The organism is Streptomyces sp. ISL-99, from assembly GCF_018614005.1.
GTDB classification, from domain to species: Bacteria; Actinomycetota; Actinomycetes; order Streptomycetales; family Streptomycetaceae; genus Streptomyces; species Streptomyces flavidovirens.
Window position 1 is genome coordinate 1 of the sequence record NZ_JAGGPC010000011.1, and the last position, 57223, is coordinate 57223.

General features: G+C 70.9%; 44 protein-coding genes, 1 tRNA gene, 7 pseudogenes and 1 riboswitch (1 of these 53 cut by a window edge). Of the genes and pseudogenes, 27 read left to right on the forward strand and 25 right to left on the reverse strand.

Going from position 1 to position 57223, the window contains the following annotated elements; genetic code table 11:
- Positions 1 to 19: 19 nt before the first annotated feature.
- Entirely contained in the window at positions 20 to 1234 is a 1215-nt protein-coding gene (locus tag J7E91_RS06250) for a serine hydrolase (protein ID WP_214899818.1), read from the reverse strand.
- A gap of 106 nt (positions 1235 to 1340) precedes the next feature.
- On the opposite strand from J7E91_RS06250, the gene J7E91_RS06255 reads away from it, so the two are divergent.
- A tRNA-Arg gene (locus J7E91_RS06255) sits at positions 1341 to 1411 on the forward strand.
- 117 nt (positions 1412 to 1528) lie between these two features.
- On the opposite strand, the gene J7E91_RS06260 is transcribed toward J7E91_RS06255, so the two are convergent.
- Together J7E91_RS06260 and J7E91_RS37220 are read right to left on the reverse strand one after the other, a co-directional pair.
- Positions 1529 to 3934 carry an excinuclease ABC subunit UvrA gene (locus J7E91_RS06260; protein ID WP_214899819.1) on the reverse strand — a complete coding sequence of 802 codons (2406 nt, stop codon included), beginning with the start codon at positions 3932 to 3934 and terminating at the stop codon, positions 1529 to 1531.
- A gap of 142 nt (positions 3935 to 4076) precedes the next feature.
- The gene (locus J7E91_RS37220; RefSeq protein ID WP_374224633.1) at positions 4077 to 4271 is read right to left on the reverse strand and encodes a hypothetical protein; all 195 of its coding nucleotides are present in this window, start codon (positions 4269 to 4271) and stop codon (positions 4077 to 4079) included.
- A gap of 285 nt (positions 4272 to 4556) precedes the next feature.
- Between J7E91_RS37220 and J7E91_RS37225 the strand changes: the two genes are divergently transcribed.
- Both J7E91_RS37225 and J7E91_RS06270 read left to right on the forward strand, forming a co-directional pair.
- Positions 4557 to 5036, forward strand: coding sequence for a GH25 family lysozyme (locus J7E91_RS37225; protein WP_374224634.1), 480 nt, complete (start codon positions 4557 to 4559; stop codon positions 5034 to 5036).
- Positions 5037 to 5134: 98 nt separating this feature from the next.
- Positions 5135 to 7213, forward strand: a complete 2079-nt coding sequence (locus tag J7E91_RS06270) for a transglycosylase domain-containing protein (RefSeq protein WP_374224635.1) — start codon at positions 5135 to 5137, stop codon at positions 7211 to 7213.
- Between the two features lie 47 nt (positions 7214 to 7260).
- Here the strand turns inward: J7E91_RS06270 and J7E91_RS06275 are convergent, their stop codons facing one another.
- The 4 genes and pseudogenes from J7E91_RS06275 to J7E91_RS06290 form a co-directional block, all read right to left on the reverse strand.
- The gene (locus tag J7E91_RS06275) at positions 7261 to 8508 is read right to left on the reverse strand and encodes a hypothetical protein (RefSeq protein ID WP_251015274.1); all 1248 of its coding nucleotides are present in this window, start codon (positions 8506 to 8508) and stop codon (positions 7261 to 7263) included.
- A gap of 268 nt (positions 8509 to 8776) precedes the next feature.
- Positions 8777 to 10219, reverse strand: a pseudogene (locus J7E91_RS06280) (family 43 glycosylhydrolase).
- A pseudogene (locus J7E91_RS06285) lies at positions 10201 to 11000 on the reverse strand (arabinan endo-1,5-alpha-L-arabinosidase). Before J7E91_RS06285 ends, J7E91_RS06280 begins: the two co-directional pseudogenes overlap by 19 nt.
- A 284-nt stretch (positions 11001 to 11284) precedes the next feature.
- The gene (locus J7E91_RS06290; RefSeq protein ID WP_214899823.1) at positions 11285 to 12799 is read right to left on the reverse strand and encodes an alpha-N-arabinofuranosidase; all 1515 of its coding nucleotides are present in this window, start codon (positions 12797 to 12799) and stop codon (positions 11285 to 11287) included.
- Between the two features lie 340 nt (positions 12800 to 13139).
- Here J7E91_RS06290 and J7E91_RS06295 point away from each other — a divergent pair.
- The 4 genes and pseudogenes from J7E91_RS06295 to J7E91_RS06310 all read left to right on the forward strand — a co-directional run bounded on the left by J7E91_RS06295 (position 13140) and on the right by J7E91_RS06310 (position 16345).
- A pseudogene (locus tag J7E91_RS06295) lies at positions 13140 to 14491 on the forward strand (extracellular solute-binding protein).
- Between the two features lie 260 nt (positions 14492 to 14751).
- Positions 14752 to 15114 (forward strand): annotated as a pseudogene (locus J7E91_RS37230) (carbohydrate ABC transporter permease); the annotation flags it as partial.
- A gap of 48 nt (positions 15115 to 15162) precedes the next feature.
- Positions 15163 to 15361: pseudogene (locus J7E91_RS06305) on the forward strand (carbohydrate ABC transporter permease); the annotation flags it as partial.
- A 15-nt stretch (positions 15362 to 15376) separates the two neighbouring features.
- Complete coding sequence (locus J7E91_RS06310; RefSeq protein WP_214899825.1) at positions 15377 to 16345, forward strand: arabinan endo-1,5-alpha-L-arabinosidase; 969 nt, start codon at positions 15377 to 15379, stop codon at positions 16343 to 16345.
- A 242-nt stretch (positions 16346 to 16587) separates the two neighbouring features.
- On the opposite strand, the pseudogene J7E91_RS06315 reads toward J7E91_RS06310, so the two are convergent.
- The 5 genes and pseudogenes from J7E91_RS06315 to J7E91_RS06335 form a co-directional block, all read right to left on the reverse strand.
- Positions 16588 to 16893 (reverse strand): annotated as a pseudogene (locus J7E91_RS06315) (pectate lyase); the annotation flags it as partial.
- A gap of 308 nt (positions 16894 to 17201) precedes the next feature.
- Positions 17202 to 17786: pseudogene (locus J7E91_RS06320) on the reverse strand (SigE family RNA polymerase sigma factor); the annotation flags it as partial.
- On the reverse strand, positions 17783 to 19570 hold the full coding sequence (locus tag J7E91_RS06325; RefSeq protein ID WP_374224636.1) for a sigma-70 family RNA polymerase sigma factor: 1788 nt from the start codon (positions 19568 to 19570) through the stop codon (positions 17783 to 17785). The pseudogene J7E91_RS06320 and the gene J7E91_RS06325, both read right to left, overlap by 4 nt.
- Positions 19571 to 19769: 199 nt before the next feature.
- On the reverse strand, positions 19770 to 20048 hold the full coding sequence (locus J7E91_RS06330; protein ID WP_214899826.1) for a hypothetical protein: 279 nt from the start codon (positions 20046 to 20048) through the stop codon (positions 19770 to 19772).
- A 10-nt stretch (positions 20049 to 20058) separates the two neighbouring features.
- Complete coding sequence (locus tag J7E91_RS06335; RefSeq protein ID WP_214899827.1) at positions 20059 to 21813, reverse strand: S8 family peptidase; 1755 nt, start codon at positions 21811 to 21813, stop codon at positions 20059 to 20061.
- A 267-nt stretch (positions 21814 to 22080) separates the two neighbouring features.
- On the opposite strand from J7E91_RS06335, the gene J7E91_RS06340 reads away from it, so the two are divergent.
- Positions 22081 to 23205 (forward strand): PP2C family protein-serine/threonine phosphatase, encoded by a 1125-nt coding sequence (locus J7E91_RS06340; RefSeq protein ID WP_214899828.1) that lies wholly within the window; start codon positions 22081 to 22083, stop codon positions 23203 to 23205.
- A 98-nt stretch (positions 23206 to 23303) separates the two neighbouring features.
- On the opposite strand, the gene J7E91_RS06345 is transcribed toward J7E91_RS06340, so the two are convergent.
- Both J7E91_RS06345 and J7E91_RS06350 read right to left on the reverse strand, forming a co-directional pair.
- Entirely contained in the window at positions 23304 to 23984 is a 681-nt protein-coding gene (locus J7E91_RS06345; protein ID WP_214899829.1) for a sigma-70 family RNA polymerase sigma factor, read from the reverse strand.
- A gap of 136 nt (positions 23985 to 24120) precedes the next feature.
- Entirely contained in the window at positions 24121 to 24786 is a 666-nt protein-coding gene (locus tag J7E91_RS06350; RefSeq protein WP_214899830.1) for a hypothetical protein, read from the reverse strand.
- A 257-nt stretch (positions 24787 to 25043) separates the two neighbouring features.
- On the opposite strand from J7E91_RS06350, the gene J7E91_RS06355 reads away from it, so the two are divergent.
- Positions 25044 to 26162, forward strand: a complete 1119-nt coding sequence (locus tag J7E91_RS06355) for an MFS transporter (protein ID WP_214900003.1) — start codon at positions 25044 to 25046, stop codon at positions 26160 to 26162.
- Positions 26159 to 27121: a sugar ABC transporter permease gene (locus J7E91_RS06360; RefSeq protein ID WP_308376110.1), complete on the forward strand. Its 963-nt coding sequence runs from the start codon at positions 26159 to 26161 to the stop codon at positions 27119 to 27121. The genes J7E91_RS06355 and J7E91_RS06360 overlap by 4 nt, the downstream gene beginning before the upstream one ends.
- 1 nt (position 27122) lies before the next feature.
- Here J7E91_RS06360 and J7E91_RS06365 read toward each other — a convergent pair whose 3' ends face one another.
- Positions 27123 to 28295 (reverse strand): acyl-CoA dehydrogenase family protein, encoded by a 1173-nt coding sequence (locus J7E91_RS06365; protein ID WP_214899832.1) that lies wholly within the window; start codon positions 28293 to 28295, stop codon positions 27123 to 27125.
- A 123-nt stretch (positions 28296 to 28418) separates the two neighbouring features.
- Here J7E91_RS06365 and J7E91_RS06370 point away from each other — a divergent pair, with 123 nt between their 5' ends.
- Both J7E91_RS06370 and J7E91_RS06375 read left to right on the forward strand, forming a co-directional pair.
- Positions 28419 to 30170: a CoA transferase gene (locus J7E91_RS06370; RefSeq protein WP_214899834.1), complete on the forward strand. Its 1752-nt coding sequence runs from the start codon at positions 28419 to 28421 to the stop codon at positions 30168 to 30170.
- Complete coding sequence (locus J7E91_RS06375) at positions 30167 to 31828, forward strand: class I adenylate-forming enzyme family protein (RefSeq protein ID WP_214899836.1); 1662 nt, start codon at positions 30167 to 30169, stop codon at positions 31826 to 31828. The genes J7E91_RS06370 and J7E91_RS06375 overlap by 4 nt, the downstream gene beginning before the upstream one ends.
- Positions 31829 to 31888: 60 nt before the next feature.
- Here the strand turns inward: J7E91_RS06375 and J7E91_RS06380 are convergent, their stop codons facing one another.
- The 3 genes from J7E91_RS06380 to J7E91_RS06390 are packed head-to-tail and all read right to left on the reverse strand — an operon-like array spanning position 31889 to position 34163.
- Positions 31889 to 32710, reverse strand: a complete 822-nt coding sequence (locus J7E91_RS06380; protein ID WP_214899838.1) for a metal ABC transporter substrate-binding protein — start codon at positions 32708 to 32710, stop codon at positions 31889 to 31891.
- On the reverse strand, positions 32656 to 33531 hold the full coding sequence (locus J7E91_RS06385; protein ID WP_214899839.1) for a metal ABC transporter permease: 876 nt from the start codon (positions 33529 to 33531) through the stop codon (positions 32656 to 32658). Before J7E91_RS06385 ends, J7E91_RS06380 begins: the two co-directional genes overlap by 55 nt.
- Positions 33528 to 34163 (reverse strand): ABC transporter ATP-binding protein, encoded by a 636-nt coding sequence (locus J7E91_RS06390; protein WP_214899840.1) that lies wholly within the window; start codon positions 34161 to 34163, stop codon positions 33528 to 33530. The genes J7E91_RS06385 and J7E91_RS06390 overlap by 4 nt, the downstream gene beginning before the upstream one ends.
- A 225-nt stretch (positions 34164 to 34388) precedes the next feature.
- Between J7E91_RS06390 and J7E91_RS06395 the strand changes: the two genes are divergently transcribed.
- The 10 genes from J7E91_RS06395 (at position 34389) to J7E91_RS06440 (ending at position 44649) form a co-directional block, all read left to right on the forward strand.
- Positions 34389 to 35948 (forward strand): ABC transporter substrate-binding protein, encoded by a 1560-nt coding sequence (locus J7E91_RS06395; RefSeq protein ID WP_214899841.1) that lies wholly within the window; start codon positions 34389 to 34391, stop codon positions 35946 to 35948.
- A 2-nt stretch (positions 35949 to 35950) separates the two neighbouring features.
- Positions 35951 to 36898, forward strand: coding sequence for an ABC transporter permease (locus tag J7E91_RS06400; RefSeq protein ID WP_214899842.1), 948 nt, complete (start codon positions 35951 to 35953; stop codon positions 36896 to 36898).
- The gene (locus J7E91_RS06405) at positions 36895 to 37713 is read left to right on the forward strand and encodes an ABC transporter permease (RefSeq protein ID WP_214899843.1); all 819 of its coding nucleotides are present in this window, start codon (positions 36895 to 36897) and stop codon (positions 37711 to 37713) included. Before J7E91_RS06400 ends, J7E91_RS06405 begins: the two co-directional genes overlap by 4 nt.
- Positions 37710 to 39320, forward strand: coding sequence for an ABC transporter ATP-binding protein (locus tag J7E91_RS06410; RefSeq protein WP_214899845.1), 1611 nt, complete (start codon positions 37710 to 37712; stop codon positions 39318 to 39320). Before J7E91_RS06405 ends, J7E91_RS06410 begins: the two co-directional genes overlap by 4 nt.
- Before the next feature lie 51 nt (positions 39321 to 39371).
- Positions 39372 to 40139, forward strand: coding sequence for a methyltransferase (locus tag J7E91_RS06415; RefSeq protein ID WP_214899847.1), 768 nt, complete (start codon positions 39372 to 39374; stop codon positions 40137 to 40139).
- A gap of 19 nt (positions 40140 to 40158) precedes the next feature.
- The gene (locus tag J7E91_RS06420) at positions 40159 to 41193 is read left to right on the forward strand and encodes a pyridoxal-phosphate dependent enzyme (RefSeq protein WP_214899848.1); all 1035 of its coding nucleotides are present in this window, start codon (positions 40159 to 40161) and stop codon (positions 41191 to 41193) included.
- Between the two features lie 58 nt (positions 41194 to 41251).
- Complete coding sequence (locus J7E91_RS06425; RefSeq protein ID WP_214899849.1) at positions 41252 to 42031, forward strand: phytanoyl-CoA dioxygenase family protein; 780 nt, start codon at positions 41252 to 41254, stop codon at positions 42029 to 42031.
- 83 nt (positions 42032 to 42114) lie between these two features.
- Positions 42115 to 42936, forward strand: coding sequence for a Rossmann-like domain-containing protein (locus J7E91_RS06430; RefSeq protein WP_214899850.1), 822 nt, complete (start codon positions 42115 to 42117; stop codon positions 42934 to 42936).
- Positions 42933 to 44225: an MFS transporter gene (locus J7E91_RS06435; protein ID WP_214899851.1), complete on the forward strand. Its 1293-nt coding sequence runs from the start codon at positions 42933 to 42935 to the stop codon at positions 44223 to 44225. Before J7E91_RS06430 ends, J7E91_RS06435 begins: the two co-directional genes overlap by 4 nt.
- 40 nt (positions 44226 to 44265) lie before the next feature.
- On the forward strand, positions 44266 to 44649 hold the full coding sequence (locus J7E91_RS06440) for a Fur family transcriptional regulator (RefSeq protein ID WP_214899853.1): 384 nt from the start codon (positions 44266 to 44268) through the stop codon (positions 44647 to 44649).
- A 53-nt stretch (positions 44650 to 44702) separates the two neighbouring features.
- Here the strand turns inward: J7E91_RS06440 and J7E91_RS06445 are convergent, their stop codons facing one another.
- The 4 genes from J7E91_RS06445 to J7E91_RS06460 all read right to left on the reverse strand — a co-directional run bounded on the left by J7E91_RS06445 (position 44703) and on the right by J7E91_RS06460 (position 48930).
- Complete coding sequence (locus J7E91_RS06445; RefSeq protein ID WP_214899855.1) at positions 44703 to 45722, reverse strand: ABC transporter substrate-binding protein; 1020 nt, start codon at positions 45720 to 45722, stop codon at positions 44703 to 44705.
- A gap of 10 nt (positions 45723 to 45732) precedes the next feature.
- Positions 45733 to 46518: an ABC transporter ATP-binding protein gene (locus J7E91_RS06450; RefSeq protein ID WP_214899857.1), complete on the reverse strand. Its 786-nt coding sequence runs from the start codon at positions 46516 to 46518 to the stop codon at positions 45733 to 45735.
- Complete coding sequence (locus J7E91_RS06455) at positions 46518 to 47627, reverse strand: iron ABC transporter permease (RefSeq protein WP_214899858.1); 1110 nt, start codon at positions 47625 to 47627, stop codon at positions 46518 to 46520. The genes J7E91_RS06450 and J7E91_RS06455 overlap by 1 nt, the downstream gene beginning before the upstream one ends.
- A gap of 117 nt (positions 47628 to 47744) precedes the next feature.
- A riboswitch (cobalamin riboswitch) is annotated at positions 47745 to 47836 on the reverse strand.
- Positions 47837 to 47964: 128 nt separating this feature from the next.
- Positions 47965 to 48930, reverse strand: coding sequence for a pirin family protein (locus J7E91_RS06460; RefSeq protein WP_214899859.1), 966 nt, complete (start codon positions 48928 to 48930; stop codon positions 47965 to 47967).
- Between the two features lie 71 nt (positions 48931 to 49001).
- On the opposite strand from J7E91_RS06460, the gene J7E91_RS06465 reads away from it, so the two are divergent.
- Positions 49002 to 49346: a M48 family metallopeptidase gene (locus tag J7E91_RS06465; RefSeq protein WP_214899860.1), complete on the forward strand. Its 345-nt coding sequence runs from the start codon at positions 49002 to 49004 to the stop codon at positions 49344 to 49346.
- Here J7E91_RS06465 and J7E91_RS06470 read toward each other — a convergent pair.
- The gene (locus tag J7E91_RS06470; protein ID WP_214899861.1) at positions 49343 to 49900 is read right to left on the reverse strand and encodes an ATP-binding protein; all 558 of its coding nucleotides are present in this window, start codon (positions 49898 to 49900) and stop codon (positions 49343 to 49345) included. The two genes, J7E91_RS06465 and J7E91_RS06470, sit on opposite strands and share 4 nt — an antisense overlap.
- Before the next feature lie 291 nt (positions 49901 to 50191).
- Between J7E91_RS06470 and J7E91_RS06475 the strand changes: the two genes are divergently transcribed.
- Positions 50192 to 51502 (forward strand): phosphoribosyltransferase family protein, encoded by a 1311-nt coding sequence (locus J7E91_RS06475; protein ID WP_214899862.1) that lies wholly within the window; start codon positions 50192 to 50194, stop codon positions 51500 to 51502.
- A 52-nt stretch (positions 51503 to 51554) separates the two neighbouring features.
- On the opposite strand, the gene J7E91_RS06480 is transcribed toward J7E91_RS06475, so the two are convergent.
- A complete protein-coding gene (locus J7E91_RS06480; protein ID WP_214899864.1) occupies positions 51555 to 52529 on the reverse strand; it encodes a zinc-binding dehydrogenase in 975 nt (324 codons plus the stop codon).
- Positions 52530 to 52635: 106 nt separating this feature from the next.
- Between J7E91_RS06480 and J7E91_RS06485 the strand changes: the two genes are divergently transcribed.
- Complete coding sequence (locus J7E91_RS06485) at positions 52636 to 53484, forward strand: GNAT family N-acetyltransferase (RefSeq protein ID WP_214899865.1); 849 nt, start codon at positions 52636 to 52638, stop codon at positions 53482 to 53484.
- 93 nt (positions 53485 to 53577) lie between these two features.
- Here the strand turns inward: J7E91_RS06485 and J7E91_RS06490 are convergent, their stop codons facing one another.
- Positions 53578 to 54708: a TetR/AcrR family transcriptional regulator gene (locus J7E91_RS06490; RefSeq protein ID WP_214899866.1), complete on the reverse strand. Its 1131-nt coding sequence runs from the start codon at positions 54706 to 54708 to the stop codon at positions 53578 to 53580.
- A 115-nt stretch (positions 54709 to 54823) separates the two neighbouring features.
- Between J7E91_RS06490 and clpX the strand changes: the two genes are divergently transcribed.
- Positions 54824 to 56200, forward strand: a complete 1377-nt coding sequence (clpX, locus tag J7E91_RS06495) for an ATP-dependent Clp protease ATP-binding subunit ClpX (protein ID WP_214899867.1) — start codon at positions 54824 to 54826, stop codon at positions 56198 to 56200.
- A gap of 120 nt (positions 56201 to 56320) precedes the next feature.
- Positions 56321 to 57223, forward strand: the 5' portion of a protein-coding gene (locus J7E91_RS06500; protein WP_214899868.1) for a hypothetical protein. It continues 30 nt past the right edge of the window; 903 of the gene's 933 nt are visible here — the first part of the coding sequence; the start codon lies at positions 56321 to 56323; its stop codon lies off the right edge, out of view.

Genomic DNA, 57223 nt, shown 5'->3' on the forward strand with positions numbered 1-57223 from the left:
AACAACTGCGGCTGCAGTACTAACGGCTCGCGCTCAATGGGACGTACACCCCCAAGGACGCCTTGCCTGTCCGGGTCGGGATCTTGCCGCAGAACTCCGCCTCGATCACGTTGACGTAGAGCGACCCATCCCGCAGCCAGTCACCGTTGATGCTGAACGTCAGCTGGTGCTTCCCGTCCTCCGTGCCGACCATCGCGGACAGGGAGCCGTTCGTACGGCCGCTCTTGCCCACTACCTTCACGCCGCAGGACAACTTCGCGAACTCGACCCCGAGCCCGTAGCCGAACCCGTCGCCCGCCGGCACCTCGTCGAGCATCTCCTTCATCTGCGCGGAGGCCAGCAACTCGCCGCGCATCAGGGCACGGTGGAAGCGGTTGAGGTCGCCGCTGGTGGAGATGATGTCGCCGGCCGCGCCCAGCCAGGTCATGTTCTGCTCGGTTGCGTCATGGATCCTGGCGTCGGGGGCATCCTGGTGGAGACGGGAGTAACCGATGGGGTGCGGGTTCGGCATCTGTGGCGCCGTGCCGGGGAACGACGTCCCGCGCAGCTTCAACGGCTGGATGATGCGGCGGGTGGCCTCCTGCTCGTACGAATGGCCCGTCGCCCTCTCGATGACCATCCCGGCGATCACAAAGTTGGTGTTCGAGTACAACGGCGCCTTCTCCGGATCCGGCTTCGGCGGGTACTTGAGCGCGATCGCCACGAGTTCCTCGGGCGTATGGGTGTCGTACCGGTGCTCCGGAAAGCCGGGGCCGGCGGCGTTGTGCAGGAATGCGGGATCGTCGGTGTAGTTGGCTATGCCGCTGGTGTGGTTGAGGAGTTGACGCACAGTTATCTCGCTGCCGTCGTACCCGTTGCCCTGCACCAAGCCGGGCAGCCATGCCTCGACTGTGTCGTCCAGGCTCAGTCTCCCTTCCGCCTCCAGTTGGAGCAGGACGGTCGCGATGAACGTCTTGGTGATGCTGGCCCCGCGGAAGTGGTCGCCCGCCGAACGCTTGCGGCCCGTGGCCGTGTCCGCGTAACCCGCCGCGCCGAACCACCTCCCCTTCCCGTCCTGGGCCTTGGCCGCCACCCCGGGCAGTCCGCCCTTCTCAACCAGATCACGCAGTGCGGTCCGGGTCACCTCGTGTCCGCGCTCTGACGGCGCCGCGTGCGCGGACGGGGTGAGCGTGGCTGCTCCCAGGGCTACGGCCAGTGCCAGAGCGAGTGAGGCGGTACGTGCCGTCTGCTTCATGGGTGGAGCCTCCAGGTCACGGAGGGGCCGGTCGATGGCCCCTGTGGTGTGACTGACGCCGAACGGAGGCTCCAGGGTTGATCGTTGGCGAAGGGAGCGGGCTGGGAAGTCGCTGGCTCAGGTGGTTGGAGCAGCTGACTTCTAATCAGCGGGTCCGGGGTTCGAGTGCCTGGCGACGCACTTCGTCAAGCCACGCAGACCGCTTCGGCGACCATGGGAAGTCCGTGCCGGATCGCGCTGCCGACGGCGCGGTTACTTGCCGATGCGCACCGCCGGTGTCCGCCAGGGCCTCGGTCAAGTGCCGACGTAGGCCGCGAGGTGTTCGCCGGTGAGGGTGGAGCGGGCGGCGATGAGGTCGGCGGGTGTGCCCTCGAAGACGATCCGGCCGCCGTCGTGGCCGGCGCCGGGGCCGAGGTCGATGATCCAGTCGGCGTGCGCCATGACCGCCTGGTGGTGCTCGATCACGATGACCGACTTGCCGGAGTCGACGAGCCGGTCGAGCAGGCCGAGCAGCTGCTCGACGTCGGCGAGGTGGAGGCCGGTGGTCGGCTCGTCGAGGACGTAGACGCCGCCCTTCTCGGCCATGTGGGTGGCCAGCTTGAGCCGCTGCCGCTCGCCGCCGGACAGCGTGGTGAGCGGCTGGCCGAGGGTGAGGTAGCCGAGCCCGACGTCGGCGAGCCGGCCGAGGATGCGGTGCGCGGCCGGTGTGCGCGCCTCGCCGTCGCCGAAGAACTCCGCGGCCTCGGTCACCGACATCGCGAGCACCTCGCTGATGTCGCGGCCACCGAGGTGGTGGTCAAGGACGGATGCCTCGAACCGCTTCCCCTCGCACTCCTCGCAGGTGGTGGCGACGCCCGCCATCATCGCCAGGTCGGTGTAGATGACGCCGGCGCCGTTGCAGTTGGGGCAGGCGCCCTCGGAGTTGGCGCTGAACAGCGCCGGCTTCACGCCGTTGGCCTTCGCGAACGCCTTGCGGATCGGGTCGAGCAGTGCGGTGTACGTCGCCGGGTTGCTCCGTCGCGAGCCGCGGATCGGGGTCTGGTCGACCGACACGACACCCTCGCCGGCGGCCCCCGGCTGGTGTGGCAGCGACCCGTGCACGAGCGAGCTCTTGCCGGAGCCGGCGACGCCGGTGACGACGACGAGCACCCCGAGCGGGATGTCGACGTCGACGTCGCGCAGGTTGTTCGCCGTCGCGCCGCGGATCTCCAGCGTGCCGGTGGGCTCGCGGACCGTGTCCTTGAGGGTGGCCCGGTCGTCGAGATGGCGGCCGGTGATGGTGTCGCAGGCCCGCAGCCCCTCGACGGTGCCCTCGAAGCAGACGGTGCCGCCCGCCGTACCGGCGCCGGGGCCGAGGTCCACGACGTGGTCGGCGATCGCGATCGTCTCCGGCTTGTGCTCCACGACGAGCACCGTGTTGCCCTTGTCGCGCAGCCGCAGCAGCAGGTTGTTCATCCGCTGGATGTCGTGCGGGTGGAGGCCGACGGTGGGCTCGTCGAAGACGTACGTGACGTCGGTGAGCGAGGAGCCGAGGTGGCGGATCATCTTGACGCGCTGCGCCTCGCCGCCCGACAGCGTGCCCGAGGACCGGTTGAGTGAGAGGTAGCCGAGACCGATCTCCACGAACGAGTCGAGGGTCTGCTGCAGCGCGGTGAGCAGCGGCGCCACCGAGGGCTCGTCGAGGTCACGGACCCACTCGGCCAGGTCCCTGATCTCCATCGCGCAGGCGTCGGCGATGCTGATCTTGTTGATCTTCGAAGACCGGGCGGCTTCGCTGAGCCGGGTGCCGTCGCACTCGGGGCAGGTGGTGAAGGTGACCGCCCGCTCCACGAACGCCCGGATGTGCGGCTGCATCGCCTCCTTGTCCTTGGACAGGAACGACTTCTGGATCTTGGGGATCAGTCCTTCGTAGGTGAGGTTGACGCCGTTGACCTTCACTTTGGTCGGCTCACGGTAGAGGAGGTCCTGCATCTCCTTCTTGGTGAACCTGCGGATCGGCTTGTTGGGATCGAGAAAGCCGGACTGGGCATAGATCCCCACGGTCCACACGTTGTCGGACTTCCAGCCGGGGATGGTGAACGCGCCCTCGGCGATCGACTTGGAATCGTCGTAGAGCTGGGTGAGATCGATGTCGGAGACCGTGCCACGGCCCTCGCAGCGCGTGCACATGCCGCCCGTGCGGCTGAAGGTCACCTTCTCGGTCTTGGTCTTGTCGGCCCCACGGTCGACCCGGAGCCCGCCGCTCGCCTGCACCGAGGCGACGTTGAAGGAGTACGCGCCGGGCGGGCCGATGTGCGGCTTCCCGAGGCGGCTGAAGAGGATGCGCAGCATCGCGTTGGCGTCGGTGGCGGTGCCGACCGTGGAGCGGGGGTCGGCGCCCATCCGCTGCTGGTCGACGCTGATCACGGTCGTCAGCCCGTCGAGTACGTCGGCCTCGGGCCGCGCCAGCGTCGGCATGAAGCCCTGCACGAACGCGCTGTAGGTCTCGTTGATCAGCCGCTGCGACTCCGCGGCGATCGTGTCGAACACCAGCGAACTCTTGCCCGAGCCGGAGACGCCGGTGAACACCGTCAGCCGGCGCTTCGGGAGCTCGATGCTGACGTCCTTGAGGTTGTTCTCCCGCGCACCGTGCACGCGGATCAGGTCGTGGCTGTCGGCAGCGTGCAGCGCAGGCGACTGCGTGTCCTTCCTCGGGGCCATGCTTATCGTGTCTCCATCTCTTGGGGCGGGGCCGCCTTCGGGGTCTCCGTCGGTGTCGCCTGATTCAATCCGACAACTTCGAGCAGCACGTCTGGTTCTACTTCGTCGGCGCGGTCGAGGCAACGGCCCGCCGTCCACCCGATCAGCGGTGTCGGCCGGAGTGGCGCTCGGCGCAAGTACCGGGGCGTCCACGCCGCTTCGGCCGGTGGAGCCGCCGGGTTCTGGCCAGGCGGTGCGCGCCCTTACGGACCTCCAGGCCGAGGGTGCCGCGGTGGCAGGCCAGGGATGCGTCCGGGGCGTCGTGCGGGAGGACGACCGGGTGGATCGTGATGTCCATGGCGGCCACGCTAGCTGTGGCTCGGTGACCGCGCTTCTTCATTCCTGATCGGTTTCTGGTCACCTGTTTCGCCACGCGCGACGGCATCCCCGCGGTCGCGCGCGCCGCGTCGTGGGACGGCGTCGGGGGTGACATCGCCGAGCGGCCGGAACGAGGGTCTGGCCGGCGCGCGTACCAGGCGCTTGCCGTCGCTGCGTGATCACTCATAGTTGTGACCGCAGTTGCGCTGGTCGGGATCACGGGCCCGAGTGCTGGGCTTCGGGGGACGGGCAGACCCTGCCGCCCATGGTGCGCCTTGCCCGGAACCCGGACGGGCCGAACTGCTACGGCCGGTCGAACTCCGCCATGGTGCAGTGGATCAGCAACTTCAGCGACAGCGTGCGGCAGAAGGTCGGCCGCTATCCGGTGATCGCCACCACTGCTCAGTGGTGGAAGGAGTGCACCGGCAACTCCACCGACTTCACGGAGAAGAACCCGCTCTTCATCATCCGGCACACACCACCCCCGGGGAGCTCCCGGGCGGGTGGCAGCACCACACGTTCTGGCAGTACAGCGACAATGGCATGCCGGGCAACGCCAGCAGGTTCAACGGTAACTTGTCCGGCCTGCAGCGCCTGGCCAGAGGCTGACAGCCAGGCCGCACCACGCCGACCGCCGACCCGGCCATACAACGTAATAAGGTGCATCCGTCGGGAGTGTGTAGGAACCGTGGGGGCCCGACTCTTTGTACTTTCTTGGGGGAACGATGTCCGCTGCGGCAGTTGAGTATGACGTCATACGGATCGTGGTGATGTCTCGTGGGTAGGCGGGGCAAGCCGGCCGGGCGCGGACGCCGGGGGGCGGCCTCCGGTTCCCGGAGAGAGGTGCGGCCCGCGCGCGGGCCGCACCTCTCCTCGATTCTCAACCGGTCGCCGATCACCCGGATACTCACGTCCCGGCGGCTGCCGTCCTGGGTGCCGGTCCAGCGGCTGCGCCCGCTGCTGCGGCGTATACGGCCGCACTACCCGCGCCCGGGCAGGGAGGGTTATTCCCGCTGGATTCCGAGCTGGCGACAGCTGTTGTGCGCGATGCTGGTCGGCACAGGTCTCCTGTCCGCCGGTGTGATGATCGCGTACTGGCGTACCGACATACCCGAGAACCTGAACTCCTTCGCCACCCAGCAGGACAACATCTACTACTGGGCCGACGGTTCGAAGATGTCACGGACCGGCTGGGTCAGCCGGCAGGAGATGCCGCTCGACAAGGTCCCCGACGATGTCCGCTGGGCAGTGCTCGCCGCGGAGAACGCGAGCTTTTACGAGGACCCCGGCATCGACCCCGCAGGCATCATGCGCGCGATCACCCGCATGGTCGGCGGCGGCGAGACGCAGGGCGGCTCCACCATCACCCAGCAGTACGTCAAGAACGCCTATCTGAACCAGGAGCAGACGTTCTCCCGCAAGTTCACCGAAATGATGCTCGCGCTCAAAGTGGACAGCAAATTCAATAAGGACGAGATCCTCGAGGGATACCTCAACACCAGTTGGTTCGGCCGTGGCACCTACGGCATCCAGCGCGCGTCACAGGCTTACTACGGCAAGGAAGTCTCCGAGCTGAACGCGAGCGAGGGCGCGTTCCTGGCGTCCCTGCTGAAGGGCGCGGGGCTGTACGACCCGGCGCTCGGCGGCGGAAACCGCGCGAGGGCTGTGGAACGCTGGAAGTGGACGCTGGACCGGATGGTCGTGATCGGCAAACTCTCACCGGCGGAGCGGGCGAAGTTCACCACTTTCCCCGAACCCACCCGGATGACCGGCGGACGGACCGACCTGAGTGGCCAGCAGGGCTATCTCGTAGAACTCGCCAAGTCGTACATCACCCGGAACGCAAAGGTCTCGGACGCCGAATTCGACCTCGGTGGCTACCAGATCTACACCACCTTCGACAAGAAGAAGACGGAGGCCCTGGACAAGGCGGTGCGCGGGGCCCGCGAGAAACTCGACCCGAAGGAGCGGAAAGCCGACACCTTCGTCAGGACGGGCGCGGCGACCGTCGGCACCGACGGAAAGATCCTGGCCCTGTACGGCGGGCCCGGCTTCCTCAAGCAGGGGTTCAACGAATCCAACGCCGTCACCGTCCCGGCCGGGTCCGCCTTCGCGCCCTTCGTCTACGCGGCCGCGCTCAGCGACGGAGTCCTGCGCGACCGCGACGGGCCGCGCCAACCCGTCACGCCCTCCAGCCTGTACAACGGCCGGCACAACGCCTCCGTGATGACCCCCGAGGGCCCGTACTGGGACCGCAACGGCAAGATCGTGAAGGGCAAGAACGACGGCGGCAAGTCCTGGGGCAGCAGTATCAGCCTGCGCAAGGCGATGGCGAACTCCGTGAACTCGCCCTTCCTCCAGCTCGGCATGGACGTCGGCCTGGACCGGGTGCGCCGCCATGCCCAGAACGCCGGGCTGCTGCCCTCCAGCCTCGGCCCGCAGGTGCCCGCCTTCTCGCTCGGCAACTCCACGCCCAGTGCCATCCGCATGGCCACGGCGTACCAGACCTTCGCCGCGGAGGGCGAGCACACCGAGCCGTACTCGGTGGTCCGGGTCACCCGCAACGCCGACGAGATCCCGCTGCCCGACGTCCGCCCGCGGCGCGCCTTCACCCCCGAGGTGTCGCGGCAGGTGACCGACGCCCTGCGAGGTGTCGTGGAGGAGGGCACGGGCAAGAAGGCCCAGGTACCGGGCCTGCGGCCGGCGGGCAAGACCGGAACGACGCAGGACAACAAGGCTGCCTGGTTCATCGGGTACACCGAGCAGGAGGCCACGGCCGTCGTGCTGTACCGGATGGACCTGCGCAAGCTGGACCTGCTGCCGCTGGACGGTGTGGCCGGCTCCTCCGGCGAGGAGCCCGGCAGTCCTCTTCCCGTCGACATCTGGCGGGATTACATGAAGGCGGCGGCGCCAGGCCCGTGAGTCCGTACCGCCACGGCCGGCCCCTCGTACCGGGGGGGCGGCCGGCCCTACTTGACCAGCGTCTTCCAGGCGGGCGCCTGCCCCGGGTCCAGTGAGCGCAGCTGCTCCAGCACCTGCGGGTCCTGGACGTCCATCCAGTCGGCCAGTTCCTTGAAGGACACGCACTCGACGTCCTTGCGCGGGCAGACCTCCCTCATCAGGTCCTCCACGGCGTCCATGTATATGCCACCGTTCCACTGCTCGAAGTGGTTGCCGATGAACAGCGGTGCCCGGCTGCCGTTGTAGACGCGGTTGAAGCCGTTCATGTAGGCGCCCTTGGTCGTCTGCTTCCAGATGTCGAACTGGGCGGGATCGCCGTCTGTCTCGCCCTTGGACTGGTTGTAGAGGAAGTTGAAGTCCATGGAGAGCACCTGGATGTCCTTGCCGGGGTACGGCAGCAACTGCAGCGGGAAGTCCCAGACGCCGTCCTTCTTGCTCGGCCAGGTCTGGAACCCGCCGGGCGAACTGGCGTCGTAGCGCCAGCCGACTTGCTTGCTCGCCGGTATGAGCGTCTTCTGGCCCTCCAGGCAGGGGGCGCGGCCGCCGACGAATTCCCGGTCGGGGTCGAAGGGCAGCGGCGGCATGTCGCTGAAGCCGGTGTTGGTCTTCCACTTCTTGACGAAGTCGTACGTCTGGTCGATCTCGCTCCTCCACTCCTCGACGCTCCAGTCGTCGCCGCCGCCGGAGCCGCAGAAGTGACCGTTGAAGTGCGAGCCGATCTCGTGGCCGTCCTTCCAGGCACCGCCGAGCTGCGTCAGCGTGGTCCTGATGTGCTCGTCGGTGGGGTACGAGATCGCGGCGGACCCCCGGTCGTGCTGCGGCGGGAGGTAGAGGTCGCTCTTCGACTTGGGCAGCAAGTAGATGCCGGTCAGGAAGAACGTCATGTGAGCGTCGCTCTCCTTCGCCACCTGACGGAAGTGGGAAAAGAGGTGGTCGTCGCCCTCCAGCGCGCCGTCCCAGGAGAACACCACGAACTGTGGGGGCTTCTGTCCCGGTTTGAGCTTCTGCGGCTTCAGCTGGTCCCGCTGTGGTCCGGTGTACGACGTCGAACCGTCCCCCAGCACCTTGACCTTGCCGTCCCAGGGCTCTTCACGCTTGCGTGAGGCTGCCGCGGCGCCCGGCCTGTCGCTCTTCGCGGTGGCTGCCGGGTCCTCGTCGGGGGCACCCTTCGCCGCGGCCGGGCTGTCCGGGCCGCCGGTCAGCGTCCTGCCGAGCAAGTACATGACCGACACGACCACCAGTGCGGCCACGGTCATCAGGGGAGTGCGGATGCGCTTGCGGCTGCGAGCTCGTCTTCGGCCACGGCTGCGGGCACTTCGGGTCATCGGTGCGGCTTCTCTCGGAGTGAGGGAAAGGCATACTTTCATCCAGCATGACAATCTGAAATATAGAACGTGCGATCGGTCCCCTTAGTGCCGCGCCGGACTCCGAGCGCCGAACCGGTGTCCTGCACGCCTGCGTCCCCGATGCCTGGGCATCGGGGACGCAGGTGAGTGCTGATTCCCTTCCTCGAAGGTCCGCCTGTCAGGCGGGCTTCACCTGCCACTGCTGGCAGGTGTTGTTCAGCCACGACCACTGGCGTACGTCGGCGCCGTCGGCCGGCGAGCAGTCCGCGACGTCCGCGACCTTGCCGGTGGCCTGATTGGTGATACGCACCCAGCCGGTGGCGGTGGTGATGAGCCGGAACTTCTGGCAGGTGTTGTTCAGCCAGGACCACTGGCGCAGATCCGCCCCGTCGGCGCTCGAGCAGTCGGCGGTGTCCAGCACCTTGCCGGAGGCCACGTTCACCAGGCGGCTGGTGTCGTCGCCCTGGTCCTCGATGCGCCACTTCTGGTTCGCCCCGCCGCTGCACGCCCACTGCACGACATTGGCGCCGTCGGAGCTGGACCCACCTGCCACGTCAAGGCATTTTCCCGACGACCGGTTGACGATCGTGTACGCCGACGGGGTCGGCGCCGTCTCCCCCGCCGGCCCGGCGAGCGCGGCGCCCGGTGCGACCGGCGTCCCCAGATTCGGGGTGCCGTCGGCGTTCCAGGCGACCTTCTGCGCCCGGGTCGTACGGCCGTTGTCGCAGCCGTCGGACGCGGAGTCGTTGGCGTGGTAGACGTTCCACGTCTCGGTGCCGTCGGGCGAGGTGAAGAACCCGTTGTGCCCGGGCCCGTAGACGCCTGCCGCGTCATTGCGCTGGAAGACGGGCGTGGACTTCTTCGTCCAGGAGGCGGCCGACAGCGGGTCACTGCCGGTCAGGGTCAGCTGCCCGAGTTTGCAGTCGGGCGTCCAGCAGCCGCTCGCCGAGTAGATCAGAAAGGTCTTCCCGTTGCGCTGCAGCACTTCGGGCCCCTCGTTGACCGCGCCGCCCGACTTCTCCCAGGCGTGCACCGGTGTCGAGATGGTCGAGTAGGAGTCGCTGACCGCATAGGGGTTGGACATCGGGGCGATGACGAGGTTCTGGGTGCCGCCGCCGCTCGCGCTGCCCAGCATGTACAGCTTCCCGTTCAGGTTCAGCACGCTCGGGTCGAGCATCCAGGAGCTGTTGAGGCGGTTCTTGTACGTGTACGGACCCATGGGATCCGAGCCCGTACTCTCCAGGACATGGCTGCGCTGGGTCGGGTTGTAGTGGGTGACGTCCTGGCCGGCGACGTAGTACAGGTACTACTTCCCGCCGGAGTAGTGGAGCTCTGATGCCCAGATGTTGCAGCAGCGGGCCGCGTTGTCGGCCCGGCCGCTCCACACCTGGACACTGGGCGCGGTCGAGAGCCCGGCGAGCGTCGGCGACTTGCGCATGGTGATGACGTCCGACCAGCTCGTCGTCACCAGGTAGTAGTTGCCGTCGTGGTACGAGATCCAGGGGTCGGCGCCCTTGACGGCCTTGACCGGGTTGGTGAACGAGGCGGCGTTCGCCGTGGACTGTCCCAGGGTCAGCACCAGGACCAGTGCGGCCAGCAGGGTCAGTAGGCGACGGGCCATCCGGTGCTCCAGTTCAGAAGGTTGACGCCGAGTTTCGGCGTCCCGTTGTCCTGGCCGTCGTAGTAGTGGTAGACGATCAGGTCACCGTCCGCGTCCTTCGTGATCGACTGCCCGCCGGGGCCGATGTACCGGCCGTGCGACTCGACGACGGGCGTGCCGCCGTTGTTCAGCATGCTCACACCGTTCTTGTCGTAGTACGGCCCGGTGACGCTGGTCGAGCGGCCCACCTTGACCTTGTACGTGGAGCTGGTGCCGGCGCAGCAGGTGTCGTACGAGGCGAAGAGGTAGTAGTAGCCGCCCCGCTTGACGATGTACGGCGCCTCGACGGCCTTGGTGCCGGTCGGACGCGACGCGAGCGGGTAGCGCTTGGTGTCGCCCGCGTACTGCTTGCCCGTCGACGGCTCGATGCGGATCATCTTGAGCCCGGTCCACCAGGAGCCGAAGGACAGCCACCACTTGCCGTCGTCGTCGACGAAGAGGTTCGGGTCGATGGCGTTGTAGTCGCTGGACGTGGTCGAGGTGTAGACGATGCCGTAGTCGCTCCAGCTGCCCGGCAGCCCGGTGCTCGAAGTGGCAAGGCCGATGGCGGACTTGTTGGAGCCGAAGATCGAGACGGCGTAGTACATGAGGTACTTGCCGCCGTGGTACGAGATCCGGCCGAGGTCCGGATCATGGTGGGGTCATGCACGACGACGGCGCCGGTGACGAGCCCGGGGTTGGGGTAGGCGGACGCGGTGCCCGGTTTGAGGGCGAGCAGGACGGCTGCGGACAGAGCGGTCATGACTCTGCGTCGGAAGCGGAGGGGAGTGCGGCTCACTCGGTTCTCCTACCCCCGAGGTTCGAGATTTCGGACGCTGATCGCGACTTCGAACGGAAACTAGAATCGAAACGCTGGCGCGTCAACGGTTCACGCAGACCCCGCGCCTTGAGGCTTGAACGAGCCCCTTCGAGCCCGAAGGGCGGGCCGGTGCGCACACACCGGACCCGCCCCCCTCCCCCGTCGGTCCGCCCGGGACCCTCAACCCGGGCGGACCTCATCTCGGCCGCGTGGAGCAGCCGAGGGCCTCAACCGAGCCGGATCACGTTCCAGGACATCGGCTCCAGGGTGGCGCACAGGGTCCCGTCGGCAAGGCGTGTGCCGGTCACCGCGTGCGGGGAGACCCGCTCCGGCTCGTCCAGGGTGTTGCGGGCGTCCGGGTCTTCATCGGCCAGCGCGCTGTGCTCGATGAGCGCCTTCAGCCCCAGCCCCTCCAGTGCGATGTCCAGCGGCAGCGGCTCGCCCTGGCTGCGGTTCACGGCGAACACGGTGACGGTGCCGTCCTCGGCGCGTACCGCCGTCGCGTGCAGCAGCGGCACCTCGCCGTACTTCTTCGTCTCGTACGTCGGTGAGTCCACCCGTACGTCGAGGACCTGCCCGCGTCCGTGCCGGGACGCCTGCGCGAAGGGGAAGAACGTGGTCTGCTTCCAGGCCGGGCCGCCCGGCTCCGTCATGATCGGCGCGATGACGTTGACGAGCTGGGCGAGGCAGGCGACGGTCACCCGGTCCGCGTGGCGCAGCAGCGCGATGAGCATGGAGCCGAACACCACGGCGTCGGTGACGGAGTAGTTGTCCTCCAGGAGGCGGGGCGCCTCGGGCCAGTCGAGGGGGTTCTCCTCGGCCTCGCGCTGGGTCTTGGAGAGGTACCAGACGTTCCACTCGTCGAAGGAAAGGTTGATCCGCTTCTTCGACTTGAGGCGCGCCCCCACGTGGTCGCACGTCGCGACGACGTTCTCGATGAACGACTCCATGTCGACGGCCGAGGCGAGGAAGGAGTCGCGGTCGCCGTCGAGTTCCTCGTAATAGGCGTGCAGCGAGACGTAGTCGACGAGGTCGTACGTCTCGGCGAGTACCGTCGCCTCCCACGCGGCGAAGGTGTCCATCGACTGCCCCGACGAGCCGCAGGCGACGAGCTCGACGGAGGGGTCGATCTGGCGCATCGCGCGTGCGGTCTCCGCTGCGACTCGCCCGTACTCCTCGGCCGTCTTGTGGCCGGTCTGCCAGGGCCCGTCCATCTCGTTGCCCAGGCACCAGAGCCTGATCCCGAAGGGGTCCTTGTCGCCGTGCGCGGCACGCAGGTCCGCGAGGGCCGTGCTTGAGGGGTGATTGGCGTACTCCTGAAGCTCCAGCGCCTCGGCCACTCCCCTGGTGCCCAGATTGACGGCCATCATCGGCTCGGCCTGCGGGCCGATCTTCTTCAGGAACGCGATGTACTCGCTGAGCCCGAAGCGGTTGCTCTCGGTGGAACGCCAGGCCAGATCGAGGCGGCGGGGGCGCTCCTCGGCCGGCCCTACGGAGTCCTCCCACTTGTAGCCCGAGACGAAGTTGCCGCCGGGGTAGCGGATGGCGGTGACGCCGAGTTCACGGACCAGGCCGAGTACGTCGGTGCGCAGGCCCGCCTCGTCGGCCGTGGGGTGGCCCGGCTCGTAGATGCCGGTGTACACGCAGCGGCCGAGGTGCTCCACGAAGGAGCCGAACAACCGGGGGTCGACCTCGCCGACGGCGAAGCCGGGGTGCAGGGTGAAGCGGGCTGAACTGGTCATGACTCCCTCAATGTGGTTCTGCGGAGCGGACGCTGAATGAAACGCGCACACCCCCTGCCGCCGTTCGATATTTCAGACGCTGATCAGAGCTTCGAACGGCAACTTAGGAAGTACGGGATCACACGTCAACGGTTTGCGCAGGGCCGGCGAGATTGACCCGCCTGCGGTTCGACCTGTCGGACAAGAAGCCGCATTTTCCGGGCGAGTTGGGCTCAACCGTAGACGCGCATGGCGTTCGACCTTACGGTCCGTTCGAAGTTGCGAGCAGCATTCGAAATCTCGAACACAGGTCTCGCCGGGCAGTGCCCTCCGACACGCCCTGAAGAAGAAACGAGCCGCCATGCCACCATCTCTCCCGAGCCGCCGCACCGTGCTCGGCGGACTAGGAACCCTCGCCGTAGCCGGGAGCTTCGGGCTCGCCGCCGCGAACCGCAGCGCCTCCGCGATCGCCTCGGACGCCGACGTACGCGTCCGCTACTGGAATCTCTTCAGCGGCGGCGACGGCGTAAACATGATCGCGATGCTGAACTCCTTCCGCCGGGCCAATCCCCGGGTCGACGTGAAGGACTCGACGCTGCAGTGGGGCAATCCGTACTACACGAAACTGGCCATGGCGGCCTCCGGCAACCGGGCCCCCGATCTGGCCGTCATGCACCTGGGCCGGATACCGGGCTTCGCGCCCGGCCGCCTGCTCGACCCCTGGGACGTGGGGCTTCTCGGCAAGTACGGGGTGCGGGAGGCGGACTTCAACCCGGTGCTGTGGAAGCGGGCGGTGGTCGACGGCAAGCTGTACGGCCTTCCGCTCGACATCCACGCCCAGCTCTGTTTCTACCGTCGCGACGTGTGCGGGAAGGCCGGCCTGCTCGGCGACGACGGGAACCTGACGGCCGTCTCCTCCCCCGAAGAGTGGTTCAAGACCCTGAAAACCGCCAAGAAGGCGGTCAAGGGGAACCTCCAGGTCCTCGGCATGAAGGCGAGCGAGCCGAACTTCTCGTGGTGGTTCTTCCTGTCCTTCTACACCCAGCTCGGCGGCACCTGCCTGAGCGCCGACGGCCAGGACATCACCTTCGACACCGACAAGGCGACCCAGGTACTGGAGTTCCTGCGGCAGCACGTGACCGACGGCTACACCGCCCCGGTCGGCATCGCCGACGGCGAGATGTTCCTCAACGGCTCGGCCTTCACCTGGGAGGGCAACTGGTCGGTGCCGGTCTTCAACGGCGCGAAGCTCGACTACGGCGCCACCGAACTGCCGCCCGTCTTCGGCAGACCCGCCACCCACGCCGAGTCGCACTGCTTCGTCCTGCCCCACCAGGCCGCACGTGGCGGCGCCGCCAACGAGGGCGCCCACCGGCTGGCCGCGTACATCGTCAGGAACGCCCTGGCATGGTCGCAGGGCGGCCACATCCCGGCGTACGCGCCGACGCTGGAGGACAAGGACTATCTGGCCCTGAAGCCGCAGGCCGAGTACGTCTGCGCGATGGATCACATGGCGGTGGAGCCGAGCGCCTGGTTCGCCGGGTCGACCGGCCTGCTCGCCCAGCGCATCGGCCCCGCCGTCGCGCCTCCAACGTCGGCTCCGCCAAGCCCGACGCGACGGCCCGGCGCATGAAGGACGTACTGGAGAAGCTGCTGACCATGAAGAACCCGATGGCGGGCAAGGCCATCGCCGAGGAAGGTGCCGCGACATGAGCGCCGTCGACACCACGCTCACACCGGCCGTCGTACGTCCCGTGCCGGCGGTGCACGCCGACTCGGCACGGGCCCGCCTGGCGCGCAGGTTCCAGCACGGCGGCTGGTTCGTCGCCCCGTTCCTGGCGCTGTTCGCGCTGTTCGTGCTGCTGCCCATCGGGCACGGCCTGTGGCTGAGCTTCACCGACGCCAACATCTCCGGTGTGGGCGAGCGATTCGTCGGCCTGGACAACTACCGCGAGGCGCTCGACGACCCGCTGATGTGGGACTCCCTCGGTCACAGCGCGTACTTCACCTTGCTCGTCGTGCCCTGCATCGTCCTTCTGGCGTTTCTGCTCGCGGTGCTCGCTCATCACATCGAGCGCGCCAAGTGGCTGTGGCGGCTGTGCTTCTTCGCCCCGTTCCTGCTGCCGTCCACGGTCGCCGCGAATCTGTGGCAGTGGCTGTTCAATCCCTGCACCGGCATGATCAACCATGTGTTCGGCCTGGAGACGCCCTGGCTGACGCAGAAGTCCACCGCCGTGATCGCCATCGTGATCACCACCCTGTGGTGGACGGTCGGCTTCAGCTTCCTGCTGTTCCTGGCGGCGCTGCAGAACATCCCGCAGCATCTGTACGAGGCGGCGTCTCTGGACGGTGCGAACGCCTGGCACCGCATGGTGCACATCACGCTGCCGATGCTGCGCAACATCACCGGACCTGATGACGATGCCGAACGGCATCGCGACCGTCATGAACTCCTACGGCATCCAGTGGGCGCAGCTGATGGCAGGCGGCCTGATGGCCGGGCTTCCGCTGATCATCGTGTTCGTCTTCTTCCAGCGGCAGATCGTCAGCGGTGTGGCGCACACCGGCCTGGCCGGACAGTAGAAAGGAACACCTCCTGTGCAGCGCAAGAGACTCGCTGTGGCGGCATTGGCCGACGCGTTCCTGCTCCTCGCGCCGTCCACCGCGACGGCCGCCGACTACCCCGCCCCGCAGCCCGTCACCGGGGGCACCGTCATCCACGACCCGACGATGATCCGCCTGAGGGACGGGAGTTACGTCGCCTATTCGACGCACGGCCGCCTGGAGGCCCGGGTCTCGAAGGACCGCAAGCACTGGGAGCGGGCCGCGGCCGACGCGTTCGCCGAGCCGCCGGCGTGGTGGTACGGGTACAACGACACGGCCGACCCGTGGGCGCCCGAGATCACTTACCGGGCGGGCAGGTACTGGCTGTACTACGCCGTCTCGTCCTGGGGTTCCAACCACTCGGCGATCGGCCTCGCCACGTCCGCCTCCGGGCGCCCCGGCACCTGGACCGACCACGGCAAGGTGTTCGCGAGCGAGCGGGGCGACGCGTGGAACGCCATCGACCCGTACGTGGTCGAGGACGGCGGCAGGCTGATGGCGTTCGGCTCGTACTGGACCGGCATCCGCATGATCAAGCTGGACCGGCGCACGGGGCTCGCGGACCCCTCCGACACGACCGTGCGCCATCTGGCGACCCGTCCCGACCTGCCGTACGCGGTCGAGGCGCCGACGCTCGTGAAGCACGGAGCGTACTGGTACCTCTTCAACTCCTACGACGCGTGCTGCTCGGGCCTGACCGCCACGTACAAGATCAAGGTGGGGCGGTCCACGAACATCGAGGGCCCCTATACCGACAGCAGCGGCAAGCCGATGCTGGAGGGCGGCGGCGACCTGGTGCTCGCCACGCACGGCCGGTACATCGGGCCGGGCGGTCAGTCGGTGATGCGCGACCGCGGGCGCGACGTGCTCGTCCACCACTACTACGACGGGCAGGACGAGGGAACACCCAAGCTGGGACTCAACACCCTGACATGGGAGAGCGGCTGGCCCGTGGTGTCCTGAGCGCCGACAGGATCCTCCGCCGCGCGGCAACCTTTGCGCCGCGCGGCGGAGACAGGGGGCGGAAGCGGCCTCGACGACTTCGGTTTCCGGGGCCGCTTCCGCACGACCGGCCCCAGCTGGGACAGCGGCGTGACGGCGCCCGCCTTCAGGTCCACCGACGCCACAGGCCAGCGGGTCGCGGTGCGGCACGGCCGGGTGGGTGCCGTGCCGCACCGCCGAGGGCTACGTGCGGGAGTGGTTGCCTACTTGTAGCTGATGTCCGCCGACGTGAAGCGGCAGTACGTACCGTCCGGGCCGCTGCCCGTCTTCGTCGGCTCGGCGCCGGTGTTGTTGCCGGTGAAGCGGTCGCAGGTGGAGATCTTCCTGCTGCTGTCTCCGTGGATACGGATGTCGCGCAGCGCGGCCGTGTCACCGTAGTTGGTGTTGATGCCGACGATCGACTTGCCCGGGGCGGTGACGTCGACGTCATTCACGATGATGGCGCGCTTGTACTGCTTGGAGCAGTTGCCGCAGGTGCGCACCAGCTTGCCGAAGTCGGACACCTGGAACGGCCGGGGTCGTGGCCACGGTCTGCGGGTTCGGTTCACCGCCCCGGACCGCGGAGGCGACGCCGTACCCGCCGACCGCGAAAACACCGGCCACGGCGGCCGTCGCGCCCGCAATGCGCAGCCAGGGCGCCACCGGGCGGCAGGCGGCCCACGTCTTCTGCGGCGCGTGCCCGGCCATGCCGCGCTCCACCCGGGCCAGCATCCGCTCGCGGTCGGGCCGGTGGGCGGCCGCCGCGTCCCGCAGTCGCCGGCGCAGCTCGTCGTCCCGCTGCCGGCCGTCCTTGTGCTCGCCGTCCATCAGCCTGTCGTCCATCAGCTCCTCCTCCCGCGTCCGCGACGGTCATCTGTATGTGCTGCCGTGCCGGCTGCGGCCCGATCAGACGCTGCAGCTCCGCCATCCCCTTGGACGTCTGGCTCTTCACCGTACCCACCGAGATTCCCAGGGTCCGGGCGACGTCCTTCTCGGGGAGGTCGAAGGCATGACGCAGTACGACGCAAGCCCGCTTGCGGAACGGCAGTCCGCGCAATGCCTCCCGCACATCGACCACGGCCGCTACGTCCGGGCCCTCGGTCTGCTCGCTGTGGCCGGCCCAGAAGAGCGTCACCCGGCGGCGCTCCCGCACAGCGCTGCGGGTGCGGCTGCGCGCCATGTTGGCGACCACGCCGCGTGCGTACGCCGCCGGGTGCTCGGCGGCGCGTACCCGGTCCCAGCGGTGCCACAGCGCCAGCAGCGCGTCGGCGGCCAGGTCGTCCGCGCCGTCGGCGTCGCCGGTCAGCAGGTGGGCGAGGCGGGCAAGGGCGGCATGGTGCTGCTCGAAGAAGGCGTGGAACTCCGCAGCGGCGTCGGCGACGGCCCCGGCGGGCGGCTCCGTCCGGTACGTGGGCGCTTTCACCGGACCACCCGGGAACGCCGGTCCACCCCTGCGGGGTCCTGTGGCGTGGCGCGCGTGAGGTACTGCGGGACGGGCGCCGAGTCGGTGCCGCTGTCGCGCACCAGTCCGTAGCGCACGATCCCCTCGTCCGGTGCGGGCGGCCGGCGCAGGTCGTCGTCGATCCCGGCCCGGGTGGCGGGCTCGACGATCAGGTTGTAGTCGGCGCCGCGCTCGTTCTGGTGCAGGGTGACCTTCCCGTCGACGTAGAAGTACTCGTTCTGCCACATCTGTTGAGCACCGGCCGGGAGCACCGTGAAGCCCGTGCTCTGCGCGCCCATCCAGGTGTGCGGACGGTCCGGCACACCGGGCTTCTGGTCGTCCATGCGGCGGCCGCCGCCGGAGGCGACGTGGAAGAGCTTGCCGTCGAGGCCGGTCCAGGTCGGCATGGCCAGGGATCCGGGGCGTTCGGCGGGCAGGATCTGCCAGCGCACCCGGAAGTAGCCGCGGCCGGACAGGGTCACGTTGTCGCCGCGGTGTTCCATGACGGCCTTGGGCCCGGCCGAGGTGTTCAGTCCGGACTCGGGGCGGTACGGCAGCGCGGCGGGCGGCGTGCGGGGGTCCGGTGCGCGGTCGGCGGTGTCGACGACGGTGCCGTAGCGCCCGGCCGGTGTCCGCGACGCAGTGGTGCCGGCCGGGGGCGAGTCCGATGCGGTGGGCGTGGGGCTGCTGGTGAGCGTGGGGCTGCCGGTGGGCGTGGGGGCTTGCGAGGCGTCCGGGGCACGTAAGGCGGTGGGGGCACGGAAGGACGTCGGGGCCTGGGCCGCGCGCGGCGGCCGGGAAGCCCCGTCGTCGTGGTCGTACACGACGAATGCGCCACCGGCCACCAGCGTGACTCCCGCGGCCCCGACCACGGCGGGCTTGGCCAGCAACTGCACCAGCTGAGTCGGCCATCCGACCGGATCCGCGGCCAGGGGCGCGGGTGCTGCGGCCATCTGGGCGGCGGTGCCGCCGGAGCCCAGTACGTGCAGGGCGTGCAGGGAGAGCCCGGCGGGCAGCGGGACCAGGCCGAGCCCCACCAGCAACCGCTGCGCCGGAACCGTGTCGGCTGCCGGCCGTCCGCAGCGCGGACAGTCCCGCAGATGCCGGGCGATTCGCTTGCGCCACACCGAGTCCGGGGTGCCGTCCCAGTCGGCGGTGACCTCCGACAGGCCGGGGCACGGCGGTGCGGCGCCCAGCGCCCGCACCAGGCAACGTGCTGTCTCCAGGCGCTCCTTGAGCCGCTGGACGCGTACCGCGGTGTGCTGCTTGGTCCAGCCGGCCGCCTCGGCGAGTTCCTGCCGGTTCAGCTCGCCTGCGAGTTCGAGCCACCACAGCGACACCAGCTGCCGGTCGTCCTCGTCCAGCCAGCGGGTGGCCTCCGCCACCTCCTGGCGCTCCCCTTCCAGGCCCAGCCGCAGGATGGTGATGTTCACGAAGTCGCCGCCGGTGTCGGCCGGTTCGCGCTCATCGGCCAGGACCGAGAGGAGGGGAGCGGTCTGCCGGGCACGGGCCCGGTCGCGTATGCAGCGCATGGCGATGGCCACCAACCAGGAGCGGAAGCGGGCGGGGTCCCGGAGCTCGCCGAGGGAGCGGACGAGGCGGAGCATCGTCTCCTGGACGATGTCGTCGACGTCCGGGTGGCCGTTCAGGGCGCGGCCGACGATGTTGTAGACGATCGGCATTTCGGCGGCGACGAGGTCCTCCATCGCCTGCCGGCCCCCTGCCCGCGCCGCCTCGACCCGCCGCCGTACCGCCCGCTCGTCCACACCGTCTCCGCACCTCGGGGCCGGCCCCCGCGCCGTCCTCCCAACACTCCGTCAAATCGTCCGGTATCTCGTACGTCGTATGTCATTCCGAACGCCGAACGCGAAACGTTAGAGGCGCACCCTTCAGCGGTCAACTATCCGGAGGTAACTGGTCCGTTACGCCCCTGTTCGGGAGCGGTCGTTCAAGACGTGCGGCGGCTCAGGCCGGACCGGCCGGACGCCGCTGGGCGGACAGGGTGAGGGAGAGCACCCAGGGCTGGCCCGAGAGCGTTTCGACGTCCCGGCGGGAGAGGGTCCCGGTCACCACCGTGCGCCCCGCGGCCGCGCTGTCCACTCCGGCGCCCTGCAGTTGCGCCAGCTGCACGTCCGAGGGCGGCGCCACCAGGCGTACGAGCACTGACAGGTCTCGTGCCTCCGGGGCACGGCCCTTGGCGTCGACGGCCAGGGCGAGGGAAGTGTCGAGTTTCTGATAGTCCACTGGCCGATGGTCACAGGTTGGCGGCGTTGAGGAGACCGTGGCCCCACTTGGGGTCGAAGGCTCCCGGGCCTGCTCCGGGAACCGTGGCGTTGTCCCGCAGGAGGTTCTTGAACTTCCCGGGGTCACAGCCCGGGTCGCGTTGCAGGACCAGCGCGCCGATCCCGGCGATGAACGGCGTGGCCATGCTGGTCCCCTGGAAGGCGACGTGGCGGTCGCTCGTGATGAAGTGGCGCGGCAGGTCGACGGCGTCACGGGACAGCGCAGAAATGATCATGGCGCCGGGGGCGGTGATGTCAGGCTTGTGCGCCCCGTCCCGGCGTGGGCCCTCGCTGCTGAAGCTCGCGATGTCACCGAGCTGCAGCCACGGGGCCTGCTGGTCAGCGCCGTTGAAGTCCCTCCACTCCGTGCGCGTGGCGGAAGCGGCCACGGTGATCGCCGACGAGGCGGCGCCGGGCGAGCCGATCTTCATCGCGTCATGCACGGACGGGCCGCTGAACTGCGGCTGCGTCCGGGCGTCCGAGCGGCCGAGCACCCAGACGTCGATCGTGCCGTCGGTCACCGCCGCCCCGCGGACCAGCAGCCGCCACTTGCTCAGGGCTGTGCCGGTGCCGGAACTCGTCGGCTCCACCTGCACGAAGAAGTTGATGTCCCCGTTGGCCGGGTCGATGCCCGGAGTGACGATCTGGACCGCACCCTCCGGCAGATCGAAAGTGCGCACGGGCGAGCCGGAGGTCAGTACGGACTGGAACGGAGTCGTCGCTCCCGACGGGGAAGCCATGGCGATATCGAACCGGTCGCTGCCCCCGTACCAGCCATTGAGCCAGAAGATGTCCGGTGCGTCCAAGAGTCTGCCGGGGTGACAGGGGATCGAGCGGACAGTGCCTTCGGGGACCTTGATCTGCGCGTGGAGGTCGTCGTCGCCCTCGTTGCCGGCGGCACAGCAGACGATCGCGCCCGGGCCCGACTCCTCCTCGATCGCCAGCGACATCGGGTCGGTTCCGTCGTGCGAGTCGAAGTGCCCGCCCAGGCTGAGGTTGACCACCGCGGGCATGTCCAGGTCGCGCGCGACCCGGAAGATGTACTGGATGCCGTCGATGATGTGGGCGTCCTGGAAGTCGGTCTTGACGATCACGAGCCGCGCCTCGGGCGCGACGCCCTCCACGCCCGCGGCGATCCCGGCGACGTGGGTGCCGTGACCGCCGGTGTCCCGCGACAACGTGGCCGCGGACAGCGCGGCACCGGAGAACTCCGCCCCGTACCCGCCCTCCGGCACACCTGAGCCGCCGAGCATGGTCTGGTCCCAGATACGCTCGACCCGCCCGCTGAATTCCGGGTGCAGTGGGTCGAGGCCGGTGTCGATGATTCCGACGACGACACCCTTGCCCGTCATTCCGGAGTTCGTTCGGAACGCCGGAACGCCGACCGCTTCCTGTGCCCGATTCAGACAGGGGCGCAGCTGGGTGGCCGGTACCACGCGCTTGACGCCGGGGTGCGCGGTGAGCCGCTGAAGAGCGTCCATCGCGACGATGGCGGTACGCACCTTCCTGCCGCCCTCGTTGAGTTCGACCCCCTCGCCCAGGTCCTCCAGCGAGGCGTCCGGATCGCACTCCAGCGAGACCACGACGCGTAGCGGCTTGGCCCGCTCCCGGACCGAGACAAGGCCCAGCATCCGGGCCTGTCCCTCAAGCGGAGCCCGCCTGCGGCCCTCGCTCTCGTAACGCTCGTACGACGCCGCCAACGGAGACGCCAGCTTGCTGAAGTCCATGACCTTTTCCCTCTGGGCTCGTCCAGGCCGCCGAACGGTCCGGCGATCGTCCCCAGCCTCGACCGCCTGCGGCGAGACCGCACGGCTGGCAGGGCCATATGCCTGAGGCGGGTGCCCCCCACCGATTTCTTGCGGACCATCTCGATTTCCTGCTGAGAACGGCCCATGAAGTCACCACATCTCATGCGGCTGCCCCGTGGTGGTCAGCAAAAAGGAATCGCCGCGGCAGCGGAGGTGGACGGCCACGAGTGGGTGTATCCAGGAGTCATGGGTTCTGGACGGCTGGCCCGCGGTCGCGCCGGGTCATGGGAGCCGGGGCATGCGCTGCTGGCGGTACCCCTCGCCCTCATCGTGCTCGTCACGGTGGTCGACATCCTCGCCCCGCCCGAGGTCCACCTCGGCCCCTTCCTCGCCGCGGCCCCCGCCATCACGGCGTCGTTCGCCGGTCCGCGCACCACCGGCTTCGTCGGCGCGGTCGCCGTCCTTGCCCAGCCGGTCGTCGCGATCGTACGCACCAGCCTGACCGACCTGAACCACAGCTTCCAGCTCACCGCCCTGATCCTGATCTCCGTCTTCGTCACTTTCTTCGCCCACCTGCGCGAACAACACGAGAAGCAACTGACGCAACTGCGCTCCGTCGCCCGGGCCGCCCAGGAGGTCGTGCTGCGGCCACTGCCGCCCCGGATCGGCCCCTTGCGGGTGGGCTGCGTCTACCTTGCCGCCGAGGCCGAGGCGCAGATCGGCGGTGATCTCTTCGCCGCCGCCCGTACGGCGCGGGGCACCCGGATCATCATCGGTGATGTACGCGGCAAGGGTCTGGAGGCCGTCGGGGACGCCGCCCTCGTCCTGGGTGCCTTCCGGGCCACCGCACACCAGGAGACCGACCTCCCGACGCTTGTGACCTACCTGGAAGGAACGGTCACGTCGGACCTGGACGACCCCGCAGCAGCCGGCTCCGGCAGGGCGGACCACAGCGAGGGATTCATCACCGCGGCCGTACTCGACGTCCCCGACGACGCACCGGCCCTCCATCTGGTCAACTGCGGCCACCCACCGCCGCTCCTGCTGCGCGACGGACAGGTCACCTCCCTCGACGTGTCCCACCCCGCCCCGCCGCTCGGGCTCACCCAATTCGTGGACTCCTCCTTCGCCGCGGAGACCTTCGCCTTCGAGCCGGGTGACACCGTTCTCCTGTACACGGACGGCGTCATCGAGGCCCGCGACGCGTCCGGCGCCTTCTACCCCCTGTCCGACCGGGTCACCGCCTGGTCCGGTGCCGGACCGGCCGACCTGCTGCGCCGCCTGCGCGACGACCTGCTGGCCCACACACCCGAGGGCTGCCTGGGCGACGACGCGGCGATGGTGGCGATCACACGTATGCCGCGTGGCTAGAGCTCGGTCCACGCCTCGCTACCGAGCCGCTCCAGCGCCTGCTCCGATGGAAGTCTCTTCGTCCTGCTGGACAATTGCGCGACGAGGGCGTCCCGGGCTCAGGCGGCGGAACTCAACAGGGGCTCGGCGGGCCGGACCGGTGCCCGCCGTGACGGCGGGGCCGGTCGTTTCCCGGGTACGCCGACGTCTTCGGCGTCGTACAGCAGCTCGATCAGTGCCGTACGGGCACGGGCGACTCGGGAGCGGACCGTGCCGACCGGGCAGCCACTGGCGAGTGCGGCTTCGGCGTACGGCAGGCCCAGCAGCTGGGTGAGGACGAAGGCTTCACGGCGTTCGTCGGGAAGCAGGGCGAGCAGCTCCGCGAGCGCCACCCCGTCGTCGAACCCGGGTGCGTCGCGGCCCTGGGCGCGTTCCGCGGCGGACAGCCAGTCGTCAGTGTCAGAAAGACGGGGACGCGCGGCGGCGTACCGGAGACTGTCGACCACCGTGCGGCGTGCGATGGAGAGCAGCCAGGTGCGCGCCGAGGAACGGCCCTCGAAGCGGTGCAGGCTGCCCAGGGCTCTGAGGAACGTCTCCTGGGTCAGATCGTCGGCCGCTTGCGGGTCGGCGCTGAGGTAAGTGACGTAGCGCCGTACGTCGCGCTGCAGGGCCCGCACGAAACGGTCGATCGCTTCGGGGTCCCCGCTGCGGGCGGCGAGCGCCCATGACGTTATCAACGCGTCGTCGTGCCGTTGTCTGCTGGTGCATCGCGGCGTGGACGAGAGCAGGGCAGGGGTCATCGCCTGGTGTCCTTCTGGGAGTTCCGGTCCGGATCCGCCTGCTGGGTCTCGGTCGGGTGGATCCGGTGATGTCGTACGGCCGCGCGATGCGTCGCGCGGCCGGTGCCCGAAGCGCGAGGCTTCGGGGAGCCGGCTGTCAGCTGACAGCGGTCCCCGTGGGCGGACCCCGGAAGGTGAGGGCACAGACGAGGAGCAGGCGGTGTGGCGTGCGGACCGGATGTTCGCGGCGGGCACGGACACGCGGACGGTGCGGCGGTGTGGGCAGCCGCAGCAGCGGGTGGAGTGGGGCGACGAACCAGCCGGCGCAGGCGCGGAGGATCCGGAAGGCGGCCCGTTCGCCGTGCGCGAGCCACAGGCCGCAGAGCAGGGCCGCCAGCAGGTGGGCGGCCAGCATGCCCGTCGAGGACATCGAGCCCGCGCCGTGCATCGCCTGGCCCATGGACTCGGTGGCGTACGGGTCGTGAGAAGCCATGCCCGGGTGGCCCATGTGCACATGCATGTGGTCCATGGATCCGGGAGACATGTGCGCGCTGGTGTGGGCCGGTGCTGTCGTCTGAACGAGGGAGAAACCGGCGTGCAGCGCCCCCTGGGTCACGACAGCGACCGAGCTGACGGTGAGCAGCCCTCTCTCGCACCCGGCGAGGACCCACGCCACCCCGCCGACGGCCAGAGTGCTCACGGCCAAGGCCCACCACGGGACGGTGGACTCCGACATGAGGATGTGGCCGAGTGCGGCGAGCAGCACGCAGACGGCCGCGAAGACCGCAGCCCGTACCGCGCGAGACACCCACTCTCCACTCATGACGGCCACATCCTCGCATCCGTTCCACCTGCATCCGAGGTCCGGTACGGAAGAAATCTTCTTCCGCGCTCAGCCTCGCGCTTGTGAGCCAAGTCACGTGAACGGCTGGGAACTTGGGGTGGTCCCGAGTCGACTTCTGTCGACGCCCGGGAGACCTCCCGGGATGGGGCGGAGGCAAGGAGGGGGCGTCCGTGGCAACGGAAGTGACAGTGGAGAAGCACGGAGGCCGGGCTCTCACGGCGCTGCTCACCTGCGCCATGGCGTTCTCGATGATGCAGTTGTTCCTGCTGGGAGCCCTGGGCCCGCGTCTCGTTGGCGAACTGGGCATCTCCCCTACTGTGTTGGGGCTGACGACCACCATCGGTTTCGGGGCGGCGGCCGCTCTCTCCCCGGTCGGAGGGCGGGTGGTGGACCGGTGGGGTCCGCGCCGTTGTCTGGTGGCGCTGTTCTCGGGGTCGGCCGCCGCGCTGGTGCTGATCGGCGCGGCTCCCGGCGCCTCGGTGTTGCTGCTCGCGGTGGCGTTGGGCGGGCTTCCGCAGGCGCTGGCCAACCCCGCGACCAACAAGGCGATCCTGGCTGTGGTGCCCCCCGAGCGGCGCGGCCCGGTGACCGGCCTGAAGCAGTCCGGCGTGCAACTGGGGGCCTTCGCGGCGGGGCTGCCCCTCGCCGCACTGGCTGCCGTCGCCGGGTGGCGGGGCGCGGTGTGGGTGGCGGCGGGCGCGGCGGCCGTCGCGGCGCTGTGGGCGGCACGCATTCTGCCGGTGGACCGCCCGGCGGCGGCCGCAGGCGTACGCGTCCCGCTGGTGCCACGGGGCATGATCGCCTGGCTGATGGTGTTCTCGCTGTTGCTGGGCTGCGGAATCGCCTCCGTCAACACGTACGTGGCGCTCTACGGTGTCCAGCGGCTCGCCCTGGGGCCGACGGCGGCGGGCGCGCTCGTCGCCGTACTCGGTGTGGCGGGCATCGCAGGCCGGGTGGGGTGGTCAAAGGTGGCCGGACGACCGCGGCGCGCCGTGTGGCTGCCGGGTGTACTGGCGGCGGGCGCGGTCGGCGCGGCGCTGCTCCTGATGGTGGCGGCGCACGCCCGTCCGCTGGCGTGGGTCGCGGCGGTGGCCATGGGGGTGTTCGCGGTCGCGGGCAACGCCGTGTCCATGGTGCTGGTGATGCAGCGCGCCGCGCCCGGCCGGGCCGGACAGGACTCGGCGCTGGTGTCGGCGGGGTTCTTCGCCGGGTTCGCGGTCGGGCCGCCGTTGTTCGGTCTGCTGGCCGAGGCCGGGCACTACGGTGCCGGCTGGCTGCTGGTGGCGGGGGAGTTCGCGGTGGCGTGTGCGGTGGCGCTGCTGTGGGCGGTACGGGACCACCGGGCGGAGTCGTGACGACGCTGCACGGGCGGGCTCTCGCCGCCGTGCTGGACCGGGTGGCGGCCACGCGAGAGGCGACCGCCGGCCGTTTTCCGCTGTTCGCCGAGCCGGACACGGGACGGTGGACGACGACCGGGCGGGGGTCGTGGACCGGCGGCTTCTGGGCCGGGCTGCTGTGGCTTCGGGCCCGGCACACAGGAGCCGCGTACGACCTGGACGCGGCGAGCGACGTGACCGCACGCCTCGCGGACTGGACCGACGCGGACAGTGCCACCCGTGGGCTCATCTTCTGGTACGGGACGGCCCTTGCGGGCGGCGACGAGCGGGCGACGCGATTGCGGAAGCGGGCGGCCCGGAGATGCCTGGGGGCGTACGACTCGGAACTGGGGCTGGTGCCGTGGGGGTCCGCCTTCGGCGGGCCGCGGCTGCTGGCGCGCGCCGACGGTGTTCCCGGGATGGTGCCGCTGCTGGCCACGGTGGACAGGCGGGCGGCCGAGTCGCATCTGCGGACCCATCTGCGGCTGTCCTGCGGCGAGGGTCCGTTCAGTTCGGCGTCACGGTGGGACCCGGAAGCCGGGTGGTCGGCGTGCGCCGAACCGCCGCCGGGGTGGAGCAGGGGGCGTGCCTGGCTGCTGCTCGCGGTGGCCGAGGCCGCGCGGCACCCGGACACGCCCGGATTGATCCCCCGGCCGCTGGTTCCGCTCGCCGACGAGGACCGGCCGGACGGCCCCGTCGACACCTCCGCCGCCGCGATCACCGCGTGGGCGCTCCTGAAGCTGGGCCGGTACGAACAGGCCGAAGCGGTGCTGGGCGAGCTCGTCCGCGTCCACCTGACGGACGACGGACGGCTGCTCGACGGCTGCTACGACCTCGCCAAGGGTGTCGCGGTGCGGCACGAGCTGGTGTGGGGGACCTTCTTCCTGGCGTACGCACTCGCCGCCACGACCGGGCTCATCGACGTCCGTGAGGCGTAGGTCAGTCGTCCCGCAGGACCCGCCGGGCCACGGACGCGATGTGCAGTTCGTCCGGGCCGTCCAGGATGCGCGCCGCGCGGCCCGTGCGGAAGAGGGCCGGAAGGGGGGTGTCGGGGCCGAGGCCCGCTGCCCCGTACACCTGGATCGCGGAGTCGGCGACCTGCTGGAGCGTCCGCGCGGCGGCGACCTTCGCGAGGCCCACCTCCACATGGGCGTCCAGTCCTGCGTCGAGGCGGGCCACGGCCTCGAAGACCAGGGGGCGGGTGGTACGCAGGGCGAGAAGCGCCTCGAAGACGTGCTGCTGGACGAGCTGGAAATCCCCCAGCGGTCCGCGTGATCGCGTACGGGTCATCGCCCGCTCCCTCATCAGGTCGAACGCGCGCCGCGCCTGGCCCAGCCAGCGCAAGGAGCGCAGCGTGCGGCCCAGTTGGAGACGCTCGGCCGCGATGACGAGCGCCTGCCCCCGCTCGCCGAGCAGATGGTCGGCGTCGACCACGACTTTGTCCAGTTCGAACTCCGCCTGGCCCGCCGCACCCCACACCGGCAGCTCGCGCGTCACGCGGAAGCCGGGGGTCCCGGTGGGCACCAGGAGCAGGGACAGCCCGTCCCGGTCCGGCGCCGCACCGTCCGTGCGGGCCAGGACGGTGACCAGGTCGGCGTCCGCGGCCCCACTGGTGAACCACTTGCGGCCGCTCACCGTCCAGCGGCCGTCCGGACCCGGCTCGGCGCGGGTCACGGTGAGGAACGGATCGGTGCCCGGCGCATCGGGTTCGGTCATCGCGTAACACGTGCGACGCTCCCCCGCGACCAGCGCCTTGAGGTACCGCTCGCGCACGGCCGGGCTGCCGTGCCGCCGGAGCATGAGGACATCCAGCAGCGGTGCGGAGCCCAGGGCGGCGGGCCCGTGGTCGCTGGCCCCCTCGGCCTCGGCGACATGCGCGTACGACAGGAGCGGCAGCCCCTGGCCGCCCAGACCGGCCGGTAGGGGCAGTGCCCAGAGCCCCCGCTCCCTGGCCTCGTCCTGGAGCCTGCGCAGCGTGGCCGCCGCTTCGGGACCGCCCCGGTCGAGCACCGTCTCGCACGGCATGACCCGGTCGCGTACGAAGTCGGCGATACGGTCCCTCAGACCGGCGACTTCGGCCGGGCATTGAGGGCCCCCTTCATACCGTGCCATCACATTCCTTCAGCTCTCCGGGAACCCATGGGAAGGGCTGTCCGACTGCCTGCTCCGTGGAACTGGTCGGAGGCGACGACTCCCTGGTTCCCGCGTTCCGTAGGTCCCAGGAGGGGGAGAAGCATGGCGTCACCAGCCACCACGCGGCCGGTGCGGCCGCTCGACGGGCTGCGCCTGGAGGCGTCCGGGCAGCCGGGCCCCGGCGCCGGCCTCGTCGCGGAGCATCTGCGGCTATTGGGCGCTCAAGCGGACGGCCATGCCGGTGTGGAGATGAGCATCAGCGGAGCCGAGTCGGGCTTCGTCACCGCGCGTACCGCATGGTCCGAACGGGCCGAGGAGCTGTGCGACGAAGCGACGGTGCAGGCGGCCACCGGCATCATGGCGGTCCACGGGCGCCGCGACGGCAGCCCGCGCGGACTGGGCGTCGACTACGCCGCCACCGCCACGGCCGTGCTCACCGTGCAGGCCATGCTGGCCGGGCTGATCGCGCAGGCACGCGGAGGCGGGGTGACGCGGGTGTCGACGTACGCCGACCGGGCCGGGCTGCTGGCGGTCTCCCAGTACCTCGCCGCTGCGGGAGCCGAGGAGGGGGAGGCGGCGGAAGTGGCCCCCGGAGGCCCGCCGTTCACGGCGGCGGACGGCACGGCCTTCGAACTGGAGACGCTCGACCCGGGTGCGTGGGCGGCCTTCTGGCGGGCGCTCGATGCCCCGGAGCAGGCGATACGGGCCGGATGGCGGCCGTTCCAGTTCCGCTACGCCACCGCCTGCGCGCCCTTCCCCGCATCCCTGCACACCACCGCCCGGGCGAGCACGTGGGAGCGCATCCGGTACGCCGCCGAGACCTCCGGCGCCGAAGCCTGCCCCCTCCACCCCCTCGCCGGCCGGGCCATGGATGACGCACCGCCCTGGTCACTGCGGCCGCACGACGCCTCGTACACCAGGCGGCCCGCCCCAGCACAGGGTCCGCTCGCCGGGATGACCGTGCTGGAGGCCGGCCGCCGCATCCAGGCACCACTGGCCGCACATCTGCTGGGCCTGCTGGGCGCCGATGTCGTCCGTATCGAGCCGCCCGGCGGCGACCCGCTGCGCGGAATGCCGCCGGCCTGCTCCGGCGTCTCCGCCCGCTGGCTGGCCCTCAACCGGGGCAAGCGGGCCGTCGAAATCGACATCAAGTCCCCCACTGATCGCCACCGACTGGTCGCCATGGCCGCCGAAGCCGATGTGTTCCTGCACAACTGGGCGCCCGGCAAGGCCACCCAGCTCCGCCTCGACCACGAGCACCTGGCCGCCGCCAACCCCGCCCTTGTGTACGCGTACACGAGCGGCTGGGCGGACCGGCTGCCCGGCGCTCCCATGGGCACCGACTTCATGGTCCAGGCCCGCACGGGCGTCGGCGAAGCCGTACGCCCCGTGGACGAGCCGCCGGCGCCCTCGCTCATGACCCTGCTCGACGTCCTCGGAGGGCTGCTCGGCGCGGAAGCGGTGCTGGCGGGGCTGCTGTTGCGCGAACGCACCGGCAGCGGCGTACGCGTCGACTCGTCCCTGCTCGGCGCCGCCGACATCCTCACCGCGACCGCCCGGCGACGGGCCGCCGCGGGACACGACCCACGCCGCCCGGCCGGGTTCCGCCGCCCGCTTCCGACGGCCGACGGCTGGGTGGCCCCGGCGGACGGCCACGCCTCCCCGGCCGCCGCCCACGACCTGAGCGCCCTGCCCACGGGGGCAGCGCTGGCCCGGCTGCGCGACCACGGCGTGACCGCCGCCGCCGTCACCACCGACCTCTCCGACCTGCACCACGACCCGCGCTTCGCCGGCTCGATCAGCCGGGACGCGCACGGTGCTCCCGCTGTTCCCGACCCCTGGAGCTTCGCATGACCGTGACCCTGAACGACCTTCTGCCCGCACAGCTGCGCCGCTCGTGGGCGGCCGACGGCACCTGCCCCGACCTCGACCTCTACAGCCTCTACCGGGCCCACCAGATGGCCGACGCCCACCGCACCGCCCTCATCGACGCCAAGGGCAAGCTCTGTTACACCGCCCTGGACCGCAAGGTCCGGTCGCTGGCCTCCGGGCTCGCCGAGCTGGGTATCCGGCCGGGTGACGTGGTCGGCGTCCAGCTGCCGGCCGGCCGCAACGCCGTCATCGCCGATCTCGCGCTCGCAGCGCTCGGCGCCGTCGCGCTACCCTTCCCCGTCGGGCGCGGTGTACGCGAGGCCGCCTCGTTGCTCCGCCGCTCGCAAGCGGTCGCGGTGATCACCGTCACCGAACACCGGGGCTGTCACCTCGCCGACTGCCTCCTCGCCCTGGAGGACGAACTCCCTGCCCTGCGTACGGTGATCGCCGCCGGACCGCCGGACACCGTCCCCGAGGGCAGCGTCCCGCTGTCCCGCCTGCTGCGCACGGACCCGGCGGCGTTCCGGCCGGCACGCCCCGACCCGGACACGGCCGTACGCATCCTGGTCTCCTCCGGCTCCGAGGCGGAGCCGAAGATGATCGCGTACTCGCACAACGCGCTCGCCGGAGGCCGCGGAAACTTCCTGGCCTCGCTCATACCCGAGGGCGGCCGGCCGCCGCGCTGCCTGTTCCTGGTGCCGCTCGCCTCCGCGTTCGGCAGCAATGGCACGGCCGTCGCGCTCGCCCGCCACGGCGGCACGCTCGTGCTGCTCGACCACTTCACGCCCGAGGCGGCCCTGGACGCCATCGCCCAGCACGAGCCGACGCATGTGCTCGGGGTGCCGACCATGATCCGGATGATGCTGGACCGGCTCGCCGAGGCACCCCGGACTCTGCCCTCGCCCACCGCGCTGGTCCTGGGCGGTTCGGTGCTCGACGCCGCCACCGCCGAGGAGGCGCGACAGGTCTTCGGCTGCCCGGTGGTGAACCTGTACGGGTCCGCCGACGGCGTCAACTGCCATACGGGGCTGACCGGACAGCCCGTGGGTGCGGAGGGGCCGGGGGTGCTGGCCGGGCGCCCGGACCCGCGGGTCGCGGACATCCGTATCGCGGTCCCCGACGCGCCCGCCCTGGAGGAGGTGCCCGCCGGTGTGGTCGGCGAGATCGTCGCGCGCGGCCCGATGACGCCGCTGTGCTACGTGGGCGCCCCGGAGCTCGACTCCCGGTACCGCACGACGGACGGCTGGGTGCGCACCGGGGACCTCGGGCTGCTGGACAAGGACGGCACGCTGCGTGTCGTCGGGAGACTGAAGGACATCGTCATTCGAGGGGGCGCCAACGTCAGCCCCGCCGAGGTCGAGGTGGAGCTGGCCTCGCATCCACTGATCCGGGACGTGGTGTGCGTCGGGGTGCCGGACCCGCTGATGGGTGAGCGGCTGGCGGCCTGCGTGGTGCCTCGGGACGGGCGGGCGCCCACGCTGGAGGAGCTGGGCGCCCATCTCGACGGCCGCGGGCTGGAGCGCCGCAAGCACCCCGAGCGGCTGCTGGTGCTCGACGCCCTGCCGCTCACACCGGCGGGCAAGCCGGACGGGGCCGCCCTGCGGGAACGGTTCGCCACGCCGGTGCCACAGACCGCCTGACACGGGCGATGGGGGGTGCGGGGCCGCGAGGCGGTCCCGCACCCCCCATCGCACCGCTGATCAACCGGTCATGGCCTGCTTCACCGCGGTGGCGGCGTTCCGGTACACCGGCAGCAGATCCAGCTCCTCGCCCGGGTAGTTGACGACCTTCACCTGTTTCACACCCGCGTCCGGCAGCGCCACCCCGGTCGACATGTGCGCGTTGTCCAGCACCAGGGCGGGATTCTTCGCCGAGAGTTCGGCGAGCTGCTTGGCGGTCACGGCCTCCGGACCGTACGTCCCCACGACGTTCGCGCCGGCCATCTTCGCCGACCACGCGGTGAAGACCTGGGTCACCACGGCCGGGGCCTTTCCACCGGGCCAGGCGGCCTTCAGATCCGCCTGGAGCTCGGCGTACTCCGTACCGAACGACGCCTTCCACTTCGCTGCGGCGTCCTGGGTGCCGAACTTCTCACCCAGCCGCGCCACTTCGGCGGTCACCTTGTCGGCGTCGTTGTCGAGAGCCACCTCGACGAGCTCCGCTTCGGAACCCGCCGCTTCCTTGATCTTTTCCGCGTACGGCTCGAACGGCGCGTACAACACGAAGTCGGCCTCGGCCACCGCCGCCAGGTCCGACGGCTTGGGATCGTAGTCGGGCGCGTGGTGCACGGACTGCGGCACGATCACCTTCACGTCCTTCGCGCCCGCCGCCTTCGCGAACGCCCCTTCCCAGGTCGTGGTGGCCACGACCACCGGCGCCCCGTCGCGCCCGTGCTTCCCGCCGGACTTTTCCCCGGACGACGAGCCGTCCGACGTACCGCAGGCGGCCGTCAGGGCGAGCCCGGCGGTCAGTGCGAGGGAGGTGACGATGCGGTGGATGATACGGACGCGGGTGCGCGCCATGAGCTGATTCTCCGTTCGGGTACGAGATGGACGGCGAGGACCACGGCCCCCGCCGTCAGGACGAGGACCGGCCCGGGAGGCAGGTCCAGGGTGAGGGCGACGAGGAAACCGGTCAGGTTGACCACGACGCCGATACCGACGGCCCAGACGGTGATCGACGTCAGCGACGTACCGAGCCGGCGCGCGGCGAGGGCGGGCAGCAGGGTCAGGGCGTCGACGAGCAGCGCGCCGGTCAGTTTGATCGCGCCGGCGACCGCCACCGCGACCAGTACGAGCAGCAGCAGGGTCAGTCGCTGCACCGGTACGCCGGACGACAGGGCGAGTTCGCGGTCGTACAGCAGCAGCGCGAGGTCGCGACGCCGCCACCAGAACAGCGCGGGCACGGCGACGGCGAGAGCTCCGACGACCACCAGGTCCGGGGTGCCCACCGACAGGATCGAGCCCCACAGCAGCGCGAACGCCCCCGAGGCGTTGACGCCCGAGACGGCCAGCAACAGGAGGGCCGCCGCGATGGCCAGGCTCATCAGCAGCCCCATCGCCCCGGACAGGCCGTCCGGTGTACGGGCCAGTGGGGCGACACCGGCGCCCGCGAGCGCACACGCCAGCAGCGCGCACAGCATGGGGTCGAGTCCGGTCAGCATGCCGATCGCGATGCCCAGCAGAGCCACGTGCATCATGGCGAACCGGACGGGCATGATGTCCAGCCCCACGATCACCACACCCACGACGGGTAGCCCGACGGCCGCCAGCAGCAGCGTGATCCCCGCCCGCTGCACCGGCAGGAGCTGCAGAAGCTGGCCGAGATCGGCCGCGAGCGTCATGCGACCTCCCGGAGCTGCCCGGCGGCCATCTCCAGCACCCGCTCGCAGCGGGCGGCCAGCGCCCGGTCGTGCGTGACCACGATCAGGGTGACCGGCAGCGACAGCAGGACGTCGGTCGCCTCCTCCTGCCCGGAGAAGTCGAGGGCGGCGGTGGGCTCGTCGGCCAGCAGCACACCAGCTCCCGCCGCGACACAGCCGACCGCCCGGGCCAGGTACATGCGCTGCAACTGGCCCCCGGAGAGCGTGTGCAGTGCCCGGCCGACGAGGTGCCCGACACCGAGTTTCGCCGCCGCTTCGACGGCCTCCTCGGGCGCGCCGCTGCTCGCCAGCAGTTCCCCGCCCAGCAGGGGGAACCGCCCGGCCGCCGGTTTCTGTGGAATCCACGCGCACGCCCGCCGCCGCCACGCCCACTCGGCCGCCGACCCGGTCGTCCGGCCTCCGATCCGGATCTCACCGGCCGCCTGCCGGTGCAGGCCAAGCACCGCCCGCAGCAGCGTGGTCTTGCCCGATCCGTTGGTGCCGGTCAGCGCCAGGCGTTCACCCGCCGGGACGTCGAGATCCACACCCCGTACGGCATCCACCCGCCCGTGCCGGCAGTCGACGCCACGCATCCGCACATCGAGACCGTCCATCCCACCTCCTTCGTTCTCCGGCTTCCGACAGGAGTCGGAAGGAGGAGGGCGCTGGTTCCCGCCGACGAGCGCCGATCGGACCGGGGCGATGTCGTCCCACGAAACATCAGACTGCATTGACAATCATTTTCATTTAAGTAAAGCTTTCGGCGCCACGGCCCGGTTGCGCTTTCTGCCCCCGGGAGTTCCGTGCGCGTCGTCCACGCCAAGTGATCTGGGAGCAGCATGTCGATATTCCGGAACCGCCGAGAGTTCCTCGCCCTGGCCGGTGCCGCCGGTACAGCCGGAGCCCTGGCACTCACCGGTTGTGGAACCGGCGCCGGGAGCAGCCCCGCGGCCGACGGGAAGGCGGCGCCCAGGCGCGGCGGCCAGTTCCGCGCCCTGTTCACGGGCGGCGGCGAGCAGGAGACCATCGACCCGCACGCCGAGGCCCTCGCCATCGACATGGCGCGCACCAAGGCCCTGTTCGACCGGCTCGTGGACCTGGACGCCGACATGGCGCCGGTGCCCCGGCTCGCCCAGAAGTGGGAGGCCAACGCCGACGCCACCCTGTGGCGCTTCACCCTCCGGGAGGCGCTCTTCCACGACGGGAAGAAGCTCACGCCCGAAGACGTGCTGTTCAGCTTCGGCCGCATCCTCGACCCCAAGGCGACCAACCACTTCGCGCAGGGCCTGCTGTCGGTCATCGACCTGAAGAAGAGCCGGGGCGTCGGCAAGAACACCGTAGAGATCGCCCTCAAGAGACCCAGCGCCGAACTGCCCGCGCTGCTCGGCACGCTGGGCACCGCCATCGTCAGTGCCCGCTACAGCGACCCGGCCGAGCCCGTCGGCACCGGGGCGTTCCGGCTGAAGTCGTTCCAGGCCGGCCGGTCGTTCGTCGCCGAGCGGTTCGACGACCACTGGGACGGCGGGGCGTACGTCGACGAGCTGCGCATCCTGTCCGCCGACGCCGACGCGCGCGGCAACGCCCTGCGGGGAGGTGAGGCGGAGTACGGCTACGAGATGACGCCGACCTTCGCCCGTACCGCCGCCGCCGACAAGTCCGTACGGATCGTCGCCGCCAAGGGCAGCACGGCCCACGCCATCGTCATGAAGTGCGACCAGGAACCCTTCGACAACCCCGATGTCACCCTGGCGTTCAAGCTGCTCGCCGACCGCGAGAAGCTGGTCGAGGTCGTCCTGGCCGGCCAGGGCGTCGTCGGCAACGACATGTTCGGCAAGGGCTACCAGTACTACCCCGAGGACATCCCGCAGCGGAAGCGCGACGTCGCCGAGGCGCGCGCCCTGCTGAAGGAGGCCGGGGTGCTCAACAAGACGATCTCCATCTACACCTCCTCCGTGGCCACCGGCTTCGTGGAGGCGGCGACCCTCTTCGCCGAGCAGGCGTCCGACGCGGGCCTGCGGATCAAGGTCACCACCGGTTCCTCGGAGACGTACTTCAAGGACCAGCTGACCAAGGGCGTGATGGGCAGCCACCGTTCGGGCGCGATGACGATCCCGACGTACCTCAACGACCGGCTGCTGACCAAGTCGGCCTTCAACGCGTCCGGGTGGCGCCGCAAGGACTTCGACACGGCCTTCGCCAAGGCGCAGTCCACGACCGACGAGGGAGAGCGCACCCGGCTGTACGGGGACCTCCAGCGCACCGTCCACGACGAGGGCGGGCTGCTGATGTGGGGCCACCCGGACTGGCTGAACGCGGTCTCCTCCCGCGTACGCGGCGTCGAGGAGGCTCCGCCCAACACCCTCGACTCAGCCCGCTTCGACAAGGTGTGGCTGGCCTGACGATGCGTGGGTACGCCCTGCAACGCCTCGCCCTCGGAGCCGTACAACTCGCCCTGCTCACGGTGCTGGTGTTCCTGCTGACGTCGCTGCTGCCCGGCGACGCGGCGGACGTCCGCAACAACGAGGACGCCACACCCGAGCAGGTGGCGGCGCTGCGCGAGCAGCTCCAGCTGGACCGCCCGCCCCTGGAACGCTTCACGGACTGGGCCGGGGGCGTACTCACCGGTGACCTCGGCACGTCGCTGGTCAGCGGCGGCCCGGTGCTGGACATCCTGGCCGGGTCGGCCGGCATCACGCTGGTGCTCGCCGCGGTGACCCTGGTGGTGGTCGTCCCCCTCGCGGTGCTGCTCGGCATCGTCTCCGGCCTGCGCGAGGGCGGCCGCCTGGACCGGTCGGTCACCTCCGTGACGCTCGCGCTGAACGCCGTACCCGACTTCGTCCTGGCGCTGCTGCTCGTGGCCGGTCTGTCGCTGCGGCTCGGCTGGCTGCCCGCGACGTGGGTCGGGGTGGGCGCGGCCGACCTGCTCGGGCAGCCCGCGCTGCTGGTCCTGCCGGTCGGGGTGGTGGCGGCGCGGATGATCTGCCTGCTGTCCCGTCAGGTACGGGCCGGCATGGTGACGGTCCTCAAGGCCGAGTACGTCACCCAGGCGCGGCGCCTGGGTGTGCCGCGCCGGACCCTGCTGCTGCGCCACGTCCTGCCCAACGCGGCGGTGCCCGGCATCCAGGAACTGGCCCGCGTGGGCGACAACCTGGTCGGCGGCGTCCTGATCGTCGAGGCGGTCTTCGCGATCCCCGGCGTGGCTACCGCCCTCGTCAACGCGGTGGAGGCGCGGGACGTACCCACGGTGCAGGGCCTGGCCCTGGTGGTCGCCGCGGCGGCCCTGCTGTTCAGCCTGGCGGCCGATCTCGTCTGCCATCGACTCGTACCACGGACGGAGGTGCTCCGGTGAAGCGTGTGAACCTGCCGACAGCGCCGGTCGGCGTGGCGCTGCTCGCGCTGCCGCTGGGCCTCGCGCTGCTGGGCCCATGGTTCGCCGAGCCCGCCCGTCCGGGCGTGTTCGCCCCGTACGCGGCCGGTGGCGGCCCACACCTTCTCGGCACCGACGGGTTGGGGCGCGACGTACTGGCCCTGCTCCTGCACGGTGGGCGCAGCGCGCTCGGCATGGCGCTCGGCGCGGTCGCGGTCGCCTACCTGGTGGGCGGGGCCGTGGGCCTGCTGGCGGCCTCCGCCCGGCGCCGCTGGGCCGACGAGCTGCTGATCCGCCCCCTCGACGTGCTGCTCCCGCTGCCCACCCTGTTGGTGATCAGCGTGGTGGCGGTGGGCTGGCGCGGCTCCCCCGCCGCCATCGCTCTCGCCGTCGCGGCCGTCAACGTCCCGCCCGTGGCACGCCTGGTGCGGGCCGCCGCCCTGGACGCGGCGAGCGGCCCCGTCACCGAAGCGCTGCGCGTGCAGGGCGAGTCCCGGGCCCGTATCCAACTCGACCACGTGGCACGCTCGGTGCTCTCCCCCGTCGCCGCCGACATCGGCACCCGCATCACCCTCGCTGTCTTCCTCGTCGGCTCGGCGAACTTCCTCGGCCTCGGCCTGGACCCGACCGCGCCCGACTGGGCGGTGAGCATCTCCCGCAGCCGCGAGGCGCTGCTGCTCCAGCCGTGGGCCGTGCTGGCGCCCGCCGCGATGCTCGTCATGTTCACCGTGGGGCTCAACCTGCTCGCCGACGGCCTGCTGGCCCGCACCCGCCGTACGCAGGAGGCCGTGCGATGACCTCGAATGCACCTTCGGAGACACCTTCGGAGACACCCCTCGTCACGGTGCGCGGGCTCACCGCGCGGGCCGGGGACACCGTGCTCCTCGACGCGGTCGACTTCGACCTGTACGAGGGCCGCGTCACCGCGCTCGTCGGCCCCTCCGGCAGCGGCAAGACCACGGCCGCTCTGGCGCTCCTCGGCGAGTGCGGCGCCGGGGTGCACCTCAGCGGGCGGGTGGAGGCCGGGTCCGTCACGGTCGTGGACGGGGACGGGATCACGAAGGAGGCGGCCACCGGACTGCGCGGGCGCCTGGTCGCGTACATGCCCCAGCATCCGGGCAGCGCCCTCAACCCGGCCCGCCGCACCGGCGCCGTCCACGCCGAACTCGCCCGGCTGCACCACCCGGCCGACCCGGCTCGGGCCCTTGCCGCCGAAGCGCTCCGGGCCGCGCAACTGCCCGCCGGGCGGGACACCGAGCGGCGCTTCCCGCACCAGTTCTCCGGCGGACAGCGCCAGCGCGTCGCGCTCGCCCAGACCCTGGTGTGCCGGCCACGGGTCCTCGTGCTCGACGAGCCCAGCACCGGGCTCGACACGGTGACCAGGATGCGGCTGGCCGGGGAGCTGGCCGCACTCGCCCGCTCCGGCCTGGCGATCCTCCTGCTCAGCCACGACCACGACCTGGTGCGCGCCCTCGCCGACCACGTGGTCGTGCTGCGCCACGGACGCGTGACCGCACAGGGCGGTCCGGCCGACGCCCTGCCGGCCCGCCGCCGGGTGACCGCCGCACGGCACACGCCCACCGGCCCGGACGACCGGCCCCCGGTACTTGACGTACAGAACCTCTCCGCCCACCTCCACAGCCGAGGACGCGGCCCGGTGCTGCACGGGGTCGGCCTCCAACTGGCCGCCGGGGCGTGCGTCGGCGTGGCCGGCCTGTCCGGGAGCGGCAAGACCACCCTTGCGCGCTGCGTCGCCGGACTCCACGAACGCCACGTCGGCCAAGTCCTCCTCGACGGCACTCCCCTGCCGGTCCTGCGCCGGCGCACCCCGCAGCAGAAGCGTCGCGTGCAGTACGTCTGGCAGGAGGTACGCAGCTCCTTCGACGAACGGCGCCCGGTGGCCGAGCAGGTCGCCCGTACCGCCGTACGGTTGCGGGGCCTGGACGCCGGGGAGGCGCGGCGCGAGGCACTGGATCTGCTGGGCCGGCTCGGACTGGACGCGGCCACCGTCGAGCGGCGCCCCGGCGGCCTGTCCGGCGGCGAACTGCAACGCGCGGCGCTCGCCCGCGCCGTACTCGCCGCCCCGGACGTGCTGGTCTGCGACGAGATCACGACCGCCCTGGACGCAGACGCCACCGAAGCGGTCCTCGCCGAACTCGCCAGGCTCCGCGACCAGCACGGCACGGCACTGCTCTGGGTCAGCCACGACCTGGAGCTGCTCGCCGCCGTCGCCCACCACATCGTCGTCATCGACGGCGGTCACGTCGTCGAGACCGGCACATCCGAGCAGATCCTCGACGCTCCCCGGGCCACCCTCACCCGGCAGCTCGTACGCGCCATGGATCTCGGTACGGCTCTGACAGCCACCGGCCTTGCCACCGCCCCGTCCGTGTCCGGCGCCTGACACAACGCGTCCGCGACTTCAACCCCTCACATCCCCGACCACGGAGGACACATGAGCGACCCGACCGCAACCGGCGCCGCGGCGACACAGGCCGACGCCTGGGCCCTGCTCGCATCGCTGCCCGACACGCTGCCCCGGGACGAGATCCTCGCCATCAACAGCTCCAAGTCCGACATACACACCCAGCGCACGTACACGTACAACGGCTGGACGTTCCAGCTGCCGCCCGGCGTCTTCAAGCCCGGCGACACCAGTCGCATCGTCCACGACCGGCTGCTCGACGGCACCATCCCGCTGGAGGGGCGGTCCTACGCGGCCATCGGCGCCGGGCTCGGTGTCGAGGCCGTGATCGCGGGCATCAAGGGCGCCCGCGAGATCTACGCCGCCGACATCCACCCGGACAGCGTCGCCACGGCCGCCGCCCACTACGAGCTCATCGTCGGCGACCGCCCGGGCACGGTCTTCCGCCCGCTGGTCTCCAACCTCTTCGAGGAGTTCCCCGCCTCGGCCCGGCTGGACGTCATCACCTTCAACCCGCCCGCGGTGAGCACGAAGACCAGCGACGACCCGACGGTCGTCCGCAACGTCTGCGTGGGCATCGACATCGTGGCGCGCTTCTTCGACCAGATCGTCGACCGCGATCTGCTCGCGCCCGGCGGCGAGGTGCATCTGATCGTGTCCAACACCTCGGAGCTGAAGAGCATCGTCAAGTACGCCATCGAGGCCGGGTTCGCACCGCAGATCACGCACCGCCAGACCTGGGAGGGCGACAACTGTCAGGCGTACCTCTTCAAGCTGCGCCGCGACCACGCCGCCTGACGACTCGGAGGAGAAAGACATGCACGAGCACATAGCGGAAGCGGTCAAGGAACCCGACGTGGTGACCGTTCCGCCCGGCGCGGTCTGTCTGCGCTTCGAGACGATGAAGCTCTACTCGGCGCTCGGCGCCGTACGCCACCTCCTGGACACCGGCCAGGTCAAACCCGGTGACACACTCATCGACAGCTCCAGCGGCATCTACGCCCACGCGCTGGCCCTCGCCTGCCACCGCTACGGCCTGAAGTGCCACATCGTCGGCTCGACGACGGTGGACCGCACACTCCGCGTCCAGCTGGAGATCCTGGGTGCCACGCTGGAACAGGTGCGCCCCTCCAAGAACCTGCGCCTGGACCAGAACCTGCGCGTGGAACGGATCGGCGAACTGCTGCGGGAGAACCCCGGCTACCACTGGATGCGCCAGTACCACGACTCCATCCACTACCTCGGCTACCGGGACGTCGCCGACCTGATCGGCAAGGAGGTCCCGGAAGGGCCGCTGGCCCTGGTGGGCGGAGTCGGCACCGGCGCGTCGACCGGCGCCATCGCCACGTATCTGCGGGAGGCGGGCCGGGATGTGACGCTCGTCGGCGTCCAGCCGTTCGGCAGCGTCACCTTCGGCGCCGAGCACGTCCTGGACCCGGACATGATCATCGCGGGGATCGGCAGCTCCATCCCGTTCCAGAACGTCCGCCACGAGCTGTACGACCGGATCCACTGGGTGAACTTCGACTACGCCATGTCCGGCGCCGTCGAACTCCTGCGCGCCAGCGGCATCTTCGCCGGGCTCTCGGCCGGCGCGGCGTACCTGGCCACGCTCTGGGAGCGGGAGCGCGACGACTCCAGGACGTACGTCTTCCTCGCCGCGGACACCGGTCACCGTTACGTCGACAGCGCCTACGCCCACCACGGCCAGGCACGCGGTCTCGGCGCCATGCGCCCCCACGAGGTCACGGAGCAGCACGAGTTGCGGCACCCCTGGTCGACGATGGACTGGCCGCCCAGCGACAGCGCACTGCTTCGCGGCGAACCGCTGCTGGTGCCCGGCGCGGTCTGAGCCCTCTGCGTCCCCGTCCCCGTCCTCACGCCCGTCCTCACCCGAAAGGTGCCGTGCCGTGTCCTTCGAGGACGAGCGCACCCGCGGTTACGTACTGCTTCCGCGGCTGTTCAGCCCTGGCGAGACAGCGGCTCTGAGCGAGGCCGCGGAGTCCGCTCTCGCGCGGGTGGCCGGGCACGCCCTGGAGGGCAGGACCGAGGTCACCGTGTGGCCGGACGGGCACCGGCTGGAAACAGTGGACGGCACGACCGTCCACTGGGAGCCGGACGCCCGCCCGCCCGCGGTGCGCAGCCTCGCGCCGGTCACACACCTGGAGCCCGCGCTGGACGCCCTGTGGACCGACGAACGGCTCACCGGGCCCATGCGCCGGCTGCTGGACGTCGACCGGCTGGGGCCGTTCACGTCGAAGCTCAACTTCAAGCGGGCGGGCGTCGGTTCGGCGTACCACTGGCACCAGGACTACCCGTACTGGTACTGCTGCGCGGGCCCGGACGCCCGGGACATCGCCACCGCGATGATCTGCCTCGACGATGTGACGGCCGGCAACGGCGCCTTGACGCTCGTCCCGGGAAGCCACCTGGCGGGGCCCGCGCCGCGCGACCGGGCCGAGCCGACCGGGCTGCTGGTCGACGCCGCGCGGACCGATGTCGGCGGCGCGGTGACCATCGAGGCCCCGGCCGGCTCCGTCCTGATGTTCCCCGGCCTGATCGTGCACCGCTCGGGGCCCAACACGACCACCCAGGACCGCCGCTCGCTGCTGCTGTGCTTCCAGCCCGCCGGGCGTCCGACGCTCGCGCGGCTGCCGTACCGGTCCGAACTCCTGGCCGACCTGCCCTGACCCACCCCGTTGTCCACCCCGTATCCACCCATGGCCCAGAAGCCATGACTCAGAAGCCCATGCCTCAGAAGAAAGCACCCCTCATGTCTCCTCTCCAGCCGCACTCCGTGCCCGATCTCCAGCAGGCCGTCCTCGACGGTGCCTACGGACCGCCGCCCCAGGAGCTGACCGTCACCAGCGCGTTCTGGCTCCACCACACCACCCGGCTGGCCGGCAGCCAGGTCACCTACCGCAACAGCTACCTGCTGCTGCGGTCCGGCGACGCCTTCGGCGCCTGCTCCTTCGAAGCCGGCGAGCTCGCCCCCGACTTCTGCGCGGACGCCTCCGGCCACACCCTCGACCACCTCATCCGGCACGAGGCGGCGCCCGTACGCATCGCCGCCCTCGACGCCTACCTGGGCCGCGTCCAGCCGCACCGGAGCTCCCCCGCCGCCGAGTCGGTCACGCTGCCGACCGGCACGCCCGAGACCCGGGCCCAGGCCCGGGACGCGGCCGTCGCCGGACTGCTCGACATCCCCGCCGGTGCCAAGGTCGCGCTGATCGGTGTCGTCAACCCGCTCGTCGCGGCGATACGCGAGCAGGGCGGCGTACCCCTGCCCTGCGACTTCAACCTGCGCACCACTCAGTGGGGTGACGCCGTCACCGACGACATGGCCCAGGTGCTCGCCGAGGCCGACGCGGTGGTCGCCACGGGCATGACGCTCAGCAACGGCAGCTTCGACGTCATCGTCGACCACTGCCGCAAGCACGAGCTGCCGCTCGTCGTGTACGCGCAGACCGGCAGCGCCGTCGCCCGCGCCTTCCTGGGCTCCGGTGTCACCGCGCTGTCCGCCGAGCCGTTCCCCTTCTCGCAGTTCAGCGCCGACGAGACCGCGCTGTACCGGTACCGGGCGGCAGGCGCATGAGCAGCGAGACCAAGAACCCGGAGGCGGACCCGGAAGCGAGCGCAGCAGCGAACGCGGCCCCAGGGGCCGAAGCCGTCCCCAGCGATCTGCGGATGACCCGCACCCTGTGGCCGTTCATGCTCGCCTCGGCCGTGGGGCTGGTGCCCTTCACCATCTTCAGCACCTTCCTCGTCCCCATCGCCGACGCCTCGGACAGCGGCGTCGCGGCCATGGGCCAGCTGCGCGGTCTCGGCGGCCTGGCCGCCCTGGCCGTGGGTACGGCGCTGGCTCCGCTGATCGACCGGGTACGCAAGGACTGGGCGGCCGCGGGCGGACTCGCCGTACTGGCCCTCTCGGCGGCTCTCGGCGCCACCGGCGAGTTCCTGCTGCTTGCGGCGTTCTGCCTGCTCGTCGGTGCGGGTACGGCCGTACTCAACCCGGCGCTCACGGCAGCGGCCGCCGACCGCTTCGACAACGACGCCGCCGCGGGCCGGGCGGCGACCCTCATCACCGCCACGCAGTCACTCACGGCTCTCCTGGCCGCCCCTCTTGTGGCGCTGCCGGCCGTACTGTGGGGCTGGCAGGGCGACTTGTGGGCGATCGCCGCAGTCGCCGCAGTACTCGCCGTGCTCTTCCTCCTCCGAGGCCGCCGTGCCGAGCGGGCTGGGGACAACGCCGAAGAAGGCACGGAGAAGACGGCGCGTCCCGGCTATCTCGCCTCGTTCAAGCTGCTGGGCGCCCTCCCCGGGGTTGTGCCACTGCTCATCGTCGCCATGCTGCGGACAGCGGCCTTCATGGGGTATCTCGCCTACCTGGCGGCCTTCTACGACGAGCGCTTCGGCCTCGCCCCCGGGCCCTTCGCCATCGTCTGGACGCTGAGCGGCACTTCGTTCTTCCTCGGCAACCTTGTCGCCGGGCGGCTGCTGAGCGCCGAGCGGCCGAAGGTGTCCAGTGAGCGGCTGATGACGCTGGCCCTGCTGGTGGCTTTGTCGGCCCTGGTGGGCGTGTTCTTCGCCCACTCGCTGTTCCTCGCCCTGCCGCTGACCGCGCTCATCGGCGCCGGTCACGCGACGGTGGCCGCCTGTGTCACCACGCTGCTGGTACGACGCTGTGGCTCCCTGCGCGGCACGGCGCTGAGCCTCAACGCCGCCGGGATGAGTTTCGGCGTGTTCCTGGGCGCGGGCCTCGGCGGCGTGGGTCTCGCGCTCGGCGGGTACCCGGGCACGGCCGCGGCGCTGGGCGGGCTGACCCTCGTGGCCCTGGTCTTCGCCCGAGTGGCCGCGCGCTCCACCCCCGCAACGGAGGAGTGAGGGATCGGTTGTGACGGGAGTGGCGAAAGTGGGCGAGCGTATGACACGTCAGCGTGCCGCTGTCGTCCAGGCGCTCGCCGAACGCGCCGACTTCGTGTCCGCCCAGCAGCTGCACGCGTCGATGGCCGAGTCGGGCGTCCCGGTCGGGCTCACCACCGTGTACCGCGCCTTGCAGGGTCTGGAGCGGGCCGGCGGCGCCGACGTCGTGCGCGACGAGGTGGGGGAACGGCTCTACCGGCACCGGCCGGCCGTCGGGCACCGCCACTACCTGATCTGCCGCTGCTGTCGCCGTGGCCAGCCCCTGGACACCGACATGGTCGAGCACTGGATCGCCGGCGTGACGCGAACGACCGGGTTCGCCGAAGTCGAGCACACCCTGGAGCTCACGGGCGTGTGCACCCACTGCCGCTCCACCGGCGGCTAGACAGCCGATGGCCGGTGCCCGGGAAGGGCGCCGGCCGTCGGCCTGTCGTGCTGTCACCGATTCAGGTTCCGCAGATCCGCGGCCAGAGAGGCGATCGCCGCGGGATTGCGCGGGCTCTCCACCAGCTCCGCGTAGTCCAGGACGACGATGCGGTCGTTCTTGATGGCCGAGACGCCCGCGAGCGGTGGGTAGGATTTCAAGAACTTCCTCTTCTCCTCGGCGCTGGTGTCACCGTAGTCGTTGATCACGACCACTTCGGGGTCCCGCTCGACGACGGTCTCCCAACCCACGGTCGTCCAGCTGTCCTTGAGGTCCTTCATGATGTGGTCTCCGCCCGCCTTGGTGATGATGTCGTGCGGCCCCGCGTACGCGCCGGAGGTGAGGGGCTTGTCGCGGCCGTCGTCGTAGAGGAAGACGCGAGGCCGGTCGGCTCCCTTCGGGGCCTTCGCCCGCGCTTCGGCCACCTGCTTCCGGAACGTCGCGATGAGGGCATCGGCGCGGTCCCCGACGTCGAAGATCTTCCCCAGATTCCGCAGGTCGGTGTAGAGCGCCTCCAGCGGCGGCATCACCCCACGTGCCTTCTCCCGCCCGTTGCGGCAGGACTCGGTCAGCAGGTACGAGCCGATGCCGACCCTCTTCAGCTCTGCGGGGGTGAAGCCTTCACCCTCGTTGAAGCCGTAGTTCCAGCCCGCGAACACCAGATCGGCGCGGGCGTCGAGGACCAGCTCCTTGTTGATCGTCTTCTTCGACAGCCACGTGGTCTTCCGGTAGGCGTCCTTCCAGGGGACGGAATCGAGATCGCCCTTGTCGTCGGGCATCACGTAACCCGCCATGCGGTCCTCCAGGCCGAGCGCGAACATCAGCTCGGTGATGCCGACGTCGTTGGTGACCACGCGCTTCGGGGCAGCGGCGTAGGTCTTCTTCCGACCGCAGTTGTCGATGGTCACGGGGTAGTGGCCACCCGCCTTGGCCGGGCCTTCTCCGCCGTCGCGGGAGGTGACCTCGGCGCCGCAGCCGGTGAGAGCCAGAGCAGCGGCGAGCGCGAGAGCGGCGGGGCGTACGAGAGGGTGCATCGGTGGCTCCTTAAGTGGCGGGCCGAGAAGACGGGAGTCGGTCGAAGAGCAGGTGCAGGGCCTTGGACCCGGGGTGCGCCACGCGGTGCGCCCGTACGCCGAAGACCTCGGCCAGCAGCTCGGGTGTGAGCACGTCGTACGGGGCGCCGGAGGCGACGATCCGACCCTGCTGGATGACGTACAGCAGGTCGCAGTGGACGGCGGCGAGGTTGAGGTCGTGGAGTGCGGTGACCACGGTGAGCCCGCTGTCACGCACCAGGGACAGCAACTCCAACTGCTGGGCGATGTCAAGGTGGTTGGTGGGCTCGTCGAGCACGAGCGCCTGAGGCTGCTGGGCCAGCGCGCGGGCGATGAGGACCCGCTGCTTCTCCCCGCCCGAGAGCGTGAGGAAGCCGCGGTCGGCGAGGTGCCCGGCGCCCACCCGCGACAGCGCGGCCTCGCACGCCTGCCGGTCCTCGGCGGTGGTGCGGGCCATCCCCCTCTGATGCGGCAGCCGCCCCATCGCCACGACCTCGGTGACCGTGAAGTCGAACTCGGCGACCGACTCCTGGGGAAGCGCGGCCAGCCGGCGGGCGCCTTCGCGCGCGCTCATCGCGTGCAGGTCCTCCCCGCCGAGCCGGACCGTACCGGCCGTGGGGCGCAACGCCCGGTAGACGCAGCGCAGCAGGCTGGACTTGCCGCTGCCGTTGGGTCCGACCAGCCCGACGAGCTGCCCGCCGCCCACCCTCAGCGTGACGTCCTCCACCAGCCGCGCGCCCGCGATCTCGACCGTCAGGTCATCGATGTCGATCCGCATCACGCGCCTCCGAAGGTGTACGAGCGCCGGCTCATCAGCAGGACGAAGCACGGCACACCGATGACCGCGGTCAGTACACCCACCGGAAGTTCGGTGGGTGCCATCACGACGCGGGAGAGGATGTCCACCCAGATCATGAGGACCGCGCCCGCCGGCGGTGCGACGGCGAGCACCCTGCGGTGGTCGGCGCCGACCAGCATGCGTACGCCGTGGGGAACCATCAGCCCGACGAAACCGATCGCACCGCTGACGGCGACCACGGCCCCGGTGACGGCCGCGCAGACCACGAACAGTTCTTTGCGCAGGCGCCCGGCGTCCACGCCCAGCGCCGCTGCCGTCTCGTCGCCCATGGCGAGCGCGTTCAGCCGGCGCGCCGACAGCGCGAGATGGACGAGACCTGCGAGCACAGCACCCCCGGCGATAGGCAGGGAGGCCCAGTTGGCCCCGCCGAGGCTGCCGAGCAGCCACATCATCGCGGAGCGGGCCGCCTCACCGCGCTCGGCCGCGAACACCATGAACGTGGTGACGGCCGAGAAGCCGTAATACATCGCGCTGCCCGTGAGGACCAGCCGCATCGGAGTCAGGCCACGAGCGGTGCGGGCGATCGCGTACACCAGCATCATGGCGAGCAGCGCGGAGAGGAACGCGGCGGTGGACAGCGCCCACATGCCGAACGCGCCCAGCGCGCCGAAGAGCAGGACGGCGTTGGCGCCGACTGCCGCGCCCGAGGAGATGCCGAGGGTGAACGGGTCGGCGAGCGCGTTGCGGACCATGGCCTGCACGGCGACACCGATGAACGATAGCCCCGCGCCGACGACCGCGGCCAGCAGGGCGCGCGGGAAACGCAGTTCCCAGACGATGGTGTACGCCGACACCTCGTCGGGAGCTATCGCTCCGCCCGCCAGCCCCGCCCAGAGATAGCGCAGCACCTCGCTCCAGGAGAGTCCGGAAGCCCCGATCCCCGCCCCACAGACGACGGAAAGCACCAACGCGGCACACAGGGCGGCGAGCAGAGGTGGCAGTGACACGCGCCGTGGCGGCGCCGGCCCGGTGCCCGTTCGGGGAGCGTGCGGCGGCGCGGCAGTGCTGTGCTCAACGGGTATGGCCACGGGCGGATCACTTTCGCCTCGGGCCGTGCCACGCGCCAGGGAGCAGCCCGACGCGGTGCGTCCGGCGCAGCACCCTCTCGCAGTCCACGGCGAGTTGTCAGGAGCCTTCACCGCCGCGGGTAATCGGGCTCACGGGGACGGACCTGCGTACAGGTTCGTCACTCCGCCTACCGTTGCGGGTCAGCGCCGGACTTCCACCGGACTTCCCCCGCGGGGCGCCTGCAGCTTAGCGCGCTCCTGTCACGGCACGGTGCGGTCCGGGCCGTGCCGAGCGGACACCGCCCCGGCGCCGAACGCGGCAGGCTCGGCCACGTCGTAGCGGGCGCGTCACCGCAGTTCAGCGCACCCGTCCCCGCGGTTTCAGCACCACCGGCGGGAGTTCGGGAGCGGGCAGTCGGCTGCCGGCGTAGCCGTGGACCTCGCCGAAGCGGGTGCCTTCCATCCAGTCCTTCCGGGCCTGCTCGATTTCCTCGTGCGAGCGGCCGACGAAATTCCACCACATGACCAGTTCCTCCTCGAAGGGCTCGCCGCCCAGGAGCATCAGGCCCGCGTCGGAGTCGGCGCGCAGTGGGAGGTCGGTCCGGCCGCAGCCGAGGTAGAGCATCGAGCCGGGGAGTACGGGCACGCCGTCGACGTGCGCCTCGCCGGACATGGAGAGGACGGCGTACTCGAAGTCGGGGTCGAGCGGCAGGCGGGTCTCGGTGCCGCGGGCCAGCGCGAGGTCCGCGCCGACGATCGGCGTGTACGTCGTACCGGGCGACGCGGCGCCGTCGAGCGATCCGAGGATGACGGTGGCGGTGAGACCGGGCCCGGTGACGGCCGGGAGGTCCGCGTGGTGCTGGAAGTGCGGCTCGGTGTCGCGGTGGCCCTCGGGCAGGGCCACCCACAGCTGAGCGCCGTGCAGAAAGCGCGCGTGCGGTTTCGGGCTCTCCTCGGAGTGGCTGATCGCCCGGCCCGAGGTCATCAGGCCCAATTCGCGCGGCCGGATGGTCTGGAGGCTGCCCAGGCTGTCGCGGTGCAGGACTTCGCCCTCATGGAGCCAGCTGACGGTCTGCAGACCGAAGTGGGGGTGCGGCGCGACCTGCATGCCGGGCTCGTCGGCGATGTCGTCGGGGCCGTAGTGGTCGACAAAACACCACGCGCCGATCATGCGGCGGCCCAGGTTCGGCAGCAGCCTGCGTACCCGGGTCGACTCGCCGAGCTGGACCTTGCGGGCGGTGAGGAGTTCACGTACCGGCTCCGCCACGACGAAGCCTCGGCCGCCGCAGACGGAGGGCACGGCCTGGCGCTCGAGATTGCTCATGGCGCCAACCTATTCCTGTGCGCGGGTGGGCCGTCAGCACTTGGGACCGGTGGGGTCAAGGGGATGGTGGAATGAACGACACCTACTACAGCCACGGCACCGCCGCCGACCGCTGGACACGGGCGCACCTTTTCTTCGACGCCAAGGAGTACGACAAAGCCACCCGCGCCCTCACCGGCCTGGTCGACGAGGTGCCCGAGCAGCTCGCGCCGCGCCTTCTGCTCGCCCGCTCGTACTACCACTCCGCCCAGCTGGGCAAAGCGGAGACCGAGCTGCGCTCCATCGTGGAGCGCAACCCGGTCGAGCACTACGCGCAGCTGATGCTGGGCCGCACATTGGAGCGGCAGGGCCGCGACAGCGAGGCGGCCCCGCATCTGCGACTGGCCGCCGCGCTGTCCGGGGACTTCCCCGACTAGGCGAGCACGGGGACGCCGACGGGGACAGGAGTGGGAGTAGGGGTGGGAGTAGGGGGGAGGGTGCGGGGCGGTGCGGGGGACGGAGCTGTGACGGGCTCCGGAGCGGGGGCCGGCTGGCCCTTGGCGTCGCCCACGCCCGGAACGGGCGGGCACGGCACCAGCGGGCTGTTGCGCGCGTCGGCCACGCGCCGCGTGAACCACACGACCTTGCCGTCGGCAGTGCCGCAGGTTCCCCAGCTGTCGCACAGTCGGGCGACAACGGCGAGGCCGCCCCCGCCCGCCGAGACGAGGCGCGGCATCGGGGGGCCGTTGTCGGCCACCGAAGCCGTGAGATGTCTGCCGGTCCAGCGCAGTTCGACCACGCACCGGTTGTCGTCGCCGACATGCCGGTGGACATTGGTCAGAAGTTCCTCGACACCCCTGCACACCGGCTGGATGTGCAGCTCGAGATTCCAGTGCCGCAGGTGTGCGGCAACAATGCGCCGGATCTGCGAGACACGCTCCGCCGATACGTGCAGTTCGACCGCGTAATACCGGCCGCTGGGAAGTGTCATGGCCGTGGCTCCTTACCGCGAGGCCCACATGCTTCACCTCGTTGCAGCAACGACCCCCGAACACGAAGAGTGAGCGATAGTCACCATTGGGTCATGGCCATCTTGGCTCCCGAAAGCACGAACCGCAACCGGTGCGGCTCAAGGCCCGGGCGGCGCGGCTGAATCCGTATGCCGTACAGCGGTTACTCCGACTGCCAGGCTCCGCCGACTTGCGCGACAGCGACAAATGGGGTTGTTTCGAAGAAAGTGTGGACGTGGTTTCTGTCTCCCCTGATTTGGGGGTGAACCACTGTGCTGTTCACCGATCGCGCCGACGCGGGACAGCGGCTTGCCCAGGCCGTGCGGCACCTCGAGGGGGAAAAGCCCGTTGTGCTGGGCCTGCCGCGGGGCGGTGTTCCGGTGGCCTTCGAAGTGGCGCGGGCGCTCGGTGCCCCCCTGGATGTGGTCGTCGTACGCAAACTCGGCGTCCCGTACCACCGGGAGCTGGGCTTCGGCGCCATCGGCGAGGGCGGGGCACGGGTCATCAGCGACGACATCGTCCGCCGCAGCGGGGTCGGGCCCGACGAAGTCGCGGCGGTCGAACGCGCCGAGGAGGCGGAGCTCGAACGGCGGGCGGTGCGGTTCCGCGGCGACCGGCCGCGGCTGCCACTGGACGGGCGGACGGTCGTCGTGGTCGACGACGGGATCGCGACCGGGGCCACGGCGGCGGCCGCGTGCGAGGTCGTACGGGCACAGGGCGCGGCTCGCGTGGTACTGGCCGTTCCGGTGGCGGCGCCCGATGCCGTCGCCCGGCTGAGCAGTCAGGTGGACGACGTCGTGTGTCTGTCCGTACCGCCCATGTTCCGCGCGGTGGGCGAGTGGTACGAGAACTTCACGCAGACCTCCGACGAGGAAGTCGTCGCGCTGCTGGCACAGGCCGCCGGGCGGGCGGGGCACCCGGTCACGGAGGAGGTCGAGGTTGACGCGGGCGGGGTTCTGCTCGCCGGCGATCTCACCATGCCCGAGGGTGCTGACGCGGTCGTGATGTTCGCGCACGGCTCGGGCAGCAGCCGCCACAGCCCGCGCAACCGGTCGGTGGCCACCGCCTTGAACCGCGCGGGACTCGGCACTCTGCTCTTCGACCTGCTCACGACCGCGGAGGAAGCCCACCGGGCGAACGTCTTCGACATCGAAACCCTGGCCGGACGGCTCGGGGACGCCACCCGCTGGCTGCGGCGCCGCGAGTCCGTCCCGATCGGCTACTTCGGGGCGAGCACCGGAGCGGCGGCAGCGCTGTGGGCCGCCGCGTCCGCCGGTGCGTCGGCGGACGCGTCCGCGGGTACGGGCGTCGGCGCCGTCGTGTCGCGCGGCGGCCGGCCCGACCTGGCGCGGCCGCGACTGGGCGACGTACGCGCGCCCACGCTGCTCATCGTGGGCGGGCACGACACGCTGGTGCTCGACCTCAACCGGCAGGCGCAGGCGGAGCTGCGCTGCGAGAACCGCCTCGAAGTCGTCCCGGGCGCCACGCACCTGTTCGAGGAACCGGGGGCCCTGGAGAAGGTCGCCGACCTCGCTCGGGACTGGTTCGTCGCGCATCTGGGGGCGGGGGCGCGGGCTGGGTAGCCCGGCTACCGCATCACCTGGCGTTATGCGGTCCGTTATGCGGTCAGCGACGTTACGCCGTCAGCACCACCTTGCCCTCGGTCTCGCGCGCTTCCAGCGCGGCGTGCGCGTCAGCGGCCCGCTCCAGCGGAAACCGGGTGATCAGCGGGACGAGGCGGCCCGCCGCCGCCTCGTCCAGGGCCCGGGCCGCCAGTTCGCGCCAGCCGCCGGCGGGGACCATATTCGGCCCGATCGCCCAGGTCGCCGTCAGCTCGCGCTCGACGAGATCGCGCGTCGTGATCTCGGTCGGTTCCCCGGCGGCCCACCCGTGCAGCAGGAACCGCCCACCGGGGCCCAGCAGCTCCAGGGCCTGGCGGCCGAGCCGACCGCCCACGCCGTCGAGAACCACGCTCACCTCACGGCCGTCCAGCGCCTCGCGGACGTGGGCGGTCCAGTCGGCGTCGCGGTAGTCGACGGCGATGCCGGCGCCGAGCGTACGGACGCGTCCCACCTTCGCGGGGCCTCCGGCCGCTCCCACGACGACGGCGCCGGCGTGGCGTGCCGCCTGCACGAACAGGCTGCCGAGGCCGCCGGCCGCCGACATCACCAACACCACGTCCTCGGAGGTCAGTTGCGCGACCGCGAGCACGCCCTGGGCCGTGGAGCCGGTTGTGATCACCGCTACGGCGGTTTCGGCGTCCAGTCCGCCGGGGATCCGGTGCAGCGCGTCGACGGCGACGACCGCCTGCTCGGCGTACCCTCCGTCCAGCTCCAGTTGAGCCACGACCCGGCGGCCGAGCCACTGCGTGCTCACGCCCGGGCCGACCGCCCCCACGACGCCTGCCACCTCGGCGCCGGGTGTAACGGGGAGGGCGGGCGGCTCATGGGGGCCGACGGCCAGGCCGCGGCGCAGCGTGGTCTCGATCAGGTGAACTCCGCTGGCCTGTACGTCGATTCGCACCTCTCCTTCGGCCGGGACCGGGCCCGGGACCTCCTCGTAGGTCAGGTTCCCGGCGGGGCCGAAAGCGTGCAGCCGTATCGCGTGCATGTCATACGCTCCTGAACTGGTTCCCCGGCGCGGAGTTGCCTGGGTCAGGGATCACTGTTGAACATCAACCGCGCTTGGGGTCAAGAGAACATTCTGGGAGCGAGACGTGGCTGCATTCGAAATCGGGGTTGCGAGCGCCGACGACATCGCCCTGCTGGGCGACTGGGCCGACGCCGAAGGCTGGAATCCGGGCCTCGGCGACGGCTGCACCTTCTTCGCCACCGACCCGCACGGCTTCCTGGTGGGCCGGCTCGACGGCGAGCCCGCGGCCTGCGTCTCGGTCGTGCGTTACGGCCCCGATTTCGGCTTCCTGGGCCTCTACATCACCCGCCCGCCCCTGCGCGGCCAGGGTTACGGAATCCAGCTGTGGCGGGCCGGGATGGCGCGCCTCGACGGGCGCAATGTCGGGCTCGACGGTGTGGTGGAACAGCAGGGCAACTACCGCAAGTCCGGCTTCCGGTCCGCCTGGAACAACATCCGGTACGAAGGGATCCCGTCCGGCGACCCCCCGGCGCCCGCCGGCGTCGGCCTCGTGGACGCCCGGACCCTGCCGTTCACGCAACTGGCCGCGTACGACCGCCGGTTCTTCCCGGCGGCCCGCGACCACTTCCTGGCGTCCTGGATCGCCGCACCGCAGCGCACCGCGCTGGCGGCGGTCCGCGACGGGGAACTGCGGGGCTTCGCCGTCCTGCGCGCCTGCCGCGCGGCCTCGCGCATCGGCCCGCTCTACGCCGAGTCGCCCGAGGTGGCCGCCGCACTGGTCAGCGCACTCGGGGCCACGACCCCGGGCGAGCAGGTGGCGATCGACGTACCGGACATCCACCCCGAGGCCGGGCGCCTCGTGGAACAGCTCGGCCTGACGCCTACGTTCGAGACCGCACGGATGTACACGGGTCCCGTCCCGCGGATCGACTGCTCAGGCCTGTTCGGGATCACAAGCCTCGAACTGGGCTGACGCCCATTCTTCAGCTCGACGACACACACTGCGCGTGGCGGAGCTTTTGCCAGGCGGCTTCGACCACGGCCGCGCTCTCCTCGTCGCCCGCCGTCATGAAGGGCGGCTCCCCTCCCGGCGGGCGTGGCCGACCCGGGCGGCGTCCTCGGTCGCGGCCGCGGCGTGGCATGCGCCGCGGCCGTCGGCGCGGGCGACGATCCGGCCCCCTTCGATACGGACGGCCGCCTCGGTGCCGTCGCTCACGGCCGGTACGCCGGCCGCCCGCGCGAGGGCTCCGGACGCGTCGTACACCACTTGGAGTCGCGGCCACGCCGACGGCGGGAACGCCCGGCGCAGGCAGCCGCAGAGGCCGGCGACGGCCAGCCGGGCCAGCGGCAGCAGCTCGGCCGGTTCGCCGGTGACCAGAACGGCGGTGACCGTGGCCCCGGGTGGCGCGGCCCGTACCGCTTCCTCGGCCGCTTCGAGCCGGTGCAACCCGAGGATCGCCACCACGCCGTCATCCGCCAGGCGCGCCGGTGTCCCGCGTACGGCGTCCGTCGCGGGAGGCGGGGACCAGGGCTCGTCGGCCGGGCGTGCCCGGGGGATGTAGGGCAGGTGCGGCGGGGGCCAGGTGTCCCGCAGGTCGAGGCCCGCCAGCCGCTCGCAGGCGCTGACGACGTTGAAGGGTTCGATGAAGCCCGGCGCGGCGTCGGCCATCTGACTCGCGCCGTGGAGCGTCGTGAGGACGGCCTCCGCCGTACGCACCAGGCGGGCGGGCGGCGCGTCGGGCGGCCGCAGCTCCTCCAGGGCCAGGCCGAGCAGGATCGCGTCCAGCTTCATCAACTGCGCGAACGGCCGCCGGATCCGATCCTCGGAGAGCACTTCCGACATCAGGTGTCTGCCCAGGCGGGGCGACCCGTGCCGCCCACCGGTGTCGGCGTCGACGAGCGGCAGCTCACCGGCCCAGGCGCGGGCGAGTGCGCCGAGTGCCTCGGGGGCGGTGTGGCCGGGCTCGGGGTGCACAGGCTCGTGGTCGCGCTCGGCGAGGTCGGCCAGTACGGCGAAGTACAGGGCCCGCTTGCCGGGGAAGTTGGAGTACACCGCACCGCGGGTCAGTCCGGCGCGCTCGGCGATGGCGTCCACCTTCGCTCCGGGGAAACCGCGTTCGGTGAACTCGTTCCTGGCCGCGTCGAGCACCCTGGCGCGGTTGTGCTCCTGCAGCTCCGCCCTGCTGAGCCGGCCCATGGTCCTCACTTGCCTGCGCGTTGCCGTCCGTGTCGGTTCAAGATACCGTCGGGCATCCAAATGCTGACGTCATATGGTTTGGACATTCGAATGCGGATGAGTGAGGCGTTTCCGAGTGGCACGTATCGGTGACAGCGGCGACCTGCCGAAGTGCACGTTCTGCGGGAAGAGCCACAAGCAGGTCGGGAGACTCATCGCGGGCCCCGGCGGGATCTGCATCTGCGACGAATGTGTGGGCCTGTGCAACGAACTCATCGCGGAGGAAGCGGACGGTCCCGGCGGGGGCGGACCCAAGGAGCTGCCGACCCCGCGGGAGATCCACGCCTTCCTCGACCAGTACGTCGTCGGGCAGGACGGCGCCAAGAAGGCGCTCGCGGTCGCCGTCCACAACCACTACAAGCGCATCGGCCACTACAAGCGCGTCGGCGCTGCCGCGGCGGCCGACGGACGCAGCGGGCAGAGCAGGCAGAGCGGCGGGCAGGGCGGACAGGAGGCAGTCGAGCTCGGCAAGTCCAACGTCCTGTTGATCGGCCCCACCGGATGCGGCAAGACGTACCTCGTCCAGACCCTCGCCCGGATGCTCGACGTCCCGTTCGCGATCGCCGACGCGACGGCACTGACGGAGGCCGGGTACGTCGGCGAGGACGTCGAGAACATCCTGCTCAAGCTGGTCCGGGCCGCCGGCTTCGACGTGCGGAAGGCCGAGACCGGAATCATCTACATCGACGAGATCGACAAGATCGCCCGGAAGAGCGAGAACCCGTCGATCACGCGCGACGTCAGCGGTGAGGGCGTACAGCAGGCCCTCCTGAAGATCCTGGAAGGCACGATCGCGAGCCTGCCGCCGCGGGGCGGCCGCAAGCACCCGCAGCAGGAGTTCGTCCCCTTCGACACGAGCAACGTGCTCTTCATCGTCGGCGGGGCCTTCGCCGGTCTGGAGCGGATCATCGAGCAGCGGGCCGGGCGTCGGGGCATCGGGTTCGGCGCGGCGGTTCCGGCCGCCGATGAGGGCCGGGAGGAGCAGGGCTCCTTCGCCCGCGTCACGCCTCAGGACCTGCTGAAGTTCGGTCTGATCCCGGAGATCGTCGGGCGGCTCCCGGTGGTGACGGCCGTGCGGCCGCTCGACCGGGCCTCGTTGGTGCGGATCCTGACCGAACCGCGCAACGCGCTGATCCAGCAGTACCAGCGGCTGTTCGAAATCGATGGCGTGGAGCTGGAGTTCACCGAGGACGCCCTCGGCGCGATCGCCGACCAGGCGCTGCTGCGCCGTACCGGCGCCCGGGCGGCGCGCACGATCCTCGAAGAGCTCCTGCTCAACGTGATGTACGAGGTGCCGAGCCGGGACGACGTGGCCCGCGTCGTCGTCGACCGCGAGACCGTGCTCGGAAACGTCGCCCCGGCGCTGGTACCGCACGCGCGGCCCGGCCACAAACCGGACGAGGACCAGGGCGGCGAGCAGGCCCCGGGCCGCCGCGACGACCGGACCGCCTGAGCGGGGCGCCGGGTGAGCCGTCGGGGTGCGTCCTCCGCACTTGACTTGATACCCCTGGGGGGTATGTTGGAGTGCATCGGCCGCCCCTTCAGCAGCGGCTCATACCTCCAGGGGAGCGTCATGAACACGGCACTGAAGATCACAGCTTTCGCCGCAGCGGTCGCCGCGACGTTCGGCACGGCGTACGGCGTCGGCAAGGGCGTCGGCCCCGTCGCCGCGGGCGAGCAGTCCGCGGGACACGGCCGGCACGGGGAGGCGAGGGAGAAGGAAGCCGCCGGCGGCGGCGGGCACGGTGGGCACCAGGCCGCGTCGCCCGCGGCCGGTGGCCTGCACATCTCGGAGAGCGGCTACACCCTCACCCTCGAAACCCCCCACGTCGCCGCCGGCGACCGTACGCGACTCCGCTTCTCCATCCAGGACGAGGACGGCCGCAAGGTCACCGCGTACGAGCGCGAACACGGCAAGGAGCTGCACTTCATCGTCGCCTCGCGCGATCTGACCGTCTACCGCCACCTCCACCCGACACGCGCCGCCGACGGCACCTGGAGTACGTCCGCCGACCTGCCCGCAGCCGGTGGCTACCGGGCCTTCGCCGACTTCAAGCCCGCGAAGAAGGGGGCCGAGGCGCTGACGCTCGGCGCCGACCTGGCCGTATCGGGCACGTACGCACCCGCTGGCCTCCCCGCCCCCGCGGCCACCGCCGAGGTCGACGGATACGAGGTCACCCTCACCGGCGGACTGCGTCCCGGAAAGAGGGGCGAGCTCCGTCTGAACGTCGCGAAGGACGGCAAGCCGGTCACCGACCTCCAGCCGTACCTCGGCGCGTACGGTCACCTCGTCGCCCTGCGCTCCGGCGACCTCGCCTACCTCCACGTCCACCCCAACGGCGAACCCGGCGACGGCGTCACCGAGCCCGGCCCGGAGGTCTCCTTCACCGCCACCGCGCCGAGCTCCGGAACGTACCGCCTCTTCCTTGATTTCCAGCACGACGGCAAGGTCCGCACCGCCGCCTTCACCGTCGAA

Bases quoted from the DNA above. Each gene is read 5' to 3' on its own strand.
- J7E91_RS06250 (WP_214899818.1), bottom strand. From the start codon at position 1,234: ATGAAGCAGACGGCACGTACCGCCTCACTCGCTCTGGCACTGGCCGTA.
- J7E91_RS06260 (WP_214899819.1), bottom strand. From the start codon at position 3,934: ATGGCCCCGAGGAAGGACACGCAGTCGCCTGCGCTGCACGCTGCCGAC.
- J7E91_RS37220 (WP_374224633.1), bottom strand. From the start codon at position 4,271: ATGGACATCACGATCCACCCGGTCGTCCTCCCGCACGACGCCCCGGAC.
- J7E91_RS37225 (WP_374224634.1), top strand. From the start codon at position 4,557: ATGGTGCGCCTTGCCCGGAACCCGGACGGGCCGAACTGCTACGGCCGG.
- J7E91_RS06275 (WP_251015274.1), bottom strand. From the start codon at position 8,508: ATGACCGTGGCCGCACTGGTGGTCGTGTCGGTCATGTACTTGCTCGGC.
- J7E91_RS06290 (WP_214899823.1), bottom strand. From the start codon at position 12,799: ATGACCAGTTCAGCCCGCTTCACCCTGCACCCCGGCTTCGCCGTCGGC.
- J7E91_RS06335 (WP_214899827.1), bottom strand. From the start codon at position 21,813: ATGGACTTCAGCAAGCTGGCGTCTCCGTTGGCGGCGTCGTACGAGCGT.
- J7E91_RS06340 (WP_214899828.1), top strand. From the start codon at position 22,081: ATGGGTTCTGGACGGCTGGCCCGCGGTCGCGCCGGGTCATGGGAGCCG.
- J7E91_RS06345 (WP_214899829.1), bottom strand. From the start codon at position 23,984: ATGACCCCTGCCCTGCTCTCGTCCACGCCGCGATGCACCAGCAGACAA.
- J7E91_RS06350 (WP_214899830.1), bottom strand. From the start codon at position 24,786: ATGAGTGGAGAGTGGGTGTCTCGCGCGGTACGGGCTGCGGTCTTCGCG.
- J7E91_RS06355 (WP_214900003.1), top strand. From the start codon at position 25,044: ATGGCGTTCTCGATGATGCAGTTGTTCCTGCTGGGAGCCCTGGGCCCG.
- J7E91_RS06365 (WP_214899832.1), bottom strand. From the start codon at position 28,295: ATGGCACGGTATGAAGGGGGCCCTCAATGCCCGGCCGAAGTCGCCGGT.
- J7E91_RS06370 (WP_214899834.1), top strand. From the start codon at position 28,419: ATGGCGTCACCAGCCACCACGCGGCCGGTGCGGCCGCTCGACGGGCTG.
- J7E91_RS06375 (WP_214899836.1), top strand. From the start codon at position 30,167: ATGACCGTGACCCTGAACGACCTTCTGCCCGCACAGCTGCGCCGCTCG.
- J7E91_RS06380 (WP_214899838.1), bottom strand. From the start codon at position 32,710: ATGGCGCGCACCCGCGTCCGTATCATCCACCGCATCGTCACCTCCCTC.
- J7E91_RS06385 (WP_214899839.1), bottom strand. From the start codon at position 33,531: ATGACGCTCGCGGCCGATCTCGGCCAGCTTCTGCAGCTCCTGCCGGTG.
- J7E91_RS06390 (WP_214899840.1), bottom strand. From the start codon at position 34,163: ATGGACGGTCTCGATGTGCGGATGCGTGGCGTCGACTGCCGGCACGGG.
- J7E91_RS06395 (WP_214899841.1), top strand. From the start codon at position 34,389: ATGTCGATATTCCGGAACCGCCGAGAGTTCCTCGCCCTGGCCGGTGCC.
- J7E91_RS06400 (WP_214899842.1), top strand. From the start codon at position 35,951: ATGCGTGGGTACGCCCTGCAACGCCTCGCCCTCGGAGCCGTACAACTC.
- J7E91_RS06410 (WP_214899845.1), top strand. From the start codon at position 37,710: ATGACCTCGAATGCACCTTCGGAGACACCTTCGGAGACACCCCTCGTC.
- J7E91_RS06415 (WP_214899847.1), top strand. From the start codon at position 39,372: ATGAGCGACCCGACCGCAACCGGCGCCGCGGCGACACAGGCCGACGCC.
- J7E91_RS06420 (WP_214899848.1), top strand. From the start codon at position 40,159: ATGCACGAGCACATAGCGGAAGCGGTCAAGGAACCCGACGTGGTGACC.
- J7E91_RS06430 (WP_214899850.1), top strand. From the start codon at position 42,115: ATGTCTCCTCTCCAGCCGCACTCCGTGCCCGATCTCCAGCAGGCCGTC.
- J7E91_RS06435 (WP_214899851.1), top strand. From the start codon at position 42,933: ATGAGCAGCGAGACCAAGAACCCGGAGGCGGACCCGGAAGCGAGCGCA.
- J7E91_RS06440 (WP_214899853.1), top strand. From the start codon at position 44,266: ATGACACGTCAGCGTGCCGCTGTCGTCCAGGCGCTCGCCGAACGCGCC.
- J7E91_RS06445 (WP_214899855.1), bottom strand. From the start codon at position 45,722: ATGCACCCTCTCGTACGCCCCGCCGCTCTCGCGCTCGCCGCTGCTCTG.
- J7E91_RS06450 (WP_214899857.1), bottom strand. From the start codon at position 46,518: ATGCGGATCGACATCGATGACCTGACGGTCGAGATCGCGGGCGCGCGG.
- J7E91_RS06460 (WP_214899859.1), bottom strand. From the start codon at position 48,930: ATGAGCAATCTCGAGCGCCAGGCCGTGCCCTCCGTCTGCGGCGGCCGA.
- J7E91_RS06465 (WP_214899860.1), top strand. From the start codon at position 49,002: ATGAACGACACCTACTACAGCCACGGCACCGCCGCCGACCGCTGGACA.
- J7E91_RS06470 (WP_214899861.1), bottom strand. From the start codon at position 49,900: ATGACACTTCCCAGCGGCCGGTATTACGCGGTCGAACTGCACGTATCG.
- J7E91_RS06480 (WP_214899864.1), bottom strand. From the start codon at position 52,529: ATGCACGCGATACGGCTGCACGCTTTCGGCCCCGCCGGGAACCTGACC.
- J7E91_RS06490 (WP_214899866.1), bottom strand. From the start codon at position 54,708: ATGGGCCGGCTCAGCAGGGCGGAGCTGCAGGAGCACAACCGCGCCAGG.